Source organism: Enterobacter sp. MF024, assembly GCF_005843915.1.
In the GTDB taxonomy this organism is placed as follows: Bacteria; Pseudomonadota; Gammaproteobacteria; order Enterobacterales; family Enterobacteriaceae; genus Enterobacter; species Enterobacter barmai.
Genome location: NZ_VCBB01000005.1, coordinates 114,883 through 171,760, shown reverse-complemented (window position 1 = coordinate 171,760; position 56,878 = coordinate 114,883). Strand labels below are relative to the sequence as shown.

Here is a 56,878-nt window from a genome sequence, read left to right as displayed (position 1 = left end):
GTCTATCGCCGCACTGGTACTGTAATCAGCATAAAAAAACCGGGGATGATAAGTCCCCGGTTTTTTTTCGCCTGTCATTTACTGAAGCGGTTGCGGTTTGCCGACCAGGTATCCCTGCAGATAGTCCACCCCCGAGGCGAGCAACTTCTCGCGCTGCTCCTCCGTTTCAACAAATTCCGCCACCACGCACAGGGAGCGGGTCTTCGCCAGATTGCAGATGGATTTCACAATCATCGCATCCATGCTATCGCTGCAGATATCCTTGACGAAGCAGCCATCAATTTTAATGACGTCCGCCTCCAGGCGCTTGAGCCGCTCGTAGTTGGCGTAGCCGGTACCGAAATCGTCGATGGCGATTTTAAAGCCGTACTGACGCAGCTGCTGAATGTTGGCCATACTGACTTCCGAGTTGGAGAACGCCTGCTCTTCGGTCACCTCGATAATCACCGACTGCGGCCTCACCCCGTAACGTTCAAACAGAGTAATGATCTCTGCCGCCACCTCTTTTTGCATCAGCGTCAAGGGCATCAGATTCACGGAAAAACGCGCGCAGCAATCGTCTGAGGGATGCTCCTGCAGCCAGGCCAACAATGATTCAACCACGCCGATATCGAAGCGGCGGCTAAGGTTAAACTGCGCTACCAGCGGCAAGAACTTATCAGGCGTTAAGAGCTCACCCTCACTTTCCAGGCGAGACAGGATTTCGTGGTAACCCAAGCCATCGGCTCGCTGAATGGGTTGCGCGTACAGGCGTAATCCCCCCTCATCCAGCGCCCGCTTGATGCGACTCAGCATCAGCACGCGCTCTGTCGTCTGGCCTGAAACCGTTTCAAGGCTGTTATTCAGGGACAGAACCTGGTTCGCCGAGCAGGCTTTTTCCGCCAGCCAGCTTAACTGGCCCAGCGTGTGATACAGGCTTTCTCCGCCGTTAGACTCCACGCCGCCCCAGGCGCCGCCAAATTCAATATCCAGACCGATATTGTTCCAGTAAATTTTGCGGCTGTTCATGTAATCAATGATGTGCTGCAAGCGCGCCCCGGTTTCCGGCCCGCTGAGCACCACCACCAGCTCATTACCCGGGATCTGGAAAACCTGCTCATTGGCCATCAGCAGCGGCTGGAGCTGGCGAATGATGGCCCGTTTGCACTGCACGCGCATCATCAGGCCATAGTGACGGCTCAGGAACTCCAGATTATCCATCCGTAAACAGCACAGGGTGACCTCTCTGTTGTCACTCAGGAAGCACTCCAGCGCGCGCAGGTTACGCAGTCCCGTCAGGGGATCGATCAACGCCCTTTCCTGCCAGCCACGTTTAAGCCATTCGCTGCGCTGAAAAATACGAGACATATAAACCAGACAGATAGCGAAGGAGATCAGCACCGACAGCACGAACGCCAGTGAGTAGCCGTTTTGCACGCCCTGTAAAAAATTGCTGTTGTAGGTCAGCAGCAGCAGTGTGCTCAACGCCCAGCCCAACGTAATGAAGGGATAGCGGAATCGACTCACGCCTAAGGTGAACAGAATGAATATCACCGGTACCAGGTAGCCCGCAATAATATCGGAAGTAAAAGGCAAACAGAGCAGAAGCAAGAAAGCGGCAAGCAACAGAAGTAATACGGATGTAAATATTTGGTTGCGAATTGAAAATGAATTATTAATATTCCGCCGCCAGAAAGCGCGCGCATAATTCGGATTAATAATCATTCTTAAAGGATAATAGAACAGCATAGTGAAAATCAGAACGGCGCAAATCAGGCTCTGAATATCCACGATGTGATATATGACGGAACCTCTGTCAGAGAAATTAGCAAGGGTAACAGGGAAGTCACAAAAATAACCGGCAAGAAACATTGAGAGTTTTATTGCCAGGGGTAAGGCAAATCCTAACCAGAAAATGCGCGCCCCAAGAAAGCGGCTGGGTATCTGATAGCGCCAGCGCGAACCAAGCAGCCAGCGCAGGATCCCGCAGACCAGCAGCGTGCTAAACACCTGACAGAACAGCAAAATAACATCCTGCTCCGGCGATAATTGAAGGTTCCACTGGTTAATTATGGCGAAACTAATAACGATTGGAATAATTGCCTGGCGACCAAATAATAATATTATCGCCAGCATGACGCTCAGCGGCATCCATGCCAGATAAACCTCAAAACCATCGATAACAGATTTCGGTGAAATAAGACGGGAGAAAGGGACGAAGACGAGGCATAACGCCAGGGCGAGCGTGAAGCTCTTTAAGTTAATATTAATTTTAGTGTTCATTAATTTTGTTAAACTATTTACCTGGCGATATTAATTTCACATAAATACTATTTCCTTTAAAAAGGCAATTCAAGTTCAAGGCCGGGAAATAGCATTTCCTGACTAAGAATTTACCTAAACAAGATTTATTTACAGGAAAAAGAGATAAACGGTTTATTGCAGGCATAAAAAAACCCCCGCCATTCGGCGAGGGTTTAAATTTTGGTGGAGCTAAGCGGGATCGAACCGCTGACCTCTTGCATGCCATGCAAGCGCTCTCCCAGCTGAGCTATAGCCCCACAGTTTTCTTTACGCACCAGACTCTGTTGGGTTCAGAGTTTGGTGGAGCTAAGCGGGATCGAACCGCTGACCTCTTGCATGCCATGCAAGCGCTCTCCCAGCTGAGCTATAGCCCCATCGCGTAAAGCGTGTCGTGTTGACGGGCGGCATAATATGAATTCCATTGCTGAGTGTCAACGGCAAAATCTCACACTGTGGTTCAACCGCTGAAAATTCATGCAAATGAATCACATTGCGAGAGTGCTCGCAGCCATGAGTTAATCTTGTCACGTTTTCCAGTAAAACGGTGTTATAAAATGAGCCACTAATTACCCACACTCTTACTCAGGAAATTGCATGATCAAGGAACGAATGACGCCGGAAGAGCTGGCCCGGCTCACAGGCTACAGCCGACAGACCATCAATAAATGGGTGCGCAAAGAGGGTTGGTCCACATCACCGAAACCCGGTGTTCAGGGCGGTAAAGCGCGCCTGGTGCATGTGAATGAGAAAGTTCGGGAGTTTATTCGCAACGCACGCAGAGCCCCGGATGTGGTGCCCTCACCTGACGTTTATGCAGATAACTCGCTGCAGGCCCTGCTGATCACGCTGGCCAACGAAATGACACCCACGGAACAGAAACAACTGACCTCTTTATTACTCCGGGAAGGGATCACCGGATTGTTGCAACGCTTAGGGATCCGCGAGCAAAAATAATATGAAAAAATTACGTAGCAAAATGACCACCGAAGAGCTGTCGGATACGCTGGGGGTCGCCAGGCAAACCGTTAACCGCTGGGTACGCAAGAATAACTGGAAAACGGAAGGCATTAATGGCGTTAAAGGCGGTAAGGCGCGTCTCATTCATATTGATGCACAGGTGCGCGAGCACATCATGAACATCCCCGCCATTCGTAAACGACAGGCTAACTATCAGCTTGCTGAAACCGCGGCCAGCTATGAGCCCGTTGCCGTGCTGCGTCAGATTATCGATGCGCTGGAAAATATGACTCCGCCAGAACAGGAGCGGCTTGCCGTTTTGCTGGCTCGGGAAGGGATACAGGGTTTTCTGGTGCGGCTGAACATTCATCAGCCAGAGGAATAAAAAACGGCAGGGAAACCTGCCGTTTTGTTTTTGCTTTCTGATTACTGCTGGCTTTCGCGCTCAGCAATAAAATCGAGCGCTCTGTTGATACGCGCCACGCTGCGGGTTTTACCAATCGCGTGTACGGTAACGTCCAGCGCCGGGGACTGACCGGCACCGGTAACAGCGACACGCAGCGGCATGCCCACTTTACCCATCCCGACTTCCAGCTCATCTGCTGTCGCCTGAATGGCATTATGGACATTCTCAGCGCTCCAGTCGGTAATGGCAGCCAGTTTATCGCGAACCACTTCCAGCGGCTGACGCGCAACCGGGCGCAGGTGCTTCTTCGCGGCGTCGGCGTCAAACTCATCGTATTCTTCATAGAAGTAACGGCAGTTTTCCGCGATCTCTTTCAGGGTTTTACAGCGCTCGCCCAGCAGTTTGATCAGATCGGCCAGCTGTGGACCGTTGCGGGTATCGATGTTCGCCTGCTCAATATGCCACTGCAGCTGGGTCGCAACGTACTCTGGCGGCAGAGTATTGATGTAATGATGGTTCAGCCACAGCAGTTTATCGGTGTTGAACGCACTCGCAGACTTACCTACCGCGCTCAGGGTAAAGAGCTTGATCATCTCTTCACGGCTGAAGATCTCCTGATCGCCATGGGACCAGCCCAGACGCACCAGATAGTTCAGCAGCGCTTCCGGCAGGTAGCCGTCATCGCGATACTGCATCACGCTGACCGCGCCGTGGCGTTTGGACAGTTTTTTACCGTCGTCACCGTTGATCATTGAAACGTGCGCATAAACCGGTACAGGTGCATTCAGCGCTTTAAGGATGTTGATCTGACGTGGGGTGTTGTTGATATGGTCTTCGCCACGCACCACGTGGGTGATCGCCATATCCCAGTCATCAACCACAACACAGAAGTTATAGGTTGGTGAGCCGTCGGTACGGCGGATAATCAGATCGTCCAGCTCCTGATTGCTGAATTCGATCGGGCCGCGGATCTGATCGTCAAAAATGACCGAGCCTTCCTGCGGGTTAGCGAAACGCACTACGCAGGGTTCGTCCGCCGCGTGGTGTGAATGATCGTGACGGCAGCGGCCGTCGTAGCGTGGCTTTTCGTTATTCGCCATCTGCTCTTCGCGCAGCGCTTCCAGACGCTCTTTCGAGCAGTAGCACTTATAGGCAGTGCCCGCTTCCAGCATGTCATCAATAACGGCGTTGTAGCGATCAAAACGTTTGGTCTGGAAATAAGGGCCTTCGTCCCACTCCAGATTAAGCCAGTTCATACCATCCATAATGGCTTCGATTGCTTCCGGCGTGGAGCGTTCAAGATCGGTATCTTCGATACGCAGCACAAACTCACCGCCCTGGTTGCGAGCAAACAGCCAGGAATAGAGAGCAGTACGCGCACCGCCGACGTGCAGGTAGCCTGTCGGGCTTGGCGCGAAGCGAGTTTTGATTTTCATGAAGTGGCCTTACAGTGATAAAGATGCCGACAACCGGCATATCCTGGAAACTAAAGTGGGCAATATTCTATCACTCCAGCCTGATTCCTCAATCTTGTTGCTGTCAGATCGTTCTTTGTAGCCGTTTTTGTTTAGAAATCATGCATCACAGGTGGTTTTGCGATCGTTTTGTTTAATTTTACGACGAACGAACAAAATCTTTAGAAAAGGCGTTGACTCATTTTCAACTCTCCCTATAATGCGACTCCACACAGCGGGGGTGATTAGCTCAGCTGGGAGAGCACCTCCCTTACAAGGAGGGGGTCGGCGGTTCGAACCCGTCATCACCCACCAACTACTTTATGTAGTCTCCGCCGTGTAGCAAGAAATTGAGAAGTGGGTGATTAGCTCAGCTGGGAGAGCACCTCCCTTACAAGGAGGGGGTCGGCGGTTCGATCCCGTCATCACCCACCACTTTCTCGCCAGCTGGATTTCTTGCAGTAGTAAATGAAGTACCGAAGTGGGTGATTAGCTCAGCTGGGAGAGCACCTCCCTTACAAGGAGGGGGTCGGCGGTTCGATCCCGTCATCACCCACCACTTCGGGTCGTTAGCTCAGTTGGTAGAGCAGTTGACTTTTAATCAATTGGTCGCAGGTTCGAATCCTGCACGACCCACCAATGTAAAAAAGCGCCCTAAAGGCGCTTTTTTGCTATCTGCGATATGGAAGATTCGAACCTGCTGCAGGTTCGAGCCGAACAGAGTGAGGCACCGGAGCCGTTACGGCGACGGCCCGAAGGGCGAGCGAAGCGAGTCATCCTGCACGACCCACCAATGTAAAAAAGCGCCCTAAAGGCGCTTTTTTGCTATCTGCAATCCCTACCAGTTCAGGTAGATATTCTCAAGTCCTTCAATTTTCTGCCGATACCTCTTCTTTAGGCAGAGGAAATCAGCATGACAACCATTCAGGCATCCACACCCTCAATACAAACAAAAAGCAGCGGCAGCAGCAGTGGCTCCGCCGGTAGCGACATTGCATCGCAAATTAGCCGCCTCACCTCACAAATTACTAAACTGACCAAACAGCTGAAAGACGTAGCTAACGGCAGCGGCACGGCGGAAGAGAAACAAACCCAGCAGGACCTGCTGCAGGCGCAGATCAGAATGCTGCAGGCGCAGCTGGAGCAGCTGCAGCGTCGTCAGGCGGAAGAAGCCCAGCAGAAGCAGGACAAACAGCAAGGTAAGGTGGAAGGCGTTAACTCCCCTTCCGCTGAGCATCAGATTGATATTTACGTCTGACGTTTGCTAAAGATGTGCAGGCCTGATGCAGCGCCTGCACAATTTCTGTTTACGCGGTCAGCGCCGCGATCAGTTTTGCCATCGCCCCCGTCAACTGCTGCTCTTCGTAGACGACATACAAATCCGCCGGAATACGCTCCTCAAGCGGACGGAACACCACGCCGGGCCAGTTCATCTGCGCATAGCTGTCGGCGATAAGCGTAATCCCCAGACCCATGCTGATCATAGCGAGTACGGTTTGCGGCTCCATCACTTCACGCACCACCCTGGGCGAGAAGCCAACGCTCTGACAAACCCGCTGCAGGAAGACCCAGTCGGTATGCATGGCGGGCATGGTAACAAAACATTCATACCGTAACGCCTCTAGCGGCACGACGTCACGGGCGGTCAGAGCATGATCCTCCGGCATTGCTACCAGAAATGACGACTCGTGCAGGCGTACACGGGTAAATCCCGCCATCGGCTCCGTCGCCATTCGCCAGATGCCCGCATCCAGCTCGCGTCTTTCCAGCAGCGCCATCTGCTTTGCAGGCATTTTTTCCCGGAAAATCACCTCGATGTCAGGATGCGTTTTCAGAAACTGGTGCATAACAGGGCGCATCTTTCCCCACATCGCCGTGCCCACCACGCCAAGCTCAATTCGCCCTGCTTCACCCCGCCCAATCTGCTCTACCCGCGCCAGAATCTGGTTCGCACTGGAGAGCAAGCGACGTGACTCTTCCATCAGGATTTTACCGGCATGGGTTAATGCCACACTGCGTGAGTGACGAAGAAACAACAGCGTACCGAGCTGCTGTTCCAGCTCTTTGATATGCATACTTAAGGGGGGTTGGGACATGTTAAGACGGGCCGCAGCCCGTCCAAAATGAAGTTCTTCTGCCACGGCGAGAAAGTAACGCAGCAGCTTTAGATCGATGCGGGTTGTTCGTTCCATCACCCCTGCGCTCCTTACAGAAAAGAGAGTAACGGAACGAATTTATCATACCGCCTGGCGAAAAATGAATTGAACCGCAATGTAGCCAAGATACATAAATACGATGGAAAGTACGCCGGGTAACACATTGGGTGCCGGAATAGGTAACCGGCATAAGGTGAATAACGCCCCGATACCGAAACCAATGCCCGATGAGAAAAGAATGTCTTTCATACACTGTCCCTGCTGATTAAATGGACTGGCGAGCATCCCCTCGCCAGTAAAAATGCCCTAGTGGGTCAAAGACTGAGCCGCTAACGCTTCAGGCTTATGCTGATATTTGAAGCACACCGCAAAGATCGCTGCCAGCGCCAGGGTATAGGCCGCAAACAGCAACCAGATGGTTTGCCAGTCTTTAACGCCCTCCACCGAGAAGTAATCCACCGCCATCCCGCTCAGAATGGAGCCGACCCAGGCGCCGACGCCATTCACCATGGTCATAAACAGCCCTTGCGCGCTGGCGCGAATGGTGGAGCTCACCTCCTGTTCGACGAATACCGAGCCCGAAATATTGAAGAAATCGAACGCGCAGCCATACACAATCATCGACATCAGCAGCAGAACCACGCCTGTTGGAGACGGATCGCCAAAGGCAAAGAAACCAAAGCGTAAGGTCCAGGCTAGCATGCTCATCAGCATCACGGTTTTGATGCCATAACGCTTCAGGAAGAACGGGATGGTCAGGATGAAGCCCACCTCTGCCATCTGCGAAACGGAGAGCAAAATGGAGGGATACTTAACGACAAAGCTATCCGTAAACGCCGGGTCACGGGCAAAATCGTGGAGAAACGGATTGCCAAAGACGTTAGTGATTTGCAGCACCGCGCCAAGCATCATCGCGAACAGAAAGAAGATGGCCATCCGCGGATTTTTAAACAGCACGAAGGCATCCAGACCGAGCTTGCTGATGAGCGTGGTCTCCACTCTCTTTTCAGCAACCGGGATCTTCGGAAGCGTCAGCGCGTAGGACGACAGCAGCAATGAGGCACCCGCGGCGATAAACAGCTGCGCACTGCTCAGCTCGAGGCCCATCAGACTTACCGTCCACATGGCGAGAATAAACCCTAACGTGCCAAACACCCGCACAGGCGGAAAGGCCGTAACAGGATCCTTTCCTGCCTGGGCAAGACACGAATAGGAGATGCTGTTTGAGAGCGCAATGGTCGGCATATAGGCCATGGCGTTAATCAGCATCACCCAGAACATAGTGTCCGGATCGGTCACGGTCGTCGCATACAGCAGCATTCCGGCGCAGACCAGATGACACAGCATGTAGGCCCGTTCGGCACGCAGCCATTTGTCAGCAATAATCCCCATAATGCCGGGCATGATAATCGCCGCCAGCCCTTTGGAGCTGTAGACCATGCCGACGTTGGCACCGCTGAAATGGAGGGTGTTAATCATGTATGACCCCAGGGTGACCAGCCAGCTTCCCCAGATGAAATACTGCAAAAACGACATGATCTTCAGTCGGGAGGTTATACCCATTTTTTATTCCTTGCCGCAGAGGCTAAGCCCCTTTTCAGGGGCATGGGTATCAGGCCAATTTGCGTAAGAAGCCGCAAATCAGGTTGATAAAGTTTTGCCGGGAGAGTTCAGCGGCGGCCAGGGTTTGCGCATGGGAAAGCTTAATGTCTCCCAGCCCTTCCGCCAGGTTGGTAATGGCCGACACGGCAACCACCTTAAGCCCGCAATGGCGCGCGGCAATCACCTCCGGCACCACGGACATTCCTACCACATCCCCGCCAAGGATCTGCATCATGCGGATCTCTGCCGCCGTTTCGAAGTTTGGTCCCGGATACGAGACAAACACCCCTTCGGTAAGCGGGAAGCCCTCTTCAGCGGCCACCGCCTGGAGCAGCGCGCGATAATCGGCGTCATAGGCATTCGCCAGGGAGAAGAAACGCTCGCCATAACGATCGTCGTTCAGCCCCACCATCGGCGTCCCTGGCATAGTGTTGATGTGATCGCTCAACGCCACCAGGCTGCCGGGGCCCACGTTGGGGCGCAACGAGCCTGCGGCATTGGTACAAAACAGCAGCTCGCAGCCCAGCAGTTTGAGCGTGCGGATCGCATCGGTCATCACGCTCATCCCCCGCCCTTCATAGAAATGTCCGCGCCCTTTCATGCACGCCACCGGAACACCTGCCAGATGACCGAGCACCAGCTCGCCGGCATGCCCGTGGACCGTACTGACCGGGAACCCGGGCAGCTTCTCGTAAGAGATGGCCACTGCGCCTTCAATTTGCTCTGCCAGGGCACCTAAACCCGAGCCGAGGATCAGTGCCACACGTGGCGTAAAGCCGGGTTTGTAACCGCGAATAATGTCTGCGCTATAGCCGGGATTTGGCGAGAAATGAGAGTGGCTCATGGGAAGTCCTTATTATGAGTAAATGTGGGTACCGCCTTTTTATAGCGAGAGGGAGGGGCCCTTTACCAATACACTTTTCCGTGTCGATCGATACAGGTTCTGTATTGATTCAAAAGAGAATTCAGCTTCCCCAGCCGGGAGGCTGGCGAAGAAGAAGTATTACGAAGAGATCTGATACAGCGGGTTTTGCACGCGCCCGGCGGTGAGTTCACAGGCCTGCATCCGCACCACGTCCCACAGCGCCTGAGCTGCGGTGGAGAGCGAACGATTTTTACGTCGCACCAGCATCAACTGTCGCTCCACCACCGGGGTGAGGCGTTTTACCTGCAAATGGCTTCCCTGCGGCAGGGGCAGCGCCAGGGCGGGTAATACGCTGATGCCAATCCCCGCCTCGACCATCGGAAACAAGGTCGCCGGATGGCCGATCTCCTGCACAATATCCGCCTCAACCGCAAAACCCGCCAGCGCGGCGTCAATCAGCGGTCGGCTCCCGGAGGCGTAATCCTGTAAGACCAGCCGCTGGGCATGAAGCTCCTGCCAGCCCACCGATTCTCGCCCGGCGAAGGGGTGATCGTCGCGGCACAGCAGCAGGAAAGGCTCCGACAGCACCGTCTCACACTCAAGATCGGTTGCCGCACCGGGATCGATAACGATGCCAAAATCCACCTCCCCCTGGCGAATGCTCTCCAGTACCCACTGCTGGGGGCGGTCGTGGAGAACAAATTTGATATCCGGGTAGAGGTGATTGCTCCGGGCAATACAGTGGGGGATGAGATGCGCTGAAATGGTCTGGCTGGCGGCCACCCGCACGGTGCCGGAGAGCTGCTGCCCTACCCGGCCCGCATCCCGTAGCGTGCTGCTCAGCTCATCCAGCAGTCTTTCGAGACGCGCGGCCAGCTGCTGGCCCGCCTCCGTCAGCACCACTTCCCGCGTAGTACGATCGAGTAGCCGCACGCCGGCCTGCAACTCCAGCTCTTTCACGCTATGGCTCACCGCCGACTGGCTCAGGCCAATCATCTCCCCCGCGCGGCTGAAACTCTTCGCCTGCGCGACGGTGACAAATACACGAAGTTGCCGCAGAGAGTAATTCATCTGTTTTACTCATGAATTGATGCAATAAATCAATTTTATTTCTCAAACAGATAAAAGCACAATAGCGCTATCTGTTTTCAGGAGCGTTTATGAAACTTTTCCGCATTCTCGATCCATTCACTATCACCCTTATCGTCGTGGTACTGCTCGCCTCCTTCTTCCCTGCCCAGGGTGGCTTTGTCCCCTTTTTTGAAGGTTTGACTACCGCCGCCATCGCGTTGCTGTTCTTTATGCACGGGGCAAAACTCTCCCGCGAGGCGATTATCGCGGGGGGCAGCCACTGGCGACTTCATCTGTGGGTGATGTGCAGCACCTTTGTTGTCTTCCCCGTGTTGGGCGTGCTGTTTGCCTGGTGGGCGCCGGTTAACGTCGATCCGGCGATCTATACCGGCTTCCTGTACCTCTGCATATTGCCGGCGACGGTGCAGTCGGCAATTGCCTTTACCTCCATGGCGGGGGGCAACGTGGCGGCCGCCGTCTGCTCGGCGTCAGCCTCCAGCCTGTTGGGGATTTTCCTGTCGCCGCTGCTGGTTGGGCTGGTGATGAACATGCACGGCGCGGAAGGAAGCCTGGATCAGGTGGGCAAAATCATGCTCCAGCTGCTGCTGCCGTTTGTGCTGGGTCATCTTTCCCGTCCGTGGACCGGGGCCTTTGTGGCGAAGCATAAGAAGTGGATTGCCAAAACCGATCAGTCATCGATTCTGCTGGTGGTCTATTCCGCGTTCAGCGAAGCCGTGGTGAATGGTATCTGGAATAAGGTGGGGGTTGGTTCGCTGCTGTTTATTGTGGTGGTCAGCCTGGTACTGCTGGGGATTATCATTGCCATCAACGTCTTTGCCGCCCGCCGCTTTGGCTTTAACAAAGCCGATGAAATCACCATTGTCTTCTGTGGTTCGAAAAAGAGCCTGGCAAACGGCATCCCGATGGCCAACATTCTGTTCCCGACCTCGGTGATCGGGATGATGGTGCTGCCGCTGATGATCTTCCACCAGCTGCAGTTGATGATTTGCGCGGTGCTGGCACGTCGCTACAAACGCCAGACCGAGGAGTTGCAGGCCCGGGAGCAGGCCCGCACGGCAAAAGTTTAAGGACGTCTCAGGGGCTGAACCAACTGGGTCAGCCCTTCGGTTTTAATCAGTAACGTTAGCGCCATCAGCTCGCCAAGATGCCCGGCAGGAAATTGATCCTTACGGGCAAACCACAGCAGATACTCTTCCGGCACATCAATCAGCCGTCGGCCTTTGTACTTGCCGAACGGCATTTCGGTGTTGGCTATCTCGATAAGCTGCGCTTTATCCACGTTACTCTCCTAACAGACGCAGCATTTCGGCTTCGTCAATCACGTCAATCCCCAGCTCCTGCGCTTTGGCCAGCTTGGATCCCGCCGCTTCACCGGCAATCACCAGGTCGGTTTTCTTCGACACGCTGCCTGCCACTTTGGCCCCCAGCGCGACCAGCCGCGCTTTAGCATCATCGCGCGAAAGCTGGCTCAGGCTGCCGGTCAGCACCACGGTTTTACCGGCAAACGGGCTGTCGATCTCTTCGGCGTTAATGACCTGCGGCGCAGGCCAGCGAATACCTTCGTTCAGCAGCTGGCCGATAACCTCGCGGTTGCTCTCTTCCGAGAAGAAGTTAAAGACGTGGGTTGCAACCACGATGCCGACGTCCGGCACCTTTTGCAGCTCGTCGATGGAGGCCTTCTCAAGCGCCTCGAGCGTACCGAAATACCCGGCCAGCCCGGCAGCGGTTGCCTCGCCCACTTCGCGAATGCCTAACGCATAGAGGAAACGGGCAAAGGTGGTCTCTTTGGCTTTTTCCAGCGCGTCGGCCACGTTCTGTGCGGACTTCGGCCCCATGCGATCCAGACCGGTCAGCTTGCCCGGCGTCAGGCGGAACAGGTCAGCAGGCGTAAGGACGTACTCTTTCTCCACCAGCTGATCGATGATTTTGTCGCCCATGCCGTCAACGTCCATCGCCCGGCGGGAGACGAAGTGTTTCAGCGACTCTTTGCGCTGGGCACCGCAGACTAATCCGCCGGTACAGCGGGCAACGGCTTCGCCTTCGACGCGCTCAACGTCGGAACCGCACACCGGACAGTGGGTCGGGAACTCAACGGCGCGCGTATCGTCAGGACGTTCTGACTCCACCACGTTCACCACCTGCGGGATCACGTCCCCGGCACGGCGGATCACCACTTTATCGCCGATACGCAGCCCCAGACGGTCGATTTCGTCGGCGTTATGCAGGGTCGCATTGCTGACCAGCACCCCGGCCACCTGAACGGGCTCCAGACGCGCGACCGGCGTTATCGCCCCGGTACGGCCCACCTGAAACTCCACATCGCGCACGAAGGTCATCTGCTCCTGCGCCGGGAACTTAAAGGCTACCGCCCAGCGCGGCGCGCGGGCGACAAAGCCTAACTGCTCCTGCAGCGCGAGGGAGTTCACTTTGATGACCACGCCGTCGATATCAAAACCCAGCGTCGGGCGATCGGCTTCGACCTGACGGTAAAACGCCAGCACCGCTTCCGGTGAGTCGCACAGCTGAACGCGGTTACTGACCGGCAGGCCCCAGGCCTTAAACTGCAGCAGGCGGCCCAGGTGGGTATCAGGCAGCTCGCCCCCCTCCAGGATGCCGACGCCGTAGCAAAAGAAAGTGAGCGGTCGCTTCGCGGTGATGCGCGGATCCAGCTGGCGTAGCGAGCCTGCGGCGGCGTTGCGGGGGTTAGCGAAGATTTTGCCCCCGGTGCGGCGCGCCTCTTCGTTGATTTTTTCAAAGCCCGCCTGTGGGAGGAACACTTCGCCGCGCACTTCGAGACGGGCCGGAATGTTCTCGCCATGTAACTTGAGCGGAATAGCGCGGATGGTGCGCACGTTGGCGGTAATGTCCTCGCCGGTGGTGCCGTCGCCGCGGGTAGCCGCGCGGATCATCACCCCGTTTTCGTAAAGAATGCTGACGGCCAGGCCATCCAGCTTCAGTTCGCAGCACCAGCTCAGGGCATCGGTCTGCTTCAGGCGATCCTGCACGCGTTTGTTGAAGGCGAGGAAGCTCTCTTCGTCGAAGACGTTATCCAGCGACAGCATCGGCACTTCGTGACGTACCTGGCTGAAAAAGGCCAGCGGTGCCGCCCCGACGCGCTGGGTAGGCGAGTCCGGCGTGATTAGCTCCGGGTGCTGCGCTTCAAGCTCACGCAGCTCACGCATCAGACGGTCATACTCCGCGTCCGGCACTTCTGGCGCATCCATCACATGATAAAGATATTCATGGTGGCGAAGCGTGGTTCGCAGTTCGGTAAGTTGTTGTTCGATTGAGTCCATGTCGCACCATTAATGAGAAAAACCCCCGACATGCGGGGGTTGAGGAGGTGTGAAACAAAACGCGGACGTTTACGCGTTAGCTTCTTTAACTTCGCGGATGCGGTCCTGATATTCGCGCAGTTTCTGCGGCGTCATCATTCGACGCTGATCGTCGAGCACCATACCGCCGACTTCATCGGCGATGTGCTGGGCAGACTGCAGCATCAGCTTAAAGTTTTGCAGTTCATCGCCATAAGACGGCACCTGCATAAAGATCGTAATACCCGGCGTGGTGAAATCACCGGTCATCTCAGGATCAAAGGTTCCCGGATTAACCATGTTCGCCAGGCTGAACAGCGAAGGACCGCTGCCATCAGGGCTGAGATGGCGATGGAAAATATTCATGTCGCCAAACTTAAAGCCCGCCTGATGAATGCTGTTGAGCAGCACTTCACCGTTAATGGTCGTGCCCTGGTGGGCCGCCACGCTCATGACAATCACCGTCTCTTTACGCTGCGGTTTTTCAACCACTGGCGCAGCTTCGACAACCGGCTCTGGCTCTGCGACAGGCGCTGGGGCGGGTTGCGGCGCAGGAGCTACCGGCTGTGGAGCCTGCTGCACGACGGGTTGAGGCTGCGGCTGAGGTTCAGGCTGAGCGGCATACTGCGGCTGTTGCACCGGCTGCTGACGCACAGGTTCATGCTGCTGCGGTTGCTGCTGCGGCTGGTGTACCGGTTCGGCCACAGGCTGCGGCGAAGCCGGACGTGGCTGAGCAGATGCGTAAGGCGGCTGGTACTGATGCTGCGGAGGCTGACGAGGCGCTTCATGCTCCCCATGGCCTGCGCCGGGCGCAGTATTCGCCCGATGAACGCGTACTTCACCCACACCCTCGTCTTCCGTCTCGTCGATATCGTCATCGCTATCGTCGTCACGGTTAGACTTCATGCGCTTCAGTGGGCGATCGCGAAACATAGAAGAGCGCTCTTTACGGCTGGTCCAGAAACCATGTACCAGTAAAGCGATTATGGCGATCGCGCCAACAATGATTAATATCAGACGCAAATCCTGCATCATTATATTCTCTGTTGTTCTAACACCTTGCCACCACGGCAAACATTTACTCACTAAGAGTATTTGCCGATTACGTCAAGTGCAAGTGCGTGCAGAGCATTCGCAGCATAAAGATGAACTAAATCGTGCTTTTTGCTGTTTTTTCGAACATTTCTGAACTGGTCAACGTGCCGCAACTGGCTAATATAGGCAGGCAATTTCACTGGTTGTGATAAAAGGAGCTCAACCTGGTTATGGTTTCATCGACATCTTCCCCTCCACGCAGCGGCGTCTGGTACTTTTCCCAGGGCTGGAAACTGGTTTCATTGCCCGGAATCAGACGTTTTGTGATCCTGCCTCTGCTGATCAACATTCTGCTGATGGGTGGCGCCTTCTGGTGGCTGTTTACCCGCCTCGATACCTGGATCCCGGCGCTGATGAGCCATGTTCCCGACTGGCTGCAGTGGCTGAGCTATCTGCTGTGGCCAATCGTTATCATTTCGGTTCTGCTGGTGTTTGGCTATTTCTTCTCGACCATTGCCAACTGGATTGCGGCCCCCTTTAACGGTCTGCTGGCCGAACAGCTTGAGGCCCGGCTCACGGGTGCCACACCACCAGATACCGGCGTGCTGGGTATCATGAAAGATCTGCCGCGCATCATGAAACGCGAGTGGCAGAAGCTGGCGTGGTATCTGCCCCGCGCCATCGTGCTGCTGCTTCTCTACTTTATACCGGGGATCGGCCAGACCGTTGCGCCCGTGCTGTGGTTCCTGTTCAGCGCCTGGATGCTGGCCATTCAGTATTGCGACTACCCGTTCGATAACCATAAGGTACCGTTTAAAGAGATGCGCACTGCCTTGCGCAGCCGTAAGGTGGCCAATATGCAGTTTGGCGCGCTGACCAGCCTGTTCACCATGATTCCGTTCCTGAATCTTTTCATCATGCCGGTGGCGGTCTGCGGCGCGACGGCGATGTGGGTCGACTGTTATCGAGACAAACACGCGTTGTGGAAATAAGTTAAAAAAAGGGGTGGCTTATGCCATCCCTTATTCCATACTGATCCCCATTATTTCCTTGCAGCATATAGATATGCGAATTCCTTACTTCCCCATACTTTTGCAACAGGTATGCTGGGTCGGTATCCCAATTTCAAACAGTTAAGGACAGGCCATGAGTAAGATTTTTGAAGACAACTCGCTGACTATCGGTCACACGCCCCTGGTTCGACTGAACCGTATCGGTAATGGACGCATTCTGGCTAAGGTGGAATCTCGTAACCCAAGCTTCAGCGTAAAATGCCGTATCGGTGCCAATATGATTTGGGATGCGGAAAAGCGTGGCGTGTTGAAGCCTGGCGTGGAGCTGGTTGAGCCAACCAGCGGTAACACCGGGATCGCGCTGGCCTATGTTGCCGCAGCACGCGGGTATAAGCTGACGCTGACCATGCCTGAGACCATGAGTATTGAACGTCGCAAGCTGCTGAAAGCCCTGGGCGCAAATCTGGTCTTAACCGAAGGCGCTAAAGGTATGAAAGGCGCGATTCAGAAAGCCGAAGAAATTGTTGCCAGCGATCCGGCGAAATATCTGCTGCTCCAGCAGTTCAGCAACCCGGCTAACCCGGAAATTCACGAGAAGACCACCGGTCCGGAAATCTGGGAAGATACCGACGGCCAGGTTGATGTCTTTATTTCAGGTGTGGGTACCGGCGGTACGCTGACTGGCGTTAGCCGCTATATTAAAGGCACAAAAGGTAAAAAGGATCTGATTACCGTTGCCGTTGAACCAACCGATTCTCCGGTAATTGCCCAGGCGCTGGCCGGTGAAGAGCTGAAGCCAGGCCCGCATAAAATTCAGGGTATCGGCGCGGGCTTTATTCCGGGCAACCTGGATCTGAAACTGATTGATAAAGTGGTGGCTATCACTAACGATGAAGCTATCTCTACCGCACGTCGCCTGATGGAAGAAGAAGGCATTCTGGCAGGTATCTCTTCCGGTGCTGCCGTCGCCGCCGCGCTGAAATTACTCGAAGATGAAACCTTTACCAATAAGAATATCGTGGTTATTCTTCCATCGTCGGGTGAGCGTTATTTAAGTACTGCACTGTTTGCCGATCTCTTTACCGAGAAAGAACTGCAACAGTAGTGCCAGAATGTAAATATCGCGTAAAAAAGCACCCATATGGGTGCTTTTTTGTGGCCTGCTTCAAACTTTTATCTCTTCCGGCATTGCTCAACCCCGTTGGCTCTGGTATTTAAGCTGACAATTATTTTGAAGCACGAAATTAATCGTTGCAGGAATTCCCGCTGCTGAATCGATTTTATGATTTGGTTCAAGTCTTGCTTTCGCGGCATAATGTTTAATGTCGAGCGAGACGTCAGCAGCCTGACATGCCAGCACCGGATATGTTTGACACTTTGGTGTCACGTGCCGTTGAACCGGTGCTAACAATACAGGCTAAAGTCCTGCCGCCAGGCTAGACTTTAGTTCCACAACACTAAACCAATAAGTTGGGGAAATACAATGTTCCAGCAAGAAGTTACCATTACCGCTCCGAACGGTCTGCACACCCGCCCTGCTGCTCAGTTTGTTAAAGAAGCAAAAGGCTTCACTTCTGAGATCACTGTGACTTCCAACGGCAAAAGCGCGAGCGCAAAAAGCCTGTTCAAACTGCAGACTCTGGGTCTGACTCAGGGCACCGTTGTGACCATCTCCGCTGAAGGCGAAGACGAGCAGAAAGCAGTTGAGCATCTGGTAAAACTGATGGCTGAGCTCGAGTAAGTTTCCGGGTTCTTTTAAATATCAGTCACAAGTAAGGTAGGGTTATGATTTCAGGCATTTTAGCATCCCCGGGTATCGCTTTCGGCAAAGCACTGCTGCTGAAAGAAGACGAGATCGTCATCGACCGGAAAAAAATTTCTGCTGATAAGGTAAATCAGGAAGTTGAACGTTTTCTGAGCGGCCGTGCAAAAGCATCTGCGCAGCTGGAAACGATCAAAACTAAAGCTGGCGAAACTTTCGGTGAAGAAAAAGAAGCCATCTTCGAAGGGCACATCATGTTGCTCGAAGATGAGGAGCTTGAGCAGGAAATCATAGCCCTGATTAAAGATAAAGGCATGACGGCGGATGCCGCTGCGCATGAAGTTATCGAAGGTCAGGCAACTGCCCTGGAAGAGCTGGACGATGAATACCTGAAAGAGCGTGCGGCTGACGTGCGTGATATCGGTAAGCGCCTGCTGCGCAACATCCTCGGCCTTGCCATCATCGATCTGAGCGCCATTCAGGATGAAGTTATCCTGGTTGCTGCTGACCTGACCCCGTCAGAAACCGCACAGCTGAACCTGAACAAGGTGCTGGGTTTCATCACTGACGCCGGTGGCCGTACCTCCCACACCTCTATCATGGCGCGTTCTCTGGAGCTGCCAGCCATCGTAGGTACCGGTAGCGTCACCGCTCAGGTTAAAAACGACGACTATCTGATTCTGGATGCCGTAAACAATCTGGTTTACGTCAACCCAACTAACGAAGAGATCGAAAAACTGCGCGCGGTTCAGGAGCAGGTTGCGACTGAAAAAGCGGAGCTGGCTAAGCTGAAAGATCTGCCAGCCATCACCCTGGATGGTCATCAGGTTGAAGTGTGCGCAAACATCGGTACCGTTCGCGACGTCGATGGCGCTGAGCGCAACGGTGCGGAAGGTGTTGGTCTCTATCGTACTGAATTCCTGTTCATGGACCGTGACGCCCTGCCAACCGAAGAAGAGCAGTTCGCTGCCTATAAAGCGGTTGCTGAAGCCTGTGGCTCCCAGGCCGTTATCGTCCGTACCATGGACATCGGTGGCGACAAAGAGCTGCCGTACATGAACTTCCCGAAAGAAGAGAACCCGTTCCTGGGCTGGCGTGCCGTGCGTATCGCAATGGATCGTAAAGAGATCCTGCGCGACCAGGTTCGCGCTATCCTGCGTGCTTCCGCTTTCGGTAAGCTGCGCATCATGTTCCCGATGATCATCTCTGTTGAAGAAGTGCGCGCACTGAAGAAAGAGATTGAGATCTACAAACAGGAACTGCGTGACGAAGGTAAAGCATTCGATGAATCCATCGAAGTTGGCGTGATGGTGGAAACCCCAGCCGCAGCAACGATTGCCCGTCATTTAGCGAAAGAAGTCGATTTCTTTAGTATTGGTACCAACGATTTAACCCAGTACACCCTGGCAGTTGACCGTGGTAATGATATGATTTCACATCTTTACCAGCCAATGTCACCGTCCGTCCTGACGCTTATCAAGCAAGTTATTGATGCTTCTCATGCAGAAGGCAAATGGACTGGTATGTGTGGTGAGCTTGCAGGCGACGAACGTGCTACACTTCTGTTGCTGGGTATGGGTCTGGACGAATTCTCTATGAGCGCCATTTCCATCCCGCGCATTAAGAAGATCATCCGTAACACGAACTTCGAAGATGCGAAGGTATTAGCAGAGCAGGCTCTTGCTCAACCGACAACGGACGAGTTAATGACGCTGGTTAACAAGTTCATTGAAGAAAAAACAATCTGCTAATCCACGAGATGCGGCCCAATTTACTGCTTAGGAGAGATGGCTAATGGGGTTATTTAGTAAACTGTTCGGTGACAAAGGCAACAACGACACCGGAACTATTGAGATTGTTGCTCCGCTGTCTGGTGAAATCGTCAACATCGAAGACGTGCCGGATGTCGTGTTTGCAGAGAAAATCGTGGGTGATGGCATTGCTATCAAACCAACCGGTAACAAAATGGTTGCACCGGTAGATGGTACCATCGGTAAGATCTTTGAAACCAACCACGCATTCTCTATCGAATCTGATAGCGGTATTGAGCTGTTCGTTCACTTCGGTATCGACACCGTCGAGCTGAAAGGCGAAGGCTTCAAGCGTATCGCTGAAGAAGGCCAGCGCGTTAAAGTTGGCGACCCGGTTATTGAATTCGATCTGCCACTGCTGGAAGAGAAAGCCAAGTCTACCCTGACTCCGGTTGTTATCTCCAACATGGACGAAATCAAAGAACTGATCAAACTGTCCGGCAGCGTTACCGTGGGTGAAACCCCGGTTATCCGCATCAAAAAGTAATTTTTGGCCGCACAGAGAAATGGCGCCTTCGGGCGCCATTTTTGTTTGTTACGCAGGTAAAACCAGCTCGTCGTAACCCTTCTCCTGGGTGTACTGCATGACCTGCGTCACCCTGTCCCCTGCCCGGCTTATCGCCGCCGCCACGCTCTCCTGCTGTACCAGCGCACTCACCAGCTCAGAACAGAAGAGATCGCCGGTGCCTTTCAGATCGGCTTTGATACGTGGGTGCGCGCTGACCGTCACGTTATCGTGGGAGACCAGCACCACATGAATAGCGTCCGCATCGCCACTTACAGGGGCGCTGGTGATCGCCACCCACTGCAGGGTATCGGAAAGCAGCCCTTTTGCGGCGGCAATGGCGCTGTCGTTATCGCGACAGGTTTTTCCGCTGAGCACTTCCAGCTCGTAGACGTTCGGCGTAATCCCCTGCGCCAGCGGCAGCAGATGCTGGCGGTAGGCTTCCGGGATTTCGGGTTTAACGTAGGTTCCGCTGTCGGTGTCGCCAATCACCGGATCGACAAGAATAAGCAGGTCGGGATGCTGCACCTTCACCGCGCGCAGCCAGTTTGCCAGCAGGATAATCTGGCTGGCGCTGCCCATATAGCCGGTAGTGACCGCCTTCAGCTCGCGCAAAATGTCACGCTCTTCCAGCGCTTTCAGGTAACCGCTGAACCATTCGTCGGGGATCACCCCGCCGTAAAAGGTGTCGTAGTGCGGAGTATTACTGAACAGCACCGTCGGGACCGCCGTCACGTTAAGACGATGCTGGCGGATATTGGGTACCGCAATGCTGTTACCCACGCTGCCGTACACCACCTGGGACTGAACCGCCACAATATCGCTCTGCTGCGCCCGGGTTTTATCCCGGAATAAAATCATCTCCATCGCGTTTAGATCCCTGCGCCCTGCGCATAGCTCTCCTCACCAAAGACGCCGGTAGATAAATAGCGATCGCCGCGATCGCAGATGATCGCCACGACTACCGCGCCGGGCACTGCCTCTGCAATCCGCAGTGCACCCGCTACCGCGCCGCCAGAACTGACGCCGCAGAAAACGCCTTCGCGCACGGCCAGTTCACGCATGGTATTTTCCGCCTCGCGCTGGTGAATATCCAGCACCTGGTCCACAAGCTGGGCATTAAAGATGCCCGGCATGTACTCCGCAGGCCAGCGGCGAATACCCGGGATGCTGCTGCCCTCTTCCGGCTGCAGGCCGACAATGGTGACCGCCTTTTCCTGCTCGCGCAGAAAACGGGAGACACCGGTGATGGTGCCCGTGGTGCCCATGCTGGAGACGAAATGGGTGATGCGCCCTTCGGTCTGCTGCCAGATCTCCGGCCCGGTGGTGGTGTAATGCGCGTAGGGGTTATCAGGATTATTGAACTGATCGAGCAGCTTGCCTTCACCGCGCTCAGCCATCGCTTGCGCTAAATCGCGCGCCCCTTCCATGCCCTGCTCTTTGGTCACCAGAATCAGCTCGGCACCGTAAGCGCGCATCGCGGCACGGCGCTCCTGGCTCATGTTGTCCGGCATCAGCAGCTTCATGCGGTAGCCTTTAAGCGCGGCAATCATCGCCAGCGCAATGCCGGTATTCCCGCTGGTCGCCTCGATCAGCACATCGCCCGGTTTGATTTCTCCGCGCTTTTCCGCCTGGACAATCATCGACAGCGCAGCCCGATCCTTGACCGAACCCGCCGGGTTGTTGCCTTCCAGTTTGATCCAGATTTCGCTGCCGTTGTCCGGCCCCATGCGCTGCAGTTTGATCAGGGGGGTGTTGCCGATGGTTTGTTCGAGTGTATTCACGATTTTTACTCAATAAAAAAGCCGGGTGGCGCTTCGCTTACCCGGCCTACATCCGTATTTTTGTAGGCCCGGTAAGCGAAGCGCCACCGGGCGATAAACATGGTCAATAAACTATCAGGCAGATTCCGCCAGAGCAAGATCTCCCCGCGTCTCGATGCGATCATTATCGTGATAAATACGCGCGTGTTGCAGACCGACAAACAGGCGTTCACCGCGGTATGGCGGCTCTTCGTCGCGCATCACCACCGTCAGCGGTTCGCTGTACCAGCCGAGCGGCTGCACCACCAGCTGGGTATAGTGACCTTTCGGGCTGGCTTCCAGCACCTGGACCGGCAGCGGCGAGTCGAGGCTGGTGCGGCGGCTGACGTCCACTTCCCACGGGCGCAGGAAGAGATCCACCGGCCCCTGATACGCAGGCGTATAGCCGAGCGGCCAGCGGTGGGCGCCGACGTGGAACTGACCGCCGCGGATGTTGCCGTGCAGACGGTTCACTTCGCCCATAAACTCCAGCACGAAGCGGGTTGCCGGCTCGCGCCACAGTTGATCGGGTTCGTCGACCTGTTCGATATTCCCCTGGCTCATCACCACCACCCGGTCGGCCACCTCCATCGCCTCTTCCTGATCGTGGGTGACGAAGACGCTGGTGAACTTCAGCTCTTCGTGCAGCTGACGCAGCCAGCGGCGCAGCTCTTTACGCACCTGCGCATCCAGCGCGCCAAAAGGTTCATCCAGCAGCAGAATTTGCGGCTCAACCGCCAGGGCACGGGCCAGGGCCACGCGCTGTTTCTGGCCACCGGACAGCTGCGCCGGATAGCGATCGGCCAGGTGAGCCAGCTGCACCATCTCCAGCAGTTTGGTGACTTTCGCCTTGATGGTCGCGGCGTCCGGGCGTTCACGACGCGGCAGCACCGTCAGGCCGAAGGCGATATTGTCGAACACCGTCATATGGCGGAACAGGGCGTAATGCTGGAACACGAATCCCACCTTACGGTCGCGCGCGTGCAGGCGGCTGACGTCGGTGCCGTGGAAGCGAATGTGCCCGCTGGTCTGGTGCTCCAGACCGGCGATAATACGCAGCAGCGTGGTTTTCCCGGAGCCAGACGGCCCCAGCAGCGCCACCATTTGTCCGGAAGGGATATCCAGCGAGATATCGTTCAGCACCTGGGTGCGACCAAAGGACTTCTTAATATTGGCAATCTCAATGCTCATGATTTCCCTCCTGATGCTGGCGTTTGGCCTGATTCTCTAAACGCCACTGCACCATACTCTTTAAAAACAGGGTCAAAATAGCCATCAGCGTCAGCAGGGCTGCGGCGGTAAAGGAACCGACGGTGTTATAGTCCTGCTCCAGCAATTCAATTTGTAACGGCAGCGACAGGGTTTCGCCGCGGATCGAGCCGGACACTACCGACACCGCGCCAAACTCGCCAATCGCGCGGGCGTTGGTCAATACCACGCCATACAGCAGCGCCCAGCGGATGTTTGGCAGGGTGACGCGGCGGAACATCTGCCAGCCGGATGCGCCCAGCAGAACCGCCGCTTCGTCTTCGTTGCTGCCCTGACTTAACATCACCGGCACCAGCTCACGCACTACAAACGGACAGGTGACAAAGACCGTGACCAGCACCATGCCCGGCCAGGCGAACATGATCTGCAGGTTATGTTCATCCAGCCAGCCGCCCAGCGGGCCGTTGGAGCCGTAGAACAGCAGATAGACCAGACCGGCGACCACCGGCGAGACCGCAAACGGAATGTCCAGCAGGGTCAGCAGCAGCTGGCGGCCCGGGAAGTCAAAGCGCGTCACAAGCCAGGCCAGCAGGATGCCAAACACCAGGTTCACCGGCACGGTAATAAGGGCAATCATGACCGTCAGCCAGATCGCATGCAGCATATCCGGATCGGCCAGGTTTTGCAGCGCGGGCATAATCCCCTTGCTGAACGCCTGGACAAAGATGTAGACCATCGGCACGACCAGTATGAAGGCCGATACCAGCACGCCGGTGCCGATCAGCACCCATTTTCCCCAGTTAATGCGGGGGGCGTCGTAGCGTTTCAATTGAGTAACTTCCGCCATTAGTGACCTACCACGCGTCGACCAAAGCGACTTTGCAGAGTGTTAATCGAGAACAGCAGCAGCAGCGAGGCTGCGAGGATCACCGAGGCAATGGCGCTCGCCGCCGGGTAATCAAACTCCTGCAAACGGACAAAAATCATCAGCGAGGTCACTTCGGTTTTCCACGCGATGTTACCGGCGATAAAAATCACCGCGCCGAACTCACCGAGGCTGCGGGTGAACGACAGCGCCACGCCTGCCAGCAGAGCCGGAGAGAGCTCGGGCATCACCACTTTGCGGAAACTCTGCCAGCGCGTCGCGCCCAGGGTCTCTGCCGCTTCTTCGTATTCCGGACCTAACTCTTCCAGCACCGGCTGCACGGTACGCACCACAAACGGGATGCTGGTAAAGGCCATCGCCACCGCAATGCCGAGCCAGGTGTAGGTCACTTTGATATCAAACTTCGCCAGCCACTCGCCGTAAAAACCGTTAACGGAGAACAGCGAAGCGAGCGTTAAGCCCGCCACCGCCGTCGGCAGCGCGAAGGGTAAATCCATCAGCGCATCCAGCAGCGTGCGGCCCGGGAAGCGGTAGCGGGTTAAGATCCACGCCATCAGCAGGCCGAACACGCCGTTGAAGATGGAAGCGACAAACGCCGACAGCAGCGTCACTTTATAGGCCGCCACCACCTGCGGGTTGCTGATCACCTCCCAGTACTGGGACCAGCTCATCTCAGAGAGCTGAACCACCAGCGCGCTGAGCGGTAATAACAAAATCAGACAGACGAACAACAGGCTGGTCCCGAGGCTTAAGGTAAAGCCCGGCAGCACACGTCTGGAGGAAACTGCAAACATTACTTACGCCCCGCCGCCAACAGTTTGTCTAACTCACCGCCGCTGGCGAAATGGGTTTTCATCACTTCAGGCCAGCCGCCAAAATGGTCTTCCACGCGGAACAGGTCGGTCTGCGGGAATTTGTCTTTCAGCTTGTTCATCACGTCCGGGTTATTCACGCGATAGTAATAATCGGTGATCACCGTCTGGGCCTGCGGGCTGTAGAGATAGTTCAGATAGGCTTTCGCCGCTTTCTCTGTGCCGTTGGCTTCGACGTTTTTATCCACCCACGCCACCGGGAACTCCGCCAGCACGTTGGTTTTCGGGATCACCACTTCAAAGCCCTGGGCTTCGTACTGCTTACGGATGTTGTTCACTTCCGATTCAAAGCTGATCAGCACATCACCCAGACCGCGCTCCGCGAAGGTGGTGGTCGCCCCGCGCCCGCCGGTATCGAACACTTCGACGTTTTTCAGGAACTGGGTCATGAACTGTTCGGTTTTGGCTTTATCGTTGCCGTCCGCTTTGTCCGCTGCGCCCCAGGCGGCCAGATAGGTGTAACGGGCGTTGCCGGAGGTTTTCGGGTTCGGGAAAATCAGCTTCACGTCTGAACGCACGAGGTCGTTCCAGTCGTGAATGTTCTTCGGGTTGCCCTTACGCACCAGGAAGCCCATGGTGGAGTAGAACGGCGAGCTGTTGTTCGGCAGACGGCTCTGCCAGTCGGCAGGGATCAGCTTGCCTTTGTCGTGCAGGATCTGCACGTCGGTAATCTGGTTATAGGTGACCACATCGGCCTTCAGCCCCTGCAGAATGGCCAGCGCCTGCTTCGACGAGCCGGCATGGGACTGCTTGATCGTCAGTTTGTCGCCGTTATTGTCTTTCGCCCACTGCTGTTCGAATGGCGGGTTCAGGGCGGCAAAGAGCTCGCGCGAGACGTCATAAGAGCTGTTCAACAGCTCGGTTGCCTGCGCCTGCGCGGCCAGCAACACGGAAGCTGCCAGCACCAGAGATCCTTTTTTCAGTACAGTAACGGCCATTGCGCACCCTTAAGATGTGATGATTTTCTAAGGGTCATCATATTTATAACGAGTACTAAAGGAGTAACGGTTTTATATACCGTTTAGTGATTTGGAAGCAGAAAAGGGAATAAGCATTAATCCCCTCTCCCCTGTGGGGAGAGGGTCAGGGTGAGGGGGCTTTTATAACGCCAGCAGACGTTCAACGGACGGTGCAAAGTAGTAGCCGCCGGTCACCGGTTTGGTGAAGCGCAGCATTGCGTCGCGCTTGCCGTCGGTGTCGCCAAACATGCTCAGCAGCTGCTGTTCGATGTTGTACAGGCGCGCGCAGTAGGCGCAGAAGTAGAGGCCATTTGTCCCGCTGGCGGTGCCGTACGGCAGGCTCTGGCGGACAATCTTCAGCCCTTTACCGTCCTCTTTCAAATCGACGCGGCTCAGGTGTGAGGTCGCCGGGCGGTCGTCGCCGTCGATCTCTTCATTGGCCTCTTTGGTGCGGCCAATCATCATCTCCTGGTCGTGCACGCTCATGCGGTTAAGCTGCTTGAGGTTGTGCTCCCAGCGCTGAACGAACACGTAGCTGCCGCCCGCATCCACGCCCTCTTTGATCACCGCCACTTCACGACGGGTCTCATCCCCTGCCGGGTTTTCGGTGCCGTCAACGAAGCCGCTCAGATCGCGCTCTTCCACCCAGCGGAAACCGTGGATCTCTTCTTTTACCTCAACGCAGTCGCCAAAGGCAGCCATCGCGGCCTGGGCAATGGAGAAGTTCACGTCGTGACGCAGAGAGAGAATATGGATCAGCACGTCGTACTGGGTGGCCGGGGCCAGACCTTTACCGTAAGGGACAAAGTCCTTCAGCTCTTCAGCCCCTTCCCCGCCGCTCAGCTGACGCCAGACGTCGTGGCCAAACGCCACCACCGCGCCGCAGTGCGCATCCGGGAATTTGGCCTGGAAGGTGGCCACGTTATCAATAAAGACTTTGCTAGCCGCACGCAGGGCATCGGTATCCCCTTTGACATTGGCTTCGATCCAAATCGCCGCGCGGCAATGTTCTGGCAAAATGCCACTCTGAACCTGAGACATCGCTCCTCCTGAAAAAAAGATGCCACGAAGTCGTGGCATTGTTGGCGGCGATTATACCCCCTTTTTTAACGAGGCGGCTTGTCCAGGCGCAATTTACTGCTGCCAGATAATTTTGCTGACTTTCCAGTTTTTCAGCGCGTCGTCAGAAGGCATCAACCCTTCCGGGCCGTTCCAGGTTCCGCTGAACTGATAGCTGATGTGCTGGCTGCCTTCCGCCTTACACTCCACCGCCACGCTCTCTTCGTTCGGGGCGCTGGTGCAGTTGCCGTAGGCCTTCTGATACAGGTCGCTGAACGGGGTACCGACCTTCACGCCGCTGTCGGTTTCAACGTCGCTGTCCAGCACTTCGATGCGCGTCACCGTGTTTTTGTCACCGTTAATTACCATCGCCAGCTGGTCATCTTTTAGCGCTTCGAAATAGTGCACGATGTTGCCGTTCTGTGTTTTCATGCCGCTGCGCAGCCGGTAATCACCGCCCAGTGCCGATTCGATGGCGCTCTGTTCCAGCGGCGTGGCGGCGGTGAGATTTCCGACGCCCTGCTCGGTCACGTCGGTGGAGGAGCCGAACCAGTTCCAGGGATAGGCCGCAGACCAGTTAACGGCGGAGAGCGTTGAACAGCCCGTCAGGACAACGGGGAGCGCGCATAACAGTAAACGCAGCGATTTCATCGGGAGTTCCTTTCTGGTTATTTGAACGCTTGTTGGAGTACAGCATCGCTAAAAAGTGCCGTTTAATCTTTCTCAGGCGTAAAACAGGCGCGCAGACGGGGGTTGGTCAGCAGCCACAGTAGCGCCACAATATCGGCCACCACCAGCGCAATCCCCACGCCGCTCAGGGCTTCCCCTTTCAACCACAGCAGGGGCTGCCAGCACAGCAGAACGCACTGGGCAAGGATCAGCAGCCCGCGTAGAGCCTGCCACAGGCGCGGCCAGAGATGCCGCCGCCCGCTCAGCATAAAGGCCAGCACCGCCGGGATCCCCGGCAGCAGCCCCAGCCAGAAGTTATCGTGATCGGGATAAAACAGGTTCAGCAGGGTGTTGCCCTGATCGCGGGAAGCCCCGGCCATCACGAACAGCACCCAGGTACGGGCCTGAAGCAGCAGCACGCACCAGAACAGAAACGGCAGGCGGACCCGGCCGTGGCTGTCGTAGGCGCCCGGGTGGAAATCAATACTCTTCATCTTCTATCAGGCGCTTGCCCAGCGTCAGTACGTCGGCATGTTCATAGTTAAGTCGCTCGTACATGCCCAGCACCATGTCATTATCTTCCCGCACCATGATCTGAATTTTTGGACAGCCGCGGGCGATCAGTTTCTTTTCCAGACGATTGAGCAGCGCGTTAGCGATGCCGCGTCCGCGAAATTCCGGGTGCACGCCCAGGTAGTACGCCGAGCCGCGATGCCCGTCGTAGCCGCCCATCACGGTGCCCACCACTTCACCGTTGACCTCCGCCACCAGGAACAGACTGACGTCATGATTGAGCTTACGCTCAATGTCCATCTCCGGATCGTTCCACGGTCGCAGTAGCTCGCAGCGCTCCCAAAGGGTGATGACCTCTTCGAAGTCTGCCTGGCGAAAAACGCGTATCTCCATGGTATTAACCGCCTTTTTGGGTTCAAAAACAGTGATTATGACGCGAACGCCCTCTTTCGCCAATATCCTGCGAAAAACGCCTGAAAATTTGGCATAATGGCACTTTGTCACGTATTGAAATGAAAAGTAAAACAATTCGCCACATGGACTGTCGTAACGGAAAAGACGATACGATATAACACCAGGACCCCAATTTTTACAATTCAGGCCGCATGAGCACATTCAAACCATTAAAAGCACTCACATCGCGTCGTCAGGTTCTCAAAGCGGGGCTGGCGGCCTTAACGTTAACAGGCATCGCAAAGCAGGCTCAGGCAAAAGAAGAGAGCACGCTAAAAACCAGTAACGGACACAGCAAGCCCAAAACCAAAAAAGCCGGGGCGAAGCGTCTGGTGATGCTCGATCCGGGCCACGGGGGCATTGATACTGGCGCCATTGGCAAAAACGGTTCGAAAGAAAAACACGTTGTGCTGGCGATTGCAAAAAATGTCCGGTCGATTTTACGCAGCAACGGCATTGACGCCCGCCTGACGCGCTCCGGCGACACCTTTATTCCGCTGTACGACCGCGTGGAGATCGCCCACCAGCACGGCGCGGATCTGTTTATGTCGATCCACGCGGACGGCTTTACTAACCCCTCGGCGGCCGGCGCATCGGTGTTTGCCCTCTCCAACCGTGGCGCCAGTAGCGCCATGGCAAAATACCTCTCCGACCGGGAAAACCGCGCGGATGAGGTGGCCGGGAAGAAAACCACCGACAAAGATCATCTCCTGCAGCAGGTGCTGTTTGACCTGGTCCAGACCGATACCATCAAAAACAGCCTGACGCTCGGGTCGCACATTCTGAAGAAGATTAAGCCGGTGCACCGTCTGCACAGCAAAGGCACCGAGCAGGCGGCGTTTGTGGTCCTGAAATCGCCGTCAATTCCGTCCGTGCTGGTGGAAACCTCCTTTATTACCAACCCGGAAGAAGAGCGTCTGCTCGGCACCACGGCGTTTCGTCAGAAGATCGCCAACGCGATTGCCTCCGGCATTATCAGTTACTTTAACTGGTTCGATAACCAGAAAGCGCACTCCAGGAAACGTTGATGAAACCCAATGCACATCTGGTCAAAGCGTTCCTCATGCAACTGCAGGATGACATTTGCCAGAAACTGAGCGCCGTCGATGGCGGTGAATTCCAGCAGGATGAGTGGCAGCGCGAAGCCGGCGGCGGCGGGCGCAGCCGCGTACTGCGCAACGGCGGCGTATTCGAGCAGGCCGGGGTCAACTTCTCCCACGTACACGGCGACGCGATGCCCGCCTCGGCGACCGCGCACCGCCCGGAACTGGCAGGCCGCAGCTTTGAGGCGATGGGCGTCTCGCTGGTCGTTCATCCTCATAACCCGTTCGTACCCACCAGCCACGCCAACGTGCGCTTTTTTATCGCCGAGAAACCGGGCGCCGATCCGGTGTGGTGGTTTGGCGGCGGCTTCGACTTAACGCCTTTCTACGGGTTTGAAGAGGACGCGGTGCACTGGCACCAGACCGCCCACGACCTGTGCCAGCCCTTTGGCGAAGAGGTCTACCCGAAATACAAAAAGTGGTGCGATGACTATTTTTACCTCAAGCACCGCGACGAGCAGCGCGGCATTGGCGGCCTGTTCTTTGACGATCTGAACACCCCGGACTTCGATACCGCCTTCAGCTTTATGCAGGCGGTCGGCAATGGCTACACCGACGCCTACCTGCCGATTGTCGAACGGCGCAAGAACCACGATTACGGCGTGCGCGAGCGCGAGTTCCAGCTCTATCGCCGCGGGCGTTACGTGGAGTTTAATCTGGTGTGGGATCGCGGCACGCTGTTCGGCCTGCAGACCGGCGGACGCACGGAGTCGATTCTGATGTCGATGCCGCCGCTGGTGCGCTGGGAGTACAGCTTTGAACCGAAAGAAGGCAGCCGCGAGGCTGCCCTGAAGGAGTTTATTAAGGTTCGGGACTGGATTTAACCCCCTCACCCTAACCCTCTCCCCAAAGGGGAGAGGGAACCGCACGGAACCGTCTTTTCACCCTCGCCCCTCTGGGGAGAGGGCCGGGGTGAGGGGAATCCCACTTACAGCGGCTGCGTCTGCGCCTCTACCACCGCCAGCGCTACCATGTTCACAATACGACGCACAGAGGCAATCGGGGTTAACACATGCACCGGTTTCGCCACGCCCATCAGCACCGGCCCCACGGTCACCCCTTCAGAACTGGAGACGCGCAGCAGGTTGTAGCTGATACGCGCCGCTTCCACATTCGGCATGATCAGCACGTTGGCTGAGCCTTTCAGCGGGCTGTCCGGCATGCGTTCGTTGCGGATGCTCTCCACCAGCGCGGCGTCGCCGTGCATTTCACCGTCGATCATCAGTTCCGGCGCGCGCTCGCGTACCAGTTCCAGGGTCTGGCGCATTTTGCAGGCGGCAGCCGATTTGGATGAGCCAAAGTTGGAGTGCGACAGCAGAGCCACTTTCGGTTCGATACCAAAGCGACGCACCGTTTCCGCCGCCATCACGGTGATCTCCGCCAGCTGTTCCGGGGTTGGATCGTCGTTGACGTAGGTGTCGGCAATAAAGGTGTTGCCGCTTGGCAGCAGCAGCGCGTTCATCGCCCCGGCGGTATGCACGTTTTCGCGATAGCCGAAGATCTCCTGTACCACGCTGAAGTGCTCGTGATAGTCACCAATGGTGCCGCAGATCAGCGCGTCAGCCTCGCCGCGGTGAACCATGATCGCCCCGATCACCGTAGTGTTGCTGATCACCGCCCGCTGGGCCTGCTCCTGGGTGATCCCCCGGCGCTTCATGATGGCGTAGTACTCGTTCCAGTACTCCTTAAAGCGCGGATCGGACTCATTGTTGACGATCTCAAAGTCCACGCCCGGCTTGATCTGCAGCCCCAGCTTCTGGATACGCATCTCGATCACGCTCGGACGGCCAATCAGGATCGGCTTCGCCAGCCCCAGGCTCACCAGCTCCTGAGTGGCGTGCAGGACGCGCGCCTCTTCCCCTTCCGCCAGCACCACGCGTTTTGCGTCTGTGCGCGCCTGAGAGAAGATCGGCTTCATAAACAGATTGGTTTTGTAGACGAACTCGGTGAGTTTATCGACGTAGGCGTCAAAGTCCTGAATCGGGCGCGTCGCCACGCCGGAGTCCATCGCCGCCTTTGCAACCGCCGGGGCGATCTTCACGATCAGGCGCGGATCGAACGGTTTAGGAATGATGTAGTCCGGGCCGAAGCTCAGATCCTGATCGCCATAGGCCGAGGCCACCACTTCGCTCTGCTCGGCGTGGGCCAGCTCGGCAATGGCGTGAACCGCAGCCAGCTTCATCTCTTCGTTGATGGCGGTAGCGCCGACGTCCAGCGCCCCGCGGAAGATGAACGGGAAGCAGAGAACGTTGTTCACCTGGTTCGGATAGTCAGAGCGGCCGGTACAGATAATGGCATCCGGGCGCACCGCTTTTGCCAGCGGCGGCAGGATCTCCGGCTCCGGGTTGGCCAGGGCGAGGATTAACGGCGCGCGCGCCATCTTCATCACCATCTCTTCGCTGAGCACTTTTGGGCCCGAGCAGCCGAGGAAGATATCCGCCCCGTCCATCACCTCTGCCAGGCTGCGCTTGCCGTCGTCATCCACGGCGTAGGCGGCTTTGGTCTCCGCCATATTGGCTTCGCGGCCCTTGTAGATCACCCCTTTGGAGTCGCAGACCACGATGTTGTGCTTCTGCATGCCCAGCGCCACCAGCAGGTTCATACAGGCGATGGCTGCCGCACCCGCGCCGGAGACCACCATGCGCACGTCAGAGAGGTTTTTCTCCACCACCCGCAGGCCGTTGAGGATGGCGGCGGTGCTGATGATCGCCGTTCCGTGCTGATCGTCGTGGAACACCGGAATGTTCATGCGCTCACGCAGCTTCTGCTCGATATAGAAACATTCCGGCGCTTTGATGTCCTCGAGGTTGATGCCGCCAAAGGTCGGCTCCAGCGCGGCCACCACGTTGATGAATTTATCCGGGTCGAGCTCGTCCACTTCAATATCAAACACGTCGATACCGGCGAATTTTTTGAACAGTACGCCTTTCCCTTCCATCACCGGTTTACCGGCCAGCGCCCCGATATTGCCCAGCCCCAGAACCGCCGTACCGTTGGAGATCACCGCCACCAGGTTGCCGCGGGCGGTGTATTTGTAGGCCGCCAGCGGATCTTTTTCGATTTCGAGACAGGGCGCGGCGACGCCAGGCGAGTAGGCCAGCGCCAGGTCACGCTGGGTGGCGAGAGGTTTGGTCGGAGAAACCTGAATTTTGCCTGGTACGGGGAATTCATGAAAATCGAGGGCACTCTGTTTCAACTGCTCATCCATTGTAGGGTTCCTTTCACTTATCGTTAAAAAGGGTGATGTAGTTATGGTCCTGATGTTCACCCTGGCGTGGCGGACAGTATCGCCGTTGACCGCCGTTCAAACTTTGAAGGCTGCCAAACTCTGACCATCCAGAAACAAAAATTGTTATCAATTTATAACAATCATGTTACCTGCCCAACGAAGCAAGACCATGCTCGTCTGCTATGCTTTTTTGTTAAGTACGTCGCGAAATTCACAGAAGTGTGTTTCTAAGCACTCCATCAACTCTTTTATTTCTAAGGAGTATTCATTTATGAACCAACTAGACGGCATCAAACAATTCACCACGGTCGTTGCCGACAGCGGTGATATCGAATCCATCCGCCACTACCAGCCGCAGGATGCGACCACCAACCCCTCGCTGCTGCTGAAAGCCGCCGGGCTGGCGCACTTCTCGCACCTGATCGACGACGCCATCGCGTACGGTAAAGGACGCGGTAAAACCAAAGAACAACAGGTTGCCGAGGCCAGCGACAAGCTGGCGGTGAATATTGGTAGCGAAATTCTGAAAAGCATTCCGGGGCGCGTCTCCACCGAAGTGGACGCCCGCCTCTCCTTTGACCAGGAGAAAAGCATCGCCAAAGCGCGGCACCTGGTGCAGCTGTATGAGGCGCAGGATGTCGAGAAGTCGCGGATTCTGATCAAGCTGGCCTCCACCTGGGAGGGGATCCGCGCCGCCGAAGTGCTGGAAAAAGAGGGGATCAACTGCAACCTCACCCTGCTGTTCTCCTTCGCTCAGGCACGCGCCTGCGCCGAAGCCGGTGTGCATCTGGTTTCCCCGTTCGTCGGGCGTATCTATGACTGGTATCAGGCCCGCCAGCCGATGGCCCCCTACGTGGTGGAAGAAGATCCCGGCGTGAAATCCGTTCGTAATATCTACGATTACTACAAGCAACACCGCTATGAAACCATCGTGATGGGTGCCAGCTTCCGCCGCACCGAGCAGATCCTCGCCCTCACCGGCTGCGACCGCCTGACCATCTCCCCTAACCTGCTGAAAGAGCTGCAGGACAAAGATGAGCCGGTTATCCGCCGCCTGGTGCCGTCCTCAACGGTGCTGCCAAAACCAAAACCCATGACCGAAGCCGAATTCCGCTGGGAGCATAATCAGGACGCCATGGCGGTCGAGAAGCTGTCAGAAGGGATCCGTCTTTTCGCGGTCGACCAACGCAAACTTGAAGATCTGCTCGCCGCCAAACTGTAACCTTGCCATGGAGTGAACTATGTCCCGTAAAGAGTTAGCCAATGCCATTCGCGCCCTCAGCATGGATGCCGTGCAAAAAGCCAATTCCGGCCATCCAGGCGCACCTATGGGCATGGCCGATATCGCCGAAGTGTTGTGGAACGACTTCCTGAAACATAACCCCAACGATCCGACGTGGTACGACCGCGACCGCTTTATTCTCTCTAACGGTCACGCCTCGATGCTGCTCTACAGCCTGCTGCATCTCTCCGGCTATAACCTGCCGCTGGAAGAGCTTAAAAACTTCCGTCAGCTGCACTCGAAAACGCCGGGACACCCGGAGCTGGGGTATACGCCAGGGGTCGAAACCACCACCGGGCCACTCGGTCAGGGGCTGGCGAATGCGGTTGGGCTGGCGATTGCCGAGCGCACGCTGGCGGCGCAGTTTAACCAGCCGGGACATGAAATTGTCGATCACCATACTTATGTGTTTATGGGCGACGGCTGTCTGATGGAGGGGATCTCGCACGAGGTCTGCTCTCTGGCGGGCACGCTGGGTCTGGGCAAGCTGATTGGTTTCTACGATCACAACGGCATCTCCATTGACGGCGAAACCGAGGGCTGGTTCACCGACGACACCGCCAAACGCTTTGAAGCCTACCACTGGCACGTGGTGCATGAGATTGACGGTCACGATCCCGAGGCGCTGAAAGCGGCTATTCAGGAAGCGCAAAGCGTGACGGACAAACCGTCGCTGATTATCTGTCGCACGGTCATCGGATTTGGTTCCCCGAACAAAGCCGGGAAGGAAGAGGCCCACGGCGCGGCGCTGGGCGAAGAGGAAGTGGCCCTGACCCGGCAGAAGCTGGGCTGGAAATACCCGGCCTTCGAAGTGCCAAAAGAGATCTACCAGGCCTGGGATGCCCGCGAGGCGGGCGAAAAAGCCCAGAAAGAGTGGAACGACAAATTCGCGGCCTACCAGAAGGCGCACCCGGAGCTGGCGGCTGAGTTCAGCCGTCGCATGAGCGGTGGCCTGCCTGAGGACTGGGAAGAGACCACCCAGGCGCTGATTGAGAATCTACAGGCTAACCCGGCGAAAATCGCCACCCGTAAGGCGTCGCAAAACGTCCTCAATGCCATCGGCCCGAGCCTGCCGGAGCTGCTGGGCGGCTCGGCGGATCTGGCGCCCAGTAACCTGACGATCTGGTCGGGTTCCACCTCGATCAAAGAGGATCTTGCCGGGAACTACATTCACTACGGGGTGCGCGAGTTCGGGATGACCGCCATTGCCAACGGTATCGCCCATCACGGCGGATTCGTGCCTTACACCGCCACCTTCCTGATGTTCGTGGAGTATGCGCGTAACGCCGCGCGTATGGCGGCGCTGATGAAGGCCCGGCAGATCATGGTCTATACCCACGACTCCATTGGTCTCGGGGAAGATGGCCCGACCCACCAGGCGGTGGAACAGCTGGCCAGCCTGCGTCTGACGCCGAACTTCAGCACCTGGCGTCCTTGCGATCAGGTCGAAGCAGTGGTGGGCTGGAAGCTGGCGGTGGAACGTCATAACGGCCCGACGGCGCTGATCCTCTCCCGTCAGAACCTGGCGCAGATCGAACGTACCCCGGAGCAGGTGAAAAACATTGCCCGCGGGGGGTATATCCTCAAAGACAGCGGCGGCAAGCCGGACGTGATTTTGATTGCCACCGGTTCGGAGATGGAGATCACCGTCAAGGCGGCCGAGAAACTCACCGCCGAAGGCCATGCGGTGCGGGTGGTGTCGCTGCCTTCCACGGATATCTTTGATGCCCAGGATGAAGCCTACCGCGAGTCGGTGCTGCCTTCAGACGTGACGGCGCGTGTGGCCGTTGAAGCGGGGATCGCGGATTACTGGTACAAGTACGTCGGGCTGAAGGGGGCAATCGTCGGGATGACCGGCTACGGTGAATCCGCTCCGGCCGACAAGCTGTTCCCGTTCTTCGGCTTTACCGTAGAGAACGTGGTAGAGAAGGCGCAGAATTTGCTTTAAGTGCGTTGCCGGGTTGTGCGGCCTGATGCCCTCACCCCGGCCCTCTCCCACAAGGAGAGGGAGCAAACACTAAAAACGGCAACCATAGGGTTGCCGTTTTGCTTTTACCTTGTAATCCACAGCGTCGGCCATGAATCCGGGCCATGCCAGTTATCGCAGCTCGGCTCTTCGGCATAGCGCACCAGACGGAAGCGCTGCCCGCTAAAACGCCAGCGCGTCTGGATACCGCAGTCTGCAATGCCCCGGCCCAGCGCCAGGGTGGTCAGCTCGCGGCTCTTCTCATCAAAACTGGCGTTCATTAACTCCATCTCGCTGCTGTCGCTCGACGGCACAAAAGGCAGGCGCAGGCGCACCACGTGCGAAGCGAACGGCTTTTTACGCGAGACCAGCCAGGCTAAATCGACGGTGTTGTATGCCCCCGCCTCGCAGCTAACTATCAGCAGCGCTTTGTCATCCGTTAAGGCGGTGACCCGCACTTCACGACGCGCCGGGTCGAGGGAACACTGGCTGTTATTGATGCGCCAGGTGCCATAGTCCAGTAGATCGCTGCGCTCCTCGCGGGTAAGCGGCGTCGGGGTCGGGTTCACCACGGCCACCTCTTTCAGCGCAGGTGCGGGCGGCACGCTCAGCGGCGGCTGCGCGCCTTTGTTGATCCACGCCGTTTCACTCCCGCCACGCTTTTGCTGGGCGTCAATAAACTGCAGCGCCTCTTTCAGCCCATCCAGAGAGATCGTCTGCTTGCCGTCGGCAAGGGTGATAGCCCTTTTTTGCTGCAGGGTGGTCAACAGGGCGGTAATGGTGGCGGCATGGTCAGTGGTCAAGCGCCACGGGGTAATTTTCCAGTGCGGGGGATCGAGGCGCAAGGGCTCGCCGTCAAGCAGCAAGCGGGGCGCGATGGCGGGCTGTTTAGGATCGGGCGTTTCCAGCCCACCGAGATCGATACGCAGCACCGCGTCGGTTTTCGCCCCGGCGCTGCGGCTTAAGGTCATCACCAGCCCGTTGTGCTCGCCGGTGTTGCGCGCGATGCAAAAGTTCTGGTTATTGCAGGTCACCTGCCAGTCAGTGAACGACTGCTGTGCAGGTGCCGCCCGGGCCAAAGACGCAGGCAGCACGCTGAGCATGAAAACAAGTAAAAGGCAGTGACGCATGAATAGCAGGATCCCGGAAGCAATGACTGGACAGACAGACCGTATCTTCCTGCTCATAACGGGGTAGCTCAATCAGATTTATCGGATAGATTTATATAAAATACATCTTATTAACGGTAATAAGATCAAGCCATTAACCCGGAACTTTGCAAATATTGCAATAATATCACCGTTTTGCCGTCCCGTATTTCACCCGTCTGTATCATCGCAAGTGCCTGAACGAAGGGCAGTTCCAGCACCTCAATCTCTTCATCTTCAATCCCGCCGCCCTCCCCGGCGCGCCGGGCGTCGCTGTATTCCGCCACGAAGAAATGGACGATCTCTGTTACTCCGCCCGGAGACATATAGAGTTCAAACACTTTACGCGCCTCGCCGACCACGAAGCCGGTCTCCTCAACCGCCTCTTTGCGAATGCACACTTCCGGCTCGTCGTTGTCCAGCAGCCCGGCGCAGGCTTCAATCAGGCGTCCGTCGGGGTTGCCGTTCACCCAGGTGGCGATGCGGAACTGGCGGATCAGCACCACGCTCTTCTTCTCACGGTTATAGAGCAGGACCGTGGCACCGTTGCCGCGATCGTAAACTTCGCGTTTGTGGCGCACCACTTCGCCGTTACGCCGCGTCAGGTCGTAGGTAAGGTTACGCAGGATGAAATAGTTATCAGAAAGGCACTTGTCTTTAATTAGTTCAATTTTCACGGTAATACGGGCTCCGTTGCGCATCATGCCGGTCATACTACGCTGCGAAGCCCGCATTGTCGCCCGTCGGGTTAATGGACGACTCCAAGCCAGTCGGCGATCCCCTGGGCGGCATGTCGCCCTTCGGCCATCGCCGTCACTACCAGGTCGGCGCCGCGCACCGCGTCGCCACCGGCAAAGATCTGCGGGTTGCTGGTCTGATAGCGGTAGCGTGATTCGACGCTGGCGGCAATCCGCCCCCAGTCATCCACCTCAACACCCTGCGCCTGCAGCCAGGGCATCGCATGGGGGTTAAAGCCGAAGGCCATAATTACCGCATCGGCAGGCATCACAAACTCGCTGCCCTCAACCGGCACCGGACGGCGGCGGCCCTGGGCGTCGGGTTCACCCAGCCGGGTGCGCAGCAGGCGGATGCCGTTTACCTGGCCATTATCATCAAGGGTCAACTCCACCGGCTGGACGTTGAACTCAAAGGCCGCGCCTTCTTCTTTAGCGTTCTTAACCTCTTTTTTCGAGCCCGGCATGTTGGCTTCATCCCGGCGATAGGCGCAGGTCACGTTCGCGGCCCCGTGACGCAGGGCGGTACGCACGCAGTCCATCGCCGTATCGCCGCCCCCCAGCACCACCACGTTCAGCCCGGCGGTATCAACAAAGGGGTCATCCGCTGATGACGGCAGTCCCATCAGCTGGCGGGTATTGCCCACCAGGAACGGCAAGGCATCGTAGACCCCCGGGGCATCCTCATGAGGAATGCCCGCTTTCATCGAGCGGTAGGTGCCCACGCCGACAAACAGGGCGTCGTAATCGCTGAGCAACTGCGTAAGCCGGATGTCTTTGCCCACTTCGCAGTTGAGCTCAAAGCGGATGCCCATGGCGGTGAAGATCTCCCGGCGGCGGGCCAGCAGGGATTTATCCAGCTTAAAGGCCGGAATGCCGAAGGTGAGCAGACCGCCGATTTCCGGATGACGGTCATATACCGTGACGCCGATCCCGCGGCGGATCAACGCGTCGGCGCAGGCCAGCCCGGCAGGTCCGGCCCCGATAATCGCCACCTTTTTATTGACCGGCGTGACCTGGCTCAGATCCGGCCGCCAGCCTTTGGCCAGCGCCTGATCCGAAATATAGCGCTCGATGTTGCCGATGGTCACCGACCCGGCCACGTCGCGCACCGTGCAGGCCCCTTCGCAGAGTTTGTCCTGCGGGCAGACCCGGCCCGTGATTTCCGGCAGGCAGTTGGTCTGATGGGATAACTCTACCGCAGCGTCGATATCCCCCGCTTTTACCCGCTCGATCCACTGGGGAATATGGTTGTGCAGCGGGCAGGTCCATTCGCAGATCGAATGCTCGCCACACTTCAGGCAGCGGTCTGCCTCCCGCTGCGCCTGCGCCGGGCGGAACGGCAGATAGATTTCGTCAAAATTACCCGCCCGCGCTTCGGGGGTGAGCTTATCCGGCTCGCCGCGCGCTGGCAGCGCGTACATCTGCTCGCGTTTGCTAACGGTTGTGGTCACGCTCGCCGACCGGGTCTGCCACGGCTGGGCCTCTTGCCGCGCGGTGCGCAGTCGCCTGGCACGAGCCAGCTGGTTCAGGTTTTCGGGGGTGACCAGCGACAGGGCATCTGCCGGGCAACTCTCCACGCAGGCGGGGCCCTGCGGGCGTTCAGGGCAGAGATCGCACTTCTGGGCAGTGGCCGCAAGGGGCGTGGTGACGATCTCCATGGTGCCAAACGGGCAGGCAACCACGCAGGCTTTACAGCCGATACATTTGTGTCCCTCCACCTGCACGCTGGCATCCACCCGGCTGATGGCCCCGTTCGGGCAGCTCTGCATACAGGGGGCGTTTTCACAGTGATGGCAGGTGACGGCGCTACGCTTACTGCCCTCTTTCACCACCGTGATGCGAGGGGTAAACTGGCGCTGGCTGAGGACGTGTTGCTCATTATTATGTGCCATGACGCAAGCGACCTCGCAGGCATAGCATCCAATACATTGCTGGCTATTTGCCATAATAAAACGGTTCATGACGATTCCCTTGCAGGCTCTGATAACCTTATTCTTTTAATGGAATAGTGTATTTACCCACCGCAACGGTAACAGGCAATGTTCATTTGCCCAGGAACGGGAAATATTTCGCCTGAACCTGTGTCAGATCAATTAATTTCATCACGAGTGAAATTACGTTTCATTCCTTTAAGACAAGGCTTATCAGGACGCGATTAGTGAGAGTTAAACAACCTGTTTCACGCAGCCTTGCCCGGGCCTTTTTCTCCATCATCGCCCTCTCTCTGCTGACCAGCGCCATCGCGCTGTTTACCCTCGCCAGCGGGCAGCGTGATGCCGAGGCGATCAACCTGGCCGGCTCGTTGCGAATGCAGAGCTATCGCCTGGGATACGATATCCAGCGGGGCAGCGTCGACCTGCTGCCGCATCGCAAAATCTGGCAGCAAACCCTCAACGCCCCTGCCCTGCTCACCCTGAAAAGCTGGTATGTGCCGGACGAGGTAAAGGAGCGCTATCGCCAGCTGCAGATCTCATGGCAGGCGGTGGATCAGAAACTCGCTCAGGGTGATTACGTCTGGTATCAGGGCCAGATGGACGCATACGTGGCGCGTATCGACGCTTTTGTTCTCTCCCTGCAGCACTACGCCGAACACAAGATCCGGCTGGTGTTCGCCATCTCCCTGGCGGGCGGGACGGGTATTTTCCTGCTGGTGTTTATCACCCTGCGCCGGATCCGCCGGCAGGTGGTCGCCCCGCTCAATCACCTGGTGACCTCCAGCCTGCAAATCGAGCAAGGCCACTTTGATACCCCGGTGCCGGATACCGATCTGCCCAACGAGCTTGGCCTGCTCTCCCGCACCTTCAATCATATGTCGACGGAACTGCACAGCCTGTACCGCTCGCTGGAGAGTTCGGTTGAGGAGAAGACGCACCATCTGCACGAAGCCCACCAGCAGCTGGAGATGCTGTTTACCTGCTCCCAGGCGCTGAATACCGGCAAGATAGACAGCCACTGCTTCCGCAACATCCTGCACATAGTCTGCGAATATACCGGGATAAATTATCTGGCCCTGCACACCAGCGACGGCTGGCAGATGCAGGAGGGCGAAGCCGCAGCGCATCTCGACACCCAGGTGCTGCCGGTGGTGATGCTGGAGACCCGCTTCGGCGAACTGCGCTGGCAAAGCGAACAGCGCGCCGTTCCGGTGCCGCTGATGAAGAGCGTCGCGACGATGCTTGGCCGGGGCCTGTTTTCCAACCAGGCGCAGAAGCACTATCACCAGCTGCTGCTGATGGAGGAGCGCGCCACCATCGCCCGCGAGCTGCATGATTCCCTGGCGCAGATGCTCTCTTATCTGCGTATCCAGCTGACGCTGCTCAAACATGCGGTGCCGGAGGAGAACGAAACGGCGCAGGCGATCATCACCGATTTCTCCCGGGCGCTGAATGCCGCCTACCGCCAGCTGCGTGAACTGCTCACCACCTTCCGCCTGACGCTGAACCAGGCCAATCTGCCGGCCGCGCTGCAGGAGACGCTGGAGGATTTACAAAAACAGACCGCCGCCCGGCTGAGCCTCGACTGCCAGCTTTCGTCGCTGGCGCTGGATGCGCAGATGCAGGTGCACCTGCTGCAGATTGTCCGGGAGGCGGTGCTGAACGCCATCAAGCATGCGCAGGCCAGCGAGATTACGGTCAGCTGCGTCACCGACCCGGACGGCAGCCACAGGGTGACGATCTGCGATAACGGCATCGGGATTGGCGATGCCAGCGAGCCGCCGGGTCACTACGGCCTGAACATTATGCGCGAGCGCGCCGAACGCCTGGGGGGAACCCTGAGCTTCTCGCAGCCGCCGGACGGCGGTACCCAGGTCAGCGTCAACTTTCGATCTTCAACTACCATCGAGGGTAAATAACGGTAAAAACAGGCGGGGAGTCATCTTTCAGCCGCGCGGATGAACAATACTCACCGCTGCACAACGGGCGATGGCGCGGAGAAAGCGCATGATAATTTACATTATCTCCTTTATTTCTCCACGTTTGACATCCCCCTTACCGCTAGAGTTATGCGGGCTATAAACCATTACGACGCGCAGCAAAACGAGGTCCTACTTTAATGGCGAATTTTTTCATCGATCGCCCCATTTTTGCCTGGGTGCTGGCAATTCTGTTGTGTCTGACCGGCACGCTGGCTATTTTTTCCCTTCCCGTTGAGCAGTATCCCGATCTGGCTCCGCCTAACGTGCGGATCACGGCCAACTATCCGGGAGCATCCGCGCAAACCCTGGAGAACACCGTCACCCAGGTGATTGAGCAGAACATGACGGGCCTCGACAACCTGATGTACATGTCGTCCCAGAGCAGCGCCACCGGCCAGGCGTCGATAACCCTGAGCTTTACCGCGGGCGCCGACCCGGATGAAGCGGTGCAACAGGTGCAGAACCAGCTGCAGTCGGCCATGCGTAAGCTGCCGCAGGCGGTACAGAATCAGGGCGTGACGGTGCGTAAAACCGGCGATACCAACATCCTGACCATTGCGTTTGTCTCCACTGACGGCTCAATGGATAAGCAGGATATCGCCGACTATGTCGCCAGTAATATTCAGGATCCGCTGAGCCGTATCAACGGCGTGGGGGATATCGACGCCTACGGGTCGCAATACTCGATGCGTATCTGGCTCGACCCGGCGAAGCTCAACAGCTTCCAGATGACCGCGAAAGACGTCACCGACGCCATCGAATCACAGAACGCGCAGATTGCGGTGGGCCAGCTGGGCGGAACACCGTCCGTGGACAAGCAGGCGCTGAACGCCACCATCAACTCCCAGTCGCTGTTACAAACCCCGCAGCAGTTCCGCGATATCACCCTGCGCGTCAATCAGGATGGATCCGAGGTGCGTCTGGGGGATGTCGCCACCGTGGAGATGGGGGCCGAGAAGTACGATTACCTGAGCCGTTTTAACGGCAAAGCGGCCTCCGGGCTGGGCGTTAAGCTGGCCTCCGGCGCTAACGAGATGGCCACCGCGGAGCTGGTGATCGACCGTCTCGATGAGCTGTCGCACTATTTCCCCCACGGGCTGGAATACAAAATCGCCTACGAGACCACCTCGTTCGTGAAGGCTTCCATTGAAGATGTGGTGAAAACCCTGCTGGAAGCCATCGCCCTGGTATTCCTGGTGATGTATCTGTTCCTGCAAAACTTCCGCGCAACGTTGATCCCGACCATCGCCGTCCCGGTGGTGTTGATGGGCACCTTCACGGTGCTCTACGCCTTTGGCTACAGCATTAACACCCTCACCATGTTCGCGATGGTGCTGGCGATAGGCCTGCTGGTGGATGACGCCATCGTGGTGGTGGAGAACGTCGAACGTATCATGAGCGAAGAGGGACTCTCGCCCCGTGAAGCCACACGGAAATCGATGAAGCAGATCCAGGGCGCGCTGGTGGGTATCGCCATGGTGCTGTCGGCGGTCTTTGTGCCGATGGCCTTCTTCGGCGGCACCACCGGGGCGATCTACCGCCAGTTCTCAATAACCATCGTTGCGGCGATGGTGCTGTCGGTGCTGGTGGCGATGATCCTCACCCCGGCGCTGTGCGCCACCCTGCTTAAGCCGCTGCATAAGGGCGAGCAGCACGGTCAGAAGGGGTTCTTCGGCTGGTTCAACCGCATGTTTAACCGCAACGCAGCGCGCTACGAAGCGGGCGTGGGGCGGATCCTGCAACGCAGCCTGCGCTGGATGCTGATCTACGTTCTGCTGCTGGGGGGCATGGTCTTTATGTTCCTGCGCCTGCCCACCTCGTTCCTGCCGCTGGAAGACCGGGGCATGTTTATCACCTCGGTACAGCTACCGAGCGGCTCGACCCAACAGCAGACCCTGAAGGTGGTGCAGCAGGTGGAGTCGTACTTCTTTAACAAAGAGAAAGACAACGTGCTGTCGGTCTTTGCCACCGTGGGCTCCGGCCCCGGCGGGAACGGGCAGAACGTGGCGCGTATGTTTGTCCGCCTGAAAGACTGGGATGAGCGTGATGCCAAAACCGGGAGCTCGTTCGCCATTATCGAGCGCGCCACTAAAGCCTTCAGCCACATTAAAGAGGCGCGGGTCTTTGCCAGCAGCCCTCCGGCCATCAGCGGGCTCGGCAGCTCGGCAGGCTTTGACATGGAGCTGCAGGATCACGCCGGAGCCGGTCATGACGCCCTGATGGCCGCCCGCGACCGGCTGCTGGAGCTGGCCGGGGAAGAGCCTTCCCTGACCCGCGTGCGCCACAACGGTCTGGACGACAGCCCGCAGCTGCAAATCGATATCGATCAGCGCAAAGCGCAGGCGCTGGGCGTCTCCATCGACGACATCAACGACACCCTGCAAACCGCGTGGGGCTCAAGCTACGTGAACGACTTTATGGATCGTGGCCGCGTGAAGAAGGTCTATGTCCAGTCGGCGGCTAAATACCGCATGCTGCCGGACGATATCAACCTGTGGTATGTGCGCAATAAAGACGGCGGCATGGTGCCCTTCTCGGCCTTTGCCACCTCGCGCTGGGAGACCGGTTCACCGCGTCTGGAGCGCTATAACGGCTACGCTGCGGTAGAGATTGTCGGGGAAGCCGCGCCGGGCGTCAGCACCGGTACCGCCATGGATACGATGGAAAATCTGGTGCAGCAGTTGCCTGCCGGGTTTGGCCTCGAGTGGACCGCCATGTCCTATCAGGAGCGCCTCTCGGGTGCCCAGGCTCCGGCATTGTATGCCCTGTCGCTGCTGGTGGTGTTCCTGTGTCTGGCCGCGCTGTATGAGAGCTGGTCGGTGCCGTTCTCGGTAATGCTGGTGGTTCCGCTGGGGGTGATCGGCGCCCTGCTCGCCACCTGGATGCGCGGCCTGGAAAATGACGTCTACTTCCAGGTGGGGCTGTTAACGGTTATTGGCCTGTCGGCGAAGAACGCCATTCTGATTGTCGAGTTTGCCAACGAGATGAATGAAAAAGGCCACGACCTGATGGCCGCGACGCTCGAAGCCTGTCGCCAGCGTCTGCGTCCTATTCTGATGACCTCCCTGGCGTTCGTCTTTGGCGTGCTGCCGATGGCAACCAGCTCCGGTGCGGGGTCCAGCAGCCAGCATGCGGTGGGTACCGGGGTGATGGGCGGGATGATCTCGGCGACGATCCTCGCCATTTACTTCGTGCCGCTGTTCTTTGTTCTGGTGCGTCGACGTTTCCCGTTAAAGGAACGACAGAAATAAGCTACTGAAAATAAAAAAGGCGTCCTTACCGGACGCCTTTTTTGTGTGTTTATTTTCACACTATTGTTATTAACTAATTAAGTGCTCTTGCAATTCTTGCTGAATGTCATTTACGAAGCATGCCTTCGATAAAATCTTTCCAGTTCCCCAGTTCACGTTCAATCATAACTACCTCTCTTATTATTATGGGCCATTCTACGAGAATATATCATCATTGTGAAGACTTTTTAATCAGTGGTACTGCTCTACCCCCGTTGGTACGACTGGCTTGTAGATAATATGGGTCCTTCTCCATAAATTTTATGTGACCAACTGCAATATTTTGAAATAACCTTGATCGAGGGTGAGATGTTTATTTACTCCCTGTTCTTACTAAACTTTTTCGCCGTTGGACTTCTATGCGATAAAGATGAAATAATATTCATGACCTGTGCACTATTTATGCCGCGGTTGAATATTCAATAATGTAATAAAACAAATGTGTTATATTTCCGCAAACCTTTAATCATCGAAAATACTGAGCAACTGCCCACTTTTAAGACAAAAGGATTCACCATGACCACCCTGTACGGCATCAAAAATTGCGACACCATTAAAAAAGCCCGCCGCTGGCTGGAGCAGAACAACGTTGACTACCGTTTTCACGACTATCGCGCTGACGGCCTTGATGCTGATTTGATGCAGAAATTCATCGCCGAGCTCGGCTGGGAAGCCCTGCTGAACACCCGCGGCACAACCTGGCGTAAACTGGATGAATCCCTGCGCGCCAGCATCAACAATGCGGACAGCGCCGCGGCGTTAATGCTTGAAATGCCTGCAATCATCAAACGCCCATTGCTCTGGACGCCCGGTAAGCCTATGCTGCTGGGTTTTAACGAAAACCAATACCAAACCTATTTTATTGAGGTGTAGTCTATGTCATGCCCGGTCATTGAGCTGACTCAGCAGCTTATTCGCCGCCCTTCCCTGAGCCCCGATGATGCGGGTTGTCAGGCTCTGATGATCGAACGCCTGCGGGCGATTGGTTTTACCGTCGAACCGATGGATTTTGGCGACACGCAAAATTTCTGGGCCTGGCGCGGTCAGGGTGAAACACTGGCGTTCGCCGGCCATACCGATGTGGTGCCAGCCGGGGATGCCGACCGCTGGATCAATCCGCCTTTCGAACCGACCATCCGCGACGGCATGCTGTTTGGCCGCGGCGCGGCGGACATGAAAGGCTCCCTGGCGGCGATGGTAGTTGCCGCTGAACGTTTCGTGGCGCAATACCCGAACCATAAAGGCCGTCTGGCGTTCTTGATCACCTCTGATGAAGAGGCCAGCGCTAAAAACGGCACCGTGAAGGTGGTTGAAACGCTAATGGCGCGCAACGAACGTCTGGATTACTGCCTGGTGGGCGAGCCGTCCAGCACCGAAGTGGTGGGTGACGTGGTCAAAAATGGCCGTCGCGGCTCCATCACCTGTAACCTGACCATTCACGGCGTACAGGGTCATGTGGCCTATCCGCATCTGGCCGACAATCCGGTACATCGCGCCGCCCCGATGCTCAACGAGCTGGTCGGGATCGAATGGGATAAGGGCAACGACTATTTCCCGCCGACCAGCATGCAGATTGCCAACATTCAGGCCGGTACCGGCAGCAACAACGTTATCCCTGGCGATCTGTTTGTGCAGTTTAACTTCCGCTTCAGCACCGAGCTGACGGACGAGATGATCAAAGCCCGCGTGGTGGCCCTGCTGGAGAAACACCAGCTGCGCTACAGCATCGACTGGTGGCTGTCCGGCCAGCCGTTCCTGACCGGACGCGGTAAGCTGGTGGATGCGGTGGTTAACGCTATCGCGCACTATAATGAAATTAAACCGCAACTGCTGACCACTGGCGGAACCTCTGACGGACGCTTTATTGCCCGCATGGGTGCACAGGTGGTCGAACTTGGGCCGGTGAACGCCACGATTCATAAAATCAATGAATGCGTGAACGCCGCAGATTTGCAACTGCTGGCCCGTATGTATCAACGTATCATGGAGCAGCTCGTCGCCTGACGGTTGCCCCAAAGAAGGATAAGCGAATGGACTGGCTGGCTAAATACTGGTGGATCCTGGTACTGGTTTTTCTGGTAGGCGTGCTGCTGAACGTGATCAAGGATCTCAAGCGCGTTGACCATAAGAAATTCCTCGCCAACAAACCTGAACTCCCTCCCCACCGTGATTTTAATGACAAGTGGGATGATGAAGACGACTGGCCGAAGAAAGACCAGAAGAAGTAACGCCTTCACCCTCTCCCCGACGGGGAGAGGGTTATCCGCTAAAAGAATTCAACAATATCGTCATCATTCGGCTTGCCGCCGCTGAGCGCTTCATCGAAGTAGTGTTTCGGCACGGTATACCGCAGGTGATCCAGCGCAAACTGAACGCTGCGATCGTCAATGGCGTGGCCCAGATCGTCGACAATATCCAGCGTCACATCGCCCCCTGCGCGGATCAGCGCTTCCTGAGCGGCAACCGCATGGGAAAGCTCGATCACGCGATCTTCCCCGCCGTGGATCAGATGGATAGTGGTCTTCGTGGTCGCCTGCTCAGGCAAGGTCGCATAGCGACCGTTGAAAGCAATCACCCGTGAGACCAGACCCGGCTCCGCCTTTACGCTCTCCAGCGCCATGATCGCGCCCTGAGAAAAACCAATCAGCGCGGTGGCATCTGACTTCACCCCGCTCTGCTGCTGCCAGTAACGCACCGTTTCGACAAAGGTCGGCATGATGGCATCCACCCGCCCCTGACGGCTCTCTTCGGTCACGTCCTGCACCGAAAACCACTGGCGACCGTTCGGGCCGCACGGCTGTGGACCGCCCACGCTGACCACCAGAGCGTCGGGAAACAGCGGCGCAAACCAGCTGCCAACCTGCCCCATATTGACCGGGTTATCGCCGACGCCATGAAACAGCAGCAGCAGCTGTTTGGCCGGTTTATCGGGGCTCTGGACAACAAAATGGTCATGTTTCATGGCAGTCTCCTTAATTGATAAACGGGATTCTACGCCTGACAGGCAGAATGAACATGCCAGTTTACTGATGAAGTCATTGAAAAAATTGCCATTGCAAAACAGTCTGTTTCAGCTCCTGACAGCGAGGGTTGTCCAGCTGCGCCAGGGCCTGACCCGCCTCGCTGCGCAGATAGCTCAACAACGCCTTACGCCCGCTCAGCCCCAACAGCTGGCTGAGGTCGCTGTCGTCCATGCCCTGCCCGATTTTGCCCCGCAGGCCGGTCAGCGGCAGATCCGCCGTGTGCAGCAATCGCGTCAGACTGGCGAGCGACGCCGTGAGCGGGCGGTGCGCAAAAGCAAACCCGGCCAGCTCCAGCCAGTCATCATCATTAAGGGTAGCTTCCCCTGTAGGCTGTACCGGGATCTTTTCACCGTTCCAGCGCTCAATTACCGCAGCATCGCGACACAGTCGCTGATGCTCACGCCGGCACAGCACCTGCCCCGCCGCGCTGAGCGGCAGGAGCGCCATCGCCGAGAAGCAGCCACTGCTGGCTTCGCGGTGGCTGCCCATGCGTACCAGCACAAATCCACAGCGCTGCCAGAAGCGCCACAGTTCGTCGGTGTAGCCGAAGCTGACGGAAAGGTAGTCGAGGCTCTCCTGCAGGCGGCTACTCGCCACCAGCGCCTGACCAATGCCTTCACGCTGGCGGGCAGGATGGACGGCCACCCGGGTTACCCGTCGGGCGGTGAGCGTCGCCGCCTGAGGTGAACCGCCGTGTGCCGCTAAAGATTGCGCTACCAGATTACCGCGCGGACGCCGGTAGCCCGCCCATACAGCCTGGCTGAGCGCCGGGCTCAAACCGCCCTCCTCCACCAGCCACAGCGCGCCGCAGACGATCTCCCCGGCGCGGGCGACGGCAAAATGCTGCCCGGGGGCATCCATCATGCGCCGCAGATCGAGAGGTGACGTTCGGTAGTGGGCGGCGCAGAGCAGTTTGTAGACGGCGGTCGGCAGCGCAGGCTCCCGGCGCCAGGCCTCCTGCTCCAGCGGCATATAACTGATTCCGCCCTGCGGAACGCGGTCGTCGGGCTCATCATCAAACAGCAGGACATCCGCAATAATGCGCTCCAGCGGACAGCCTGCGGCCCAGCGCACCGGGGCGGAGAGCGTGAAGTAACGCAGCCCGGCAAAACGGGCGCAGAATTTCAGTAAAAATCCCCGGCCGGTGCCCTCATAGCCCTGCACCGTAGTGGTGAGCAGAATGCGGGGGAAGCGCGTCACCAGCCTCTCGAGCAGCGGGCCGGGAATGGCTGCCGCCTCATCGACAATCAGCCAGTCGGCGTGCAGATCCGAAGCCAGCAGCGCATCCGGGGCTATAAAGTGGTAGCGCTCGCCGCCAAAGCGGGCAATGACCTCGGTCGCCGCTCTGGCGGGGGCGGTGACAATGGCGTTACCGGCAATGCGCTGCAACAGCATGCCCGCCAGCGCCGACTTGCCGCGCCCGCGCGGGGCGGTCACGGCGGCGACGCCTTCGGGCATCGTCATGAGATGATCGAGAACAGCCGCCTGCTCGCTCTGCGGTTCGCCGCTGGCCGGGTGCCAGGCGGGTGCCGGTGCGGATGGCGTAAAGCTAAAAGGCTCGCCCTGCTGCCAGCGTAATACCAGCGGATCGCGCAGGATGTGGCGGCAGAAGCGGTGAATAAAACGCGGCGTGGGGATGGGCTCCGGGCTGTCGCTCCAGCGCAGTGAATCCTGGTCGGGTTCCTCGGGCCAGCGTGTCAGATCGGGCGTGAGTAATACCAGCACGCTTCCGGCACGCAGCGTGCCCGCCACGGCGGCAAACGCCGAGACATCAAAGCCCTGTCGGGCATCGAAGATAGCATGCAGAAACTCGCGGCCCAGCAGTTGATGCAGCGCCTGCGGCGCGCAGGAAGGCGATTGCGGAGCGTCAGGGCCAATCCACAGCCAGTCCCCGGGATAGTGCCCTTTCAGCAGCAGCGCCTGCTGCTGCGTCCAGATGTCATCTCCGCTCAGCACCAGCAGCCGCCGGTGCCCCTCCCGCGCCAGTTGTTCAGGCAGGCCTGATAAATTCATCCCTGACATTGAGGATCAGATTGCCTTGCCGAAGGTATTGCATTGCGCCGGATCGCCGCCGTCAAAACCTTTTTTGAACCAGCTGTAGCGCTGTTCCGACGTGCCGTGGGTAAAGCTGTCCGGTACGACGTGACCCTGACTTTGCTTTTGCAAACGGTCATCGCCAATGGCGTGGGCAGCGTTAAGCGCCTCTTCCAGATCGCCCGCTTCCAGCACCCCCTCCTGCTGCATACTGTGGCCCCAGACGCCGGCAAAGCAGTCGGCCTGCAGTTCCATGCGCACTGACAGGGCATTCACCTCTTTCTCGCTGGCATTCTGCTGAAGCTGACGGACTTTAGGCTCAATCCCGAGCAGTTTTTGCACGTGATGACCCACTTCATGGGCGATGACGTAGCCCTGGGCAAAGTCGCCGTCGGCACCCAGTTTGCGTTTCATGTCATCGTAGAAGGAGAGATCGATATAGACGGTAGAATCAGCAGGACAGTAGAACGGCCCCATCACCGATTGCCCGGTACCGCAGCCGGTGCGCGTGGCGCCGCGATACATCACCAGCTTCGGCTGCTGGTAGGTACGGCCCATTTTGTCGAACAGCTGGCCCCAGGTATCTTCCGTTGTAGCGAGGATCACCGAGGTAAACTTCGCCGCTTCATCTTCGTTCGGGCTGATGGATCGAGGAGACTGATACTGTTGCTGCTGCATCGGTTGCCCGGTCAGCAAGCCGCTGAGGTCGACGCCGTAGTAGCCCGCCACCACCACAACCAGCAGGATAATGATGCCGCCCTTGCCGCCAGGTAAACGAAAACCCGGGCCGCCCATGGATGGGCCACCGCCGCCACTACGTCTGTCTTCTACATTGTCGCTTTCGCGACGTCCTTGCCAACGCATAACCACCTCGAAAAATATCATCCTAATAATAGGTAGATCGTAGGCGGTTCGGGACAAGATTACCACTGGAAACAGGGGTGAGATGCCAGAGAACCTTTCGCTCCCCTGGCAGAAAAGGCAGGATTAGTCGAGCTTGACGCCCAGGCGGTGGGCAACGGCTTCATACGCTTCGATTACGCCGCCGAGGCTTTGGCGGAAGCGGTCTTTGTCCATTTTATCCAGGGTCTCTTTGTCCCACAGGCGGCTGCCGTCCGGGGAGAATTCATCGCCCAGCACCACCTCGCCTTTATACAGTCCGAATTCCAGTTTGAAGTCGACCAGAATCAGGCCCGCGTCGTCAAACAGCTTCTTCAGCACGTCGTTGGCTTTGTAGGTCAGTTCCTGCATGCGCGCCAGGTTCTCTTTGCTCACCCAGCCAAAGGTTTCGCAGTAAGATTCGTTGACCATCGGATCGTGCATGGCGTCGTTTTTCAGGAACAGGTCGAACAGCGGCGGATTCAGCTCGATACCCTCTTCGATACCCAGACGCTTCACCAGGGAGCCCGCGGCGCGGTTACGAACGACACATTCAACCGGCACCATATCCAGCTTCTTCACCAGACACTCCGTATCGGACAGCAACGCTTCCATCTGCGTCGGGATGCCCGCTTCTTCCAGCTTGCTCATAATGAAGTGGTTGAACTTGTTGTTCACCATCCCTTTACGGTCAAACTGCTCAATGCGCGCGCCATCTCCTGCTGACGTATCATTGCGGAACTCGAGCACCAACAGATCCGGGTTTTCCGTGCTGTATACGGTTTTCGCTTTGCCACGATACAACTCAGCTTGCTTCTGCATCTTCATTACTCCTGGTGTGATGATTTGTGTTCAAAACTGGAGATATTATGCCACGCACACGTTTGCGTGGCACTAAAATTAAAAGGGCTGGAGTAACCAGCCCTTTTTTTTATTTGCTGAAGGCTGCCTGAAGGACAGCGACCAGCGCATCGTTCTGCGACTGGGTCAGCGTGTGACCTTTCGGATCGATAAACTGCAGGCTGCTACGGTTATCCAGATCGCCGACCTGAAGTTTGTAATCGCCAGAGGACAGTCCCGGATCGCGTACGCCCAGCGCTTCCCAACTGCTGTCAGACAGCGGCTTGTAGGTGAGCGTCACGCTGCCCGTTGAACGGGTGCTGTCGGTTACTTTCATGCCGACGCGCTCAAGGGTGGATGGCAGGCGCTGCCAGACCTGGTTGAACGGACCACGCACCACCAGCATTGGCAGACCAGTATCGTCGGCAGCGCTCTGCACGTCGAAGGTCGCGCCATTGCGGCTCTGAGCGGCATTAGCAGCGTCGGTGGCGTTCTTGTCGAGACCCGCAGCAATGACGTTAAGCAGTTCGGTGCTGTAACGCTGCATGGATGCCGCGTCTGCAACCGGTTTGCCCGCCTGCTCCAGGTTCAGCAGTTTAACCACCACCGCCTGCTGATAACCCTGAGGTTTAACAGAGACTTGATAGCGTCCACGGTACTGTTGATCTTCGTCCAGACGGTTCCATTCGATCCAGTCTGTCGACAGCGTCTGGCTGGCGTCGTCGCGCTGAGTAATCGCGTAGTTCTTCGACTGAAGGACGCTGACCACCTGCGGCCACAGCGTGGCGTTACGCGCGCTTTCAACCTGCAGCGTTGCGGTATCGCCAGTGAACTGAGTACGCGCCCCGCTCACCAGCGCCAGAGGCTGTGCTGGCGGACGAATATCAAGCGCTTTGCCTACCGCGCCGCTGCCGTTGGTGACCGGAATGTTGTAGTCGCCATTCTGAATCGGCAGGATCATGCCAGCAGGTGCATGAAGTTCAGCAAGCGGCGCGGCATCCAGATAGGATTCGTCACCACTCACCTGGCGCTTGTAGCGTGAATCTGAGCTACAGGCCGCGAGCAGCATAACAAGCGAAACACCCGCAACCTTCGCCAGGCGCGACTTCTGTACTGAGTAAGCCATCAAATCTCCCTAAACTTTACAGCAGACCGGCATGCTTAAGCGCGCTCGTGACCGTTTCGCGACCGTGGTCGGTAATCGGGGTCATTGGCAGGCGCAGCGTATCGGTCGCTACAAGTCCCAACTCCTTACATGCCCATTTCACTGGGATCGGATTGGGTTCGACAAATAATTTGTTGTGCAGCGGCATCAGACGCTGGTTAATCAAGCGCGCTTCATGGAAATGACCGGCCGCAGCCAGTTTACACATTTCAGCCATATCGCGGGCTGCAACGTTGGAGGTCACGGAAATCACGCCGTGGCCACCGAGCTGCATAAAGTCCAGCGAGGTCGCATCATCGCCACTCAGCAGAATAAAGTCGTCTGAAACCAGCTCTTTGATCTGATGAACGCGGCTTAAGTTCCCGGTCGCCTCTTTAATACCGATAATATTTTTTACTTTCGCGAGGCGGCCTACCGTTTCTGGCAGCATATCGCAGCCAGTGCGCGACGGCACATTATACAGAATTTGTGGCAAGTCAGTATGTTCAGCGATGGCTTTGAAATGCTGGAACAAACCTTCCTGGGTCGGGCGGTTGTAGTATGGCGTGACCGTCAGGCAACCTACCACACCACTGTCGTTGAAACGCTGGGTCAGGCTGATGGCTTCCGCGGTCGCGTTGGCGCCCGTACCGGCGATAACCGGGATACGCCCGTCAGCCAGTTCGAGAGTCATCATGACCACTTCGCCATGCTCTTCATGGCTCAACGTTGCAGATTCACCGGTAGTCCCTACCGAAACAATCGCCGAGGTTCCGCTGGCGACATGATAATCAATCAGTTTCTTCAGGCTTGACCGGCAGACATTACCTTTCTCATCCATCGGTGTAACAAGCGCGACAATACTTCCCGTGAACATGGGCCATCCTCTGTGCGTACAAGAGCCTCAATGGTACGTTTGGTGCTGTAATAAAAGCAAGCGACGTGAGGCCTCCAGGTTATTGTATGCCGGTTTTTTTTATGCTTTCCTTAGAAAGACTAAACCACGCAAAGGAAGAACAGGTTTGACAACCTCATCACAACATTACCTGGTTATCACTGCGCTGGGTGCCGACAGGCCGGGGATCGTGAACACCATCACCCGCCACGTCAGTAGCTGCGGCTGCAATATCGAAGACAGCCGCCTGGCGATGCTGGGTGAAGAGTTTACCTTCATCATGCTGCTTTCCGGGTCGTGGAATGCGATCACCTTAATTGAATCGACCCTGCCATTAAAAGGCGCAGAGTTGGATCTGCTGATCGTGATGAAGCGCACCACCGCGCGCCCGCAGCCGGCCCTGCCCGCCACCGTATGGGTGCAGGTGGAAGTGACGGACTCCCCGCATTTAATCGAACGCTTTACCGCCCTGTTTGACAGCCACCAGATGAATATCGCTGAGCTGGTTTCGCGTACTCAGCCGGGTGAAGTCGGCACCGTGCCTAAACTGTTTATTCAGATCACCGCGCACAGCCCGGCGTCGCGCGATGCGTCAAATATCGAGCAAGCGTTCAAAGCCCTCTGTACAGAACTGAATGCGCAAGGCAGTATTAACGTCGTCAATTATTCCCAGCATGAACAGGATGGAGTTGAGTAATGAATCCACTGAAAGCCGGTGACATCGCACCGAAATTTAGCTTGCCCGATCAAGACGGTGAGCAAGTAAATTTAACCGACTTCCAGGGACAGCGTGTACTGGTCTATTTCTACCCGAAAGCCATGACCCCAGGCTGTACCGTACAAGCCTGCGGCTTACGCGATAACATGGACGAGTTGAAAACTGCTGGCGTTGAAGTGCTGGGTATCAGCACCGACAAGCCGGAAAAACTGTCTCGCTTCGCCGAAAAAGAGCTGCTGAACTTCACGCTGCTGTCCGACGAAGATCACCAGGTCTGCAACGCGTTTGGCGTCTGGGGTGAGAAAACCTTTATGGGTAAAACCTATGACGGTATTCACCGCATCAGCTTCCTGATTGACGCTGACGGCAAGGTTGAACACGTGTTTGATGACTTCAAAACCAGCAATCACCATGATGTGGTGCTGGAATGGGTTAAAGCGAACGCCTGAAGGTAAATGCAAAACGGCAACCTGAGTTGCCGTTTTTAGTGTTTGCTCCCTCTCCACGTGGGAGAGGGTCGGGGTGAGGGCGTCAGCCCGCACAAAACCGTAGGCCGGGTAAGCGTAGCGCCACCCGGCAAAAACTACTCCTCCACCGCCGGCACATCCGGCCATGCGTGAACCACCGCTTTAATCAGCGTTGCCAGCGGGATCGCAAAGAACACGCCCCAGAATCCCCATAATCCGCCAAAAATGACCACCGACAGGATAATGACCAGCGGGTGAAGGTTCACCGCTTCCGAGAACAGCACCGGCACCAGCAGGTTGCCGTCCAGTCCCTGAATGATCAGATAGACGACGAAACAGCTCCAGAACTCCGTGCCCAGCCCAAACTGGAACAGCGCCACGCCCACCACCGGAATGGTGACCACAAAGGCCCCGATATAGGGGATAAGCACCGAGAAGCCGACCAGTACCGCCAACAGCAGGGAATAGTTCAGGCCAAAGATCAAGAACCCAATCCAGGTGGCGACCCCAACGACAATCATCTCCAGCACTTTGCCGCGGATGTAATTGGTGATCTGCTGGTTCATCTCTTTCCACACCTGCCCTGCCAGGCCACGGTTACGCGGCAGAACGCGACGCACCGCGTTAAGCATCTGCTCTTTATCTTTAACCAGGAAGAAGACCATCAGCGGCACCAGCACCAGATAGACCGCCAGCGTCAGCAGGCCCACCAGCGACGCGAGGGAGAATTTCACCACCGTATCCCCCATCGTCATGATGCGGGTACGCATGTTTTCAGCCATCGCATCAATAATGCCCGCGTCCATCAGGGCCGGATAGCGGCGCGGCAGAGTAGCGGAAAAGTCAGACAGTTTGCTCAGCATCCCCGGCATGTCGCGGATCAGGTTTATCCCCTGCTGCCAGGCGATAGGCAGAACCACAAAGGACATCACCATTAATATGCCGACAAAAAAGACCAGCACGATGATGCTGGCCCAGCGGCGGGAGCAGCCAATATTTTCCAGCCGGACGGTGGGCCACTCCAGCAGATAGGCGAGCACAATCGCCACCAGCAGCGGTGCCAGCAGCCCGCTAAAGAAGAAGAGGATGCCAAATCCGGCAACCAGAATAACCAGTAAAGCAATGGCTTCGGGATCGCTAAAGCGTCGGCGGTACCACTGCATTAATAACTCGAGCATACAACCCTTCCCTGAAGATGTTGGCTGGACGTAAAGGGTGAATTGTATCGAAGAGTTAATGAAAAGACTTTCGCTTTTTCGTGCTCTGTCACAAAACGCAAAAGCCTGAAAAGAGGGATTTTCTTATCGCCCTGACGCGAATACACTGGCAGAGCAGCCGCAGATGAACGATATGCGGGTTCTTCGGTCAAATTAGCACACCCACCAGACAGGACAGAGGTTATGTTCAGGCAGTTGAAAAAAACGTTGGTTGCGACGCTCATCGCTGCGCTGACCGCTGGCCAGATGATGCCAGCCTTCGCTGACTCTGCAGACTCATTGCCGGATATGGGCACCTCGGCAGGAAGCACGC

54 protein-coding genes, 6 tRNA genes and 1 other RNA gene (2 of these 61 running past the window's edge) are annotated in these 56,878 nt (G+C 56.8%); 27 read left to right on the top strand and 34 right to left on the bottom strand.

What is annotated here, in order from left to right:
- Positions 1-25 carry the final stretch of a NupC/NupG family nucleoside CNT transporter gene (locus FFB58_RS10285; protein WP_039032602.1) on the top strand. It extends 1,163 nt beyond the left edge of the window, so only the last 25 of its 1,188 coding nucleotides appear in the window; its start codon lies beyond the left edge, outside the window; its stop codon occupies positions 23-25.
- A gap of 53 nt (positions 26-78) precedes the next feature.
- Here FFB58_RS10285 and FFB58_RS10280 read toward each other — a convergent pair whose 3' ends face one another.
- The 3 genes from FFB58_RS10280 to FFB58_RS10270 all read right to left on the bottom strand — a co-directional run bounded on the left by FFB58_RS10280 (position 79) and on the right by FFB58_RS10270 (position 2,657).
- Positions 79-2,262: an EAL domain-containing protein gene (locus FFB58_RS10280; protein ID WP_138369802.1), complete on the bottom strand. Its 2,184-nt coding sequence runs from the start codon at positions 2,260-2,262 to the stop codon at positions 79-81.
- 202 nt (positions 2,263-2,464) lie between these two features.
- Positions 2,465-2,540: transfer RNA gene (locus tag FFB58_RS10275), tRNA-Ala, on the bottom strand.
- Positions 2,541-2,581: 41 nt separating this feature from the next.
- Positions 2,582-2,657, bottom strand: a tRNA-Ala gene (locus FFB58_RS10270).
- A gap of 220 nt (positions 2,658-2,877) precedes the next feature.
- On the opposite strand from FFB58_RS10270, the gene FFB58_RS10265 reads away from it, so the two are divergent.
- Positions 2,878-3,237, top strand: coding sequence for a YfeC-like transcriptional regulator (locus FFB58_RS10265; RefSeq protein ID WP_039032600.1), 360 nt, complete (start codon positions 2,878-2,880; stop codon positions 3,235-3,237).
- Between the two features lies 1 nt (position 3,238).
- Entirely contained in the window at positions 3,239-3,625 is a 387-nt protein-coding gene (locus tag FFB58_RS10260) for a YfeC-like transcriptional regulator (RefSeq protein ID WP_039032599.1), read from the top strand.
- A gap of 41 nt (positions 3,626-3,666) precedes the next feature.
- Here FFB58_RS10260 and gltX read toward each other — a convergent pair whose 3' ends face one another.
- On the bottom strand, positions 3,667-5,082 hold the full coding sequence (gene gltX / locus FFB58_RS10255) for a glutamate--tRNA ligase (RefSeq protein WP_039032598.1): 1,416 nt from the start codon (positions 5,080-5,082) through the stop codon (positions 3,667-3,669).
- Between the two features lie 257 nt (positions 5,083-5,339).
- Between gltX and FFB58_RS10250 the strand changes: the two genes are divergently transcribed.
- The 6 genes from FFB58_RS10250 (at position 5,340) to FFB58_RS10225 (ending at position 6,358) form a co-directional block, all read left to right on the top strand.
- Positions 5,340-5,415: transfer RNA gene (locus FFB58_RS10250), tRNA-Val, on the top strand.
- Positions 5,416-5,459: 44 nt separating this feature from the next.
- Positions 5,460-5,535 (top strand) — tRNA-Val (locus FFB58_RS10245).
- A 48-nt stretch (positions 5,536-5,583) separates the two neighbouring features.
- Positions 5,584-5,659: transfer RNA gene (locus tag FFB58_RS10240), tRNA-Val, on the top strand.
- A 4-nt stretch (positions 5,660-5,663) separates the two neighbouring features.
- Positions 5,664-5,739 (top strand) — tRNA-Lys (locus FFB58_RS10235).
- A 29-nt stretch (positions 5,740-5,768) separates the two neighbouring features.
- Positions 5,769-5,893, top strand: a non-coding RNA gene (locus FFB58_RS10230) — RtT sRNA.
- Positions 5,894-6,013: 120 nt separating this feature from the next.
- Positions 6,014-6,358 carry a FlxA-like family protein gene (locus FFB58_RS10225; RefSeq protein WP_039029645.1) on the top strand — a complete coding sequence of 115 codons (345 nt, stop codon included), beginning with the start codon at positions 6,014-6,016 and terminating at the stop codon, positions 6,356-6,358.
- Positions 6,359-6,407: 49 nt separating this feature from the next.
- On the opposite strand, the gene FFB58_RS10220 is transcribed toward FFB58_RS10225, so the two are convergent.
- From FFB58_RS10220 to FFB58_RS10200, 5 genes are all read right to left on the bottom strand, one after another.
- Positions 6,408-7,292, bottom strand: coding sequence for a LysR family transcriptional regulator (locus FFB58_RS10220; RefSeq protein WP_138369801.1), 885 nt, complete (start codon positions 7,290-7,292; stop codon positions 6,408-6,410).
- A gap of 45 nt (positions 7,293-7,337) precedes the next feature.
- Positions 7,338-7,505, bottom strand: a complete 168-nt coding sequence (locus FFB58_RS10215; RefSeq protein ID WP_039029647.1) for a DUF1427 family protein — start codon at positions 7,503-7,505, stop codon at positions 7,338-7,340.
- A 57-nt stretch (positions 7,506-7,562) separates the two neighbouring features.
- On the bottom strand, positions 7,563-8,819 hold the full coding sequence (locus FFB58_RS10210; protein WP_138369800.1) for a nucleoside permease: 1,257 nt from the start codon (positions 8,817-8,819) through the stop codon (positions 7,563-7,565).
- Positions 8,820-8,868: 49 nt separating this feature from the next.
- Positions 8,869-9,702: a xanthosine phosphorylase gene (gene xapA / locus FFB58_RS10205; protein WP_138369799.1), complete on the bottom strand. Its 834-nt coding sequence runs from the start codon at positions 9,700-9,702 to the stop codon at positions 8,869-8,871.
- A 159-nt stretch (positions 9,703-9,861) separates the two neighbouring features.
- The gene (locus tag FFB58_RS10200; RefSeq protein WP_138369798.1) at positions 9,862-10,794 is read right to left on the bottom strand and encodes a LysR family transcriptional regulator; all 933 of its coding nucleotides are present in this window, start codon (positions 10,792-10,794) and stop codon (positions 9,862-9,864) included.
- A gap of 89 nt (positions 10,795-10,883) precedes the next feature.
- Here FFB58_RS10200 and FFB58_RS10195 point away from each other — a divergent pair, with 89 nt between their 5' ends.
- Positions 10,884-11,882: a bile acid:sodium symporter family protein gene (locus FFB58_RS10195; RefSeq protein ID WP_039029651.1), complete on the top strand. Its 999-nt coding sequence runs from the start codon at positions 10,884-10,886 to the stop codon at positions 11,880-11,882.
- Here FFB58_RS10195 and FFB58_RS10190 read toward each other — a convergent pair.
- From FFB58_RS10190 to zipA, 3 genes are all read right to left on the bottom strand, one after another.
- Positions 11,879-12,094, bottom strand: a complete 216-nt coding sequence (locus FFB58_RS10190; protein WP_039029652.1) for a DUF3820 family protein — start codon at positions 12,092-12,094, stop codon at positions 11,879-11,881. The genes FFB58_RS10195 and FFB58_RS10190 overlap by 4 nt on opposite strands.
- Before the next feature lies 1 nt (position 12,095).
- Entirely contained in the window at positions 12,096-14,111 is a 2,016-nt protein-coding gene (gene ligA, locus FFB58_RS10185) for an NAD-dependent DNA ligase LigA (protein ID WP_138369797.1), read from the bottom strand.
- A gap of 69 nt (positions 14,112-14,180) precedes the next feature.
- Positions 14,181-15,164, bottom strand: coding sequence for a cell division protein ZipA (gene zipA / locus FFB58_RS10180; protein ID WP_138369796.1), 984 nt, complete (start codon positions 15,162-15,164; stop codon positions 14,181-14,183).
- Positions 15,165-15,394: 230 nt separating this feature from the next.
- Between zipA and cysZ the strand changes: the two genes are divergently transcribed.
- From cysZ to crr, 5 genes are all read left to right on the top strand, one after another.
- Entirely contained in the window at positions 15,395-16,156 is a 762-nt protein-coding gene (gene cysZ, locus FFB58_RS10175) for a sulfate transporter CysZ (RefSeq protein ID WP_039029655.1), read from the top strand.
- 154 nt (positions 16,157-16,310) lie between these two features.
- Positions 16,311-17,282, top strand: coding sequence for a cysteine synthase A (gene cysK / locus FFB58_RS10165; protein ID WP_039029656.1), 972 nt, complete (start codon positions 16,311-16,313; stop codon positions 17,280-17,282).
- A 378-nt stretch (positions 17,283-17,660) separates the two neighbouring features.
- The gene (gene ptsH / locus FFB58_RS10155) at positions 17,661-17,918 is read left to right on the top strand and encodes a phosphocarrier protein Hpr (protein WP_000487600.1); all 258 of its coding nucleotides are present in this window, start codon (positions 17,661-17,663) and stop codon (positions 17,916-17,918) included.
- Between the two features lie 44 nt (positions 17,919-17,962).
- The gene (gene ptsI, locus FFB58_RS10150) at positions 17,963-19,690 is read left to right on the top strand and encodes a phosphoenolpyruvate-protein phosphotransferase PtsI (protein ID WP_039029657.1); all 1,728 of its coding nucleotides are present in this window, start codon (positions 17,963-17,965) and stop codon (positions 19,688-19,690) included.
- 43 nt (positions 19,691-19,733) lie between these two features.
- Positions 19,734-20,237 (top strand): PTS glucose transporter subunit IIA, encoded by a 504-nt coding sequence (gene crr / locus FFB58_RS10145; RefSeq protein WP_039029658.1) that lies wholly within the window; start codon positions 19,734-19,736, stop codon positions 20,235-20,237.
- 48 nt (positions 20,238-20,285) lie between these two features.
- Here crr and pdxK read toward each other — a convergent pair whose 3' ends face one another.
- The 10 genes from pdxK to FFB58_RS10095 all read right to left on the bottom strand — a co-directional run bounded on the left by pdxK (position 20,286) and on the right by FFB58_RS10095 (position 28,617).
- Complete coding sequence (pdxK, locus tag FFB58_RS10140) at positions 20,286-21,122, bottom strand: pyridoxine/pyridoxal/pyridoxamine kinase (protein ID WP_138369794.1); 837 nt, start codon at positions 21,120-21,122, stop codon at positions 20,286-20,288.
- Positions 21,123-21,127: 5 nt separating this feature from the next.
- The gene (gene cysM, locus FFB58_RS10135) at positions 21,128-22,039 is read right to left on the bottom strand and encodes a cysteine synthase CysM (RefSeq protein WP_039029660.1); all 912 of its coding nucleotides are present in this window, start codon (positions 22,037-22,039) and stop codon (positions 21,128-21,130) included.
- Positions 22,040-22,153: 114 nt separating this feature from the next.
- Entirely contained in the window at positions 22,154-23,248 is a 1,095-nt protein-coding gene (gene cysA, locus FFB58_RS10130; protein WP_039029661.1) for a sulfate/thiosulfate ABC transporter ATP-binding protein CysA, read from the bottom strand.
- On the bottom strand, positions 23,238-24,113 hold the full coding sequence (gene cysW, locus FFB58_RS10125; RefSeq protein WP_039029662.1) for a sulfate/thiosulfate ABC transporter permease CysW: 876 nt from the start codon (positions 24,111-24,113) through the stop codon (positions 23,238-23,240). Before cysW ends, cysA begins: the two co-directional genes overlap by 11 nt.
- Positions 24,113-24,946, bottom strand: a complete 834-nt coding sequence (cysT, locus tag FFB58_RS10120) for a sulfate/thiosulfate ABC transporter permease CysT (protein ID WP_039029663.1) — start codon at positions 24,944-24,946, stop codon at positions 24,113-24,115. The genes cysW and cysT overlap by 1 nt, the downstream gene beginning before the upstream one ends.
- Positions 24,946-25,962 carry a sulfate ABC transporter substrate-binding protein gene (locus FFB58_RS10115; RefSeq protein WP_138369793.1) on the bottom strand — a complete coding sequence of 339 codons (1,017 nt, stop codon included), beginning with the start codon at positions 25,960-25,962 and terminating at the stop codon, positions 24,946-24,948. Before FFB58_RS10115 ends, cysT begins: the two co-directional genes overlap by 1 nt.
- Positions 25,963-26,124: 162 nt before the next feature.
- Positions 26,125-27,024, bottom strand: coding sequence for a Dyp-type peroxidase (locus tag FFB58_RS10110; RefSeq protein ID WP_039029665.1), 900 nt, complete (start codon positions 27,022-27,024; stop codon positions 26,125-26,127).
- A 93-nt stretch (positions 27,025-27,117) separates the two neighbouring features.
- Entirely contained in the window at positions 27,118-27,693 is a 576-nt protein-coding gene (locus FFB58_RS10105; RefSeq protein ID WP_039029666.1) for an RpoE-regulated lipoprotein, read from the bottom strand.
- 62 nt (positions 27,694-27,755) lie between these two features.
- A complete protein-coding gene (locus FFB58_RS10100) occupies positions 27,756-28,205 on the bottom strand; it encodes a DUF2919 domain-containing protein (protein WP_138369792.1) in 450 nt (149 codons plus the stop codon).
- Positions 28,192-28,617 (bottom strand): GNAT family acetyltransferase, encoded by a 426-nt coding sequence (locus FFB58_RS10095; RefSeq protein ID WP_032613000.1) that lies wholly within the window; start codon positions 28,615-28,617, stop codon positions 28,192-28,194. The genes FFB58_RS10100 and FFB58_RS10095 overlap by 14 nt, the downstream gene beginning before the upstream one ends.
- A gap of 212 nt (positions 28,618-28,829) precedes the next feature.
- Between FFB58_RS10095 and amiA the strand changes: the two genes are divergently transcribed.
- Together amiA and hemF are read left to right on the top strand one after the other, a co-directional pair.
- Entirely contained in the window at positions 28,830-29,705 is an 876-nt protein-coding gene (gene amiA, locus FFB58_RS10090; protein WP_039029668.1) for an N-acetylmuramoyl-L-alanine amidase AmiA, read from the top strand.
- Positions 29,705-30,604 (top strand): oxygen-dependent coproporphyrinogen oxidase, encoded by a 900-nt coding sequence (hemF, locus tag FFB58_RS10085; protein ID WP_138369791.1) that lies wholly within the window; start codon positions 29,705-29,707, stop codon positions 30,602-30,604. Before amiA ends, hemF begins: the two co-directional genes overlap by 1 nt.
- A 104-nt stretch (positions 30,605-30,708) precedes the next feature.
- Here hemF and maeB read toward each other — a convergent pair whose 3' ends face one another.
- Entirely contained in the window at positions 30,709-32,988 is a 2,280-nt protein-coding gene (gene maeB, locus FFB58_RS10080) for an NADP-dependent oxaloacetate-decarboxylating malate dehydrogenase (RefSeq protein ID WP_138369790.1), read from the bottom strand.
- 292 nt (positions 32,989-33,280) lie between these two features.
- Between maeB and tal the strand changes: the two genes are divergently transcribed.
- On the top strand, positions 33,281-34,231 hold the full coding sequence (gene tal, locus FFB58_RS10075; RefSeq protein ID WP_138369789.1) for a transaldolase: 951 nt from the start codon (positions 33,281-33,283) through the stop codon (positions 34,229-34,231).
- A 19-nt stretch (positions 34,232-34,250) separates the two neighbouring features.
- On the top strand, positions 34,251-36,239 hold the full coding sequence (tkt, locus tag FFB58_RS10070; protein WP_138369788.1) for a transketolase: 1,989 nt from the start codon (positions 34,251-34,253) through the stop codon (positions 36,237-36,239).
- Between the two features lie 104 nt (positions 36,240-36,343).
- Here tkt and FFB58_RS10065 read toward each other — a convergent pair whose 3' ends face one another.
- From FFB58_RS10065 to aegA, 3 genes are all read right to left on the bottom strand, one after another.
- Entirely contained in the window at positions 36,344-37,387 is a 1,044-nt protein-coding gene (locus tag FFB58_RS10065; RefSeq protein WP_138369787.1) for a DUF1176 domain-containing protein, read from the bottom strand.
- 125 nt (positions 37,388-37,512) lie between these two features.
- Complete coding sequence (gene nudK / locus FFB58_RS10060; protein ID WP_138370001.1) at positions 37,513-38,088, bottom strand: GDP-mannose pyrophosphatase NudK; 576 nt, start codon at positions 38,086-38,088, stop codon at positions 37,513-37,515.
- Positions 38,089-38,153: 65 nt separating this feature from the next.
- Positions 38,154-40,103, bottom strand: coding sequence for a formate-dependent uric acid utilization protein AegA (aegA, locus tag FFB58_RS10055; RefSeq protein WP_138369786.1), 1,950 nt, complete (start codon positions 40,101-40,103; stop codon positions 38,154-38,156).
- Between the two features lie 197 nt (positions 40,104-40,300).
- Between aegA and narQ the strand changes: the two genes are divergently transcribed.
- Complete coding sequence (gene narQ, locus FFB58_RS10050; RefSeq protein WP_138369785.1) at positions 40,301-41,995, top strand: nitrate/nitrite two-component system sensor histidine kinase NarQ; 1,695 nt, start codon at positions 40,301-40,303, stop codon at positions 41,993-41,995.
- Between the two features lie 200 nt (positions 41,996-42,195).
- A complete protein-coding gene (gene acrD, locus FFB58_RS10045) occupies positions 42,196-45,309 on the top strand; it encodes a multidrug efflux RND transporter permease AcrD (RefSeq protein WP_138369784.1) in 3,114 nt (1,037 codons plus the stop codon).
- Between the two features lie 106 nt (positions 45,310-45,415).
- Here the strand turns inward: acrD and ypfM are convergent, their stop codons facing one another.
- The gene (gene ypfM, locus FFB58_RS10040) at positions 45,416-45,475 is read right to left on the bottom strand and encodes a protein YpfM (RefSeq protein WP_015572204.1); all 60 of its coding nucleotides are present in this window, start codon (positions 45,473-45,475) and stop codon (positions 45,416-45,418) included.
- A gap of 389 nt (positions 45,476-45,864) precedes the next feature.
- Here ypfM and FFB58_RS10035 point away from each other — a divergent pair, with 389 nt between their 5' ends.
- From FFB58_RS10035 to FFB58_RS10025, 3 genes are read left to right on the top strand one after another with little or no spacing between them, the layout of a single operon-like run.
- Positions 45,865-46,221, top strand: a complete 357-nt coding sequence (locus FFB58_RS10035) for an ArsC family reductase (protein ID WP_138369783.1) — start codon at positions 45,865-45,867, stop codon at positions 46,219-46,221.
- A gap of 3 nt (positions 46,222-46,224) precedes the next feature.
- Complete coding sequence (dapE, locus tag FFB58_RS10030) at positions 46,225-47,352, top strand: succinyl-diaminopimelate desuccinylase (RefSeq protein ID WP_039029678.1); 1,128 nt, start codon at positions 46,225-46,227, stop codon at positions 47,350-47,352.
- A 26-nt stretch (positions 47,353-47,378) separates the two neighbouring features.
- Positions 47,379-47,576: a YpfN family protein gene (locus FFB58_RS10025; RefSeq protein WP_039029679.1), complete on the top strand. Its 198-nt coding sequence runs from the start codon at positions 47,379-47,381 to the stop codon at positions 47,574-47,576.
- A gap of 38 nt (positions 47,577-47,614) precedes the next feature.
- Here the strand turns inward: FFB58_RS10025 and ypfH are convergent, their stop codons facing one another.
- The 6 genes from ypfH to dapA form a co-directional block, all read right to left on the bottom strand.
- Positions 47,615-48,310, bottom strand: a complete 696-nt coding sequence (gene ypfH / locus FFB58_RS10020) for an esterase (protein ID WP_138369782.1) — start codon at positions 48,308-48,310, stop codon at positions 47,615-47,617.
- 73 nt (positions 48,311-48,383) lie between these two features.
- Positions 48,384-50,384, bottom strand: a complete 2,001-nt coding sequence (locus FFB58_RS10015; protein WP_286172691.1) for a GNAT family N-acetyltransferase — start codon at positions 50,382-50,384, stop codon at positions 48,384-48,386.
- A gap of 15 nt (positions 50,385-50,399) precedes the next feature.
- A complete protein-coding gene (locus FFB58_RS10010; protein WP_039029682.1) occupies positions 50,400-51,269 on the bottom strand; it encodes a neutral zinc metallopeptidase in 870 nt (289 codons plus the stop codon).
- A gap of 123 nt (positions 51,270-51,392) precedes the next feature.
- Complete coding sequence (gene purC, locus FFB58_RS10005; protein WP_039029683.1) at positions 51,393-52,106, bottom strand: phosphoribosylaminoimidazolesuccinocarboxamide synthase; 714 nt, start codon at positions 52,104-52,106, stop codon at positions 51,393-51,395.
- A 109-nt stretch (positions 52,107-52,215) separates the two neighbouring features.
- Positions 52,216-53,250, bottom strand: a complete 1,035-nt coding sequence (gene bamC / locus FFB58_RS10000) for an outer membrane protein assembly factor BamC (RefSeq protein ID WP_039029684.1) — start codon at positions 53,248-53,250, stop codon at positions 52,216-52,218.
- A gap of 16 nt (positions 53,251-53,266) precedes the next feature.
- On the bottom strand, positions 53,267-54,145 hold the full coding sequence (gene dapA / locus FFB58_RS09995; protein ID WP_138369780.1) for a 4-hydroxy-tetrahydrodipicolinate synthase: 879 nt from the start codon (positions 54,143-54,145) through the stop codon (positions 53,267-53,269).
- Positions 54,146-54,290: 145 nt separating this feature from the next.
- Here dapA and FFB58_RS09990 point away from each other — a divergent pair, with 145 nt between their 5' ends.
- Positions 54,291-54,860: a glycine cleavage system transcriptional repressor gene (locus FFB58_RS09990; RefSeq protein WP_039029686.1), complete on the top strand. Its 570-nt coding sequence runs from the start codon at positions 54,291-54,293 to the stop codon at positions 54,858-54,860.
- Positions 54,860-55,330 (top strand): thioredoxin-dependent thiol peroxidase, encoded by a 471-nt coding sequence (gene bcp / locus FFB58_RS09985; RefSeq protein ID WP_039029687.1) that lies wholly within the window; start codon positions 54,860-54,862, stop codon positions 55,328-55,330. Before FFB58_RS09990 ends, bcp begins: the two co-directional genes overlap by 1 nt.
- 134 nt (positions 55,331-55,464) lie before the next feature.
- Here bcp and FFB58_RS09980 read toward each other — a convergent pair whose 3' ends face one another.
- A complete protein-coding gene (locus tag FFB58_RS09980; protein ID WP_138369778.1) occupies positions 55,465-56,526 on the bottom strand; it encodes an AI-2E family transporter in 1,062 nt (353 codons plus the stop codon).
- A 222-nt stretch (positions 56,527-56,748) separates the two neighbouring features.
- Here FFB58_RS09980 and bepA point away from each other — a divergent pair, with 222 nt between their 5' ends.
- Positions 56,749-56,878, top strand: the 5' portion of a protein-coding gene (gene bepA, locus FFB58_RS09975) for a beta-barrel assembly-enhancing protease (protein ID WP_039029689.1). 1,334 nt of this gene lie beyond the right edge of the window; only the first 130 of its 1,464 coding nucleotides appear in the window; the start codon lies at positions 56,749-56,751; the stop codon falls past the right edge of the window.

Bases quoted from the DNA above. Each gene is read 5' to 3' on its own strand.
- FFB58_RS10105 (WP_039029666.1), bottom strand. From the start codon at position 27,693: ATGAAATCGCTGCGTTTACTGTTATGCGCGCTCCCCGTTGTCCTGACG.
- pdxK (WP_138369794.1), bottom strand. From the start codon at position 21,122: ATGGAGATGATTTTATTCCGGGATAAAACCCGGGCGCAGCAGAGCGAT.
- FFB58_RS10015 (WP_286172691.1), bottom strand. From the start codon at position 50,384: ATGAATTTATCAGGCCTGCCTGAACAACTGGCGCGGGAGGGGCACCGG.
- FFB58_RS10260 (WP_039032599.1), top strand. From the start codon at position 3,239: ATGAAAAAATTACGTAGCAAAATGACCACCGAAGAGCTGTCGGATACG.
- FFB58_RS10225 (WP_039029645.1), top strand. From the start codon at position 6,014: ATGACAACCATTCAGGCATCCACACCCTCAATACAAACAAAAAGCAGC.
- tkt (WP_138369788.1), top strand. From the start codon at position 34,251: ATGTCCCGTAAAGAGTTAGCCAATGCCATTCGCGCCCTCAGCATGGAT.
- FFB58_RS10280 (WP_138369802.1), bottom strand. From the start codon at position 2,262: ATGAACACTAAAATTAATATTAACTTAAAGAGCTTCACGCTCGCCCTG.
- FFB58_RS10115 (WP_138369793.1), bottom strand. From the start codon at position 25,962: ATGGCCGTTACTGTACTGAAAAAAGGATCTCTGGTGCTGGCAGCTTCC.
- zipA (WP_138369796.1), bottom strand. From the start codon at position 15,164: ATGATGCAGGATTTGCGTCTGATATTAATCATTGTTGGCGCGATCGCC.
- FFB58_RS10095 (WP_032613000.1), bottom strand. From the start codon at position 28,617: ATGGAGATACGCGTTTTTCGCCAGGCAGACTTCGAAGAGGTCATCACC.
- ptsH (WP_000487600.1), top strand. From the start codon at position 17,661: ATGTTCCAGCAAGAAGTTACCATTACCGCTCCGAACGGTCTGCACACC.
- ligA (WP_138369797.1), bottom strand. From the start codon at position 14,111: ATGGACTCAATCGAACAACAACTTACCGAACTGCGAACCACGCTTCGC.
- FFB58_RS10200 (WP_138369798.1), bottom strand. From the start codon at position 10,794: ATGAATTACTCTCTGCGGCAACTTCGTGTATTTGTCACCGTCGCGCAG.
- FFB58_RS10215 (WP_039029647.1), bottom strand. From the start codon at position 7,505: ATGAAAGACATTCTTTTCTCATCGGGCATTGGTTTCGGTATCGGGGCG.
- aegA (WP_138369786.1), bottom strand. From the start codon at position 40,103: ATGAACCGTTTTATTATGGCAAATAGCCAGCAATGTATTGGATGCTAT.
- FFB58_RS10010 (WP_039029682.1), bottom strand. From the start codon at position 51,269: ATGCGTTGGCAAGGACGTCGCGAAAGCGACAATGTAGAAGACAGACGT.
- xapA (WP_138369799.1), bottom strand. From the start codon at position 9,702: ATGAGCCACTCTCATTTCTCGCCAAATCCCGGCTATAGCGCAGACATT.
- cysZ (WP_039029655.1), top strand. From the start codon at position 15,395: ATGGTTTCATCGACATCTTCCCCTCCACGCAGCGGCGTCTGGTACTTT.
- dapA (WP_138369780.1), bottom strand. From the start codon at position 54,145: ATGTTCACGGGAAGTATTGTCGCGCTTGTTACACCGATGGATGAGAAA.
- FFB58_RS10210 (WP_138369800.1), bottom strand. From the start codon at position 8,819: ATGGGTATAACCTCCCGACTGAAGATCATGTCGTTTTTGCAGTATTTC.
- FFB58_RS10065 (WP_138369787.1), bottom strand. From the start codon at position 37,387: ATGCGTCACTGCCTTTTACTTGTTTTCATGCTCAGCGTGCTGCCTGCG.
- acrD (WP_138369784.1), top strand. From the start codon at position 42,196: ATGGCGAATTTTTTCATCGATCGCCCCATTTTTGCCTGGGTGCTGGCA.
- cysK (WP_039029656.1), top strand. From the start codon at position 16,311: ATGAGTAAGATTTTTGAAGACAACTCGCTGACTATCGGTCACACGCCC.
- FFB58_RS10265 (WP_039032600.1), top strand. From the start codon at position 2,878: ATGATCAAGGAACGAATGACGCCGGAAGAGCTGGCCCGGCTCACAGGC.
- FFB58_RS10195 (WP_039029651.1), top strand. From the start codon at position 10,884: ATGAAACTTTTCCGCATTCTCGATCCATTCACTATCACCCTTATCGTC.
- amiA (WP_039029668.1), top strand. From the start codon at position 28,830: ATGAGCACATTCAAACCATTAAAAGCACTCACATCGCGTCGTCAGGTT.
- FFB58_RS10110 (WP_039029665.1), bottom strand. From the start codon at position 27,024: ATGTCTCAGGTTCAGAGTGGCATTTTGCCAGAACATTGCCGCGCGGCG.
- cysT (WP_039029663.1), bottom strand. From the start codon at position 24,946: ATGTTTGCAGTTTCCTCCAGACGTGTGCTGCCGGGCTTTACCTTAAGC.
- crr (WP_039029658.1), top strand. From the start codon at position 19,734: ATGGGGTTATTTAGTAAACTGTTCGGTGACAAAGGCAACAACGACACC.
- ypfH (WP_138369782.1), bottom strand. From the start codon at position 48,310: ATGAAACATGACCATTTTGTTGTCCAGAGCCCCGATAAACCGGCCAAA.
- cysW (WP_039029662.1), bottom strand. From the start codon at position 24,113: ATGGCGGAAGTTACTCAATTGAAACGCTACGACGCCCCCCGCATTAAC.
- FFB58_RS10100 (WP_138369792.1), bottom strand. From the start codon at position 28,205: ATGAAGAGTATTGATTTCCACCCGGGCGCCTACGACAGCCACGGCCGG.
- FFB58_RS10035 (WP_138369783.1), top strand. From the start codon at position 45,865: ATGACCACCCTGTACGGCATCAAAAATTGCGACACCATTAAAAAAGCC.
- FFB58_RS10025 (WP_039029679.1), top strand. From the start codon at position 47,379: ATGGACTGGCTGGCTAAATACTGGTGGATCCTGGTACTGGTTTTTCTG.
- cysA (WP_039029661.1), bottom strand. From the start codon at position 23,248: ATGAGCATTGAGATTGCCAATATTAAGAAGTCCTTTGGTCGCACCCAG.
- bamC (WP_039029684.1), bottom strand. From the start codon at position 53,250: ATGGCTTACTCAGTACAGAAGTCGCGCCTGGCGAAGGTTGCGGGTGTT.
- FFB58_RS10220 (WP_138369801.1), bottom strand. From the start codon at position 7,292: ATGGAACGAACAACCCGCATCGATCTAAAGCTGCTGCGTTACTTTCTC.
- FFB58_RS09980 (WP_138369778.1), bottom strand. From the start codon at position 56,526: ATGCTCGAGTTATTAATGCAGTGGTACCGCCGACGCTTTAGCGATCCC.
- maeB (WP_138369790.1), bottom strand. From the start codon at position 32,988: ATGGATGAGCAGTTGAAACAGAGTGCCCTCGATTTTCATGAATTCCCC.
- bcp (WP_039029687.1), top strand. From the start codon at position 54,860: ATGAATCCACTGAAAGCCGGTGACATCGCACCGAAATTTAGCTTGCCC.
- purC (WP_039029683.1), bottom strand. From the start codon at position 52,106: ATGCAGAAGCAAGCTGAGTTGTATCGTGGCAAAGCGAAAACCGTATAC.
- hemF (WP_138369791.1), top strand. From the start codon at position 29,705: ATGAAACCCAATGCACATCTGGTCAAAGCGTTCCTCATGCAACTGCAG.
- tal (WP_138369789.1), top strand. From the start codon at position 33,281: ATGAACCAACTAGACGGCATCAAACAATTCACCACGGTCGTTGCCGAC.
- ptsI (WP_039029657.1), top strand. From the start codon at position 17,963: ATGATTTCAGGCATTTTAGCATCCCCGGGTATCGCTTTCGGCAAAGCA.
- dapE (WP_039029678.1), top strand. From the start codon at position 46,225: ATGTCATGCCCGGTCATTGAGCTGACTCAGCAGCTTATTCGCCGCCCT.
- gltX (WP_039032598.1), bottom strand. From the start codon at position 5,082: ATGAAAATCAAAACTCGCTTCGCGCCAAGCCCGACAGGCTACCTGCAC.